General features: G+C 46.9%; 45 protein-coding genes, 6 tRNA genes and 1 pseudogene (2 of these 52 running past the window's edge). 30 read left to right on the forward strand and 22 right to left on the reverse strand.

The window, feature by feature from the left end; all coding sequences use genetic code 11:
* Positions 1–282: the 3' portion of a hypothetical protein gene (locus ACSF8X_RS08060; RefSeq protein ID WP_047879529.1), read on the forward strand. It extends 24 nt beyond the left edge of the window; 282 of the gene's 306 nt are visible here — the last part of the coding sequence; its start codon lies off the left edge, out of view; it ends in the stop codon at positions 280–282.
* Between the two features lie 125 nt (positions 283–407).
* On the opposite strand, the gene ACSF8X_RS08065 is transcribed toward ACSF8X_RS08060, so the two are convergent.
* Positions 408–1,598: an amino acid aminotransferase gene (locus tag ACSF8X_RS08065; protein ID WP_500851109.1), complete on the reverse strand. Its 1,191-nt coding sequence runs from the start codon at positions 1,596–1,598 to the stop codon at positions 408–410.
* 525 nt (positions 1,599–2,123) lie between these two features.
* On the opposite strand from ACSF8X_RS08065, the gene ACSF8X_RS08070 reads away from it, so the two are divergent.
* Positions 2,124–3,488: an MFS transporter gene (locus ACSF8X_RS08070; protein ID WP_500851110.1), complete on the forward strand. Its 1,365-nt coding sequence runs from the start codon at positions 2,124–2,126 to the stop codon at positions 3,486–3,488.
* Positions 3,489–3,615: 127 nt separating this feature from the next.
* On the opposite strand, the gene ACSF8X_RS08075 is transcribed toward ACSF8X_RS08070, so the two are convergent.
* On the reverse strand, positions 3,616–3,834 hold the full coding sequence (locus ACSF8X_RS08075) for a VF530 family protein (RefSeq protein ID WP_047879491.1): 219 nt from the start codon (positions 3,832–3,834) through the stop codon (positions 3,616–3,618).
* A 150-nt stretch (positions 3,835–3,984) separates the two neighbouring features.
* On the opposite strand from ACSF8X_RS08075, the gene ACSF8X_RS08080 reads away from it, so the two are divergent.
* A complete protein-coding gene (locus ACSF8X_RS08080; protein WP_500851158.1) occupies positions 3,985–4,464 on the forward strand; it encodes a YehS family protein in 480 nt (159 codons plus the stop codon).
* Positions 4,465–4,540: 76 nt separating this feature from the next.
* Here the strand turns inward: ACSF8X_RS08080 and asnS are convergent, their stop codons facing one another.
* The 3 genes from asnS to queE form a co-directional block, all read right to left on the reverse strand.
* Complete coding sequence (gene asnS / locus ACSF8X_RS08085) at positions 4,541–5,941, reverse strand: asparagine--tRNA ligase (protein WP_047879493.1); 1,401 nt, start codon at positions 5,939–5,941, stop codon at positions 4,541–4,543.
* Between the two features lie 248 nt (positions 5,942–6,189).
* A complete protein-coding gene (locus tag ACSF8X_RS08090) occupies positions 6,190–9,045 on the reverse strand; it encodes a hydrogenase expression protein HypA (protein ID WP_500851111.1) in 2,856 nt (951 codons plus the stop codon).
* A 201-nt stretch (positions 9,046–9,246) separates the two neighbouring features.
* Entirely contained in the window at positions 9,247–9,915 is a 669-nt protein-coding gene (gene queE / locus ACSF8X_RS08095) for a 7-carboxy-7-deazaguanine synthase QueE (protein ID WP_500851112.1), read from the reverse strand.
* Between the two features lie 270 nt (positions 9,916–10,185).
* Here queE and mlc point away from each other — a divergent pair, with 270 nt between their 5' ends.
* Positions 10,186–11,400: a sugar metabolism global transcriptional regulator Mlc gene (gene mlc, locus ACSF8X_RS08100; protein ID WP_047879496.1), complete on the forward strand. Its 1,215-nt coding sequence runs from the start codon at positions 10,186–10,188 to the stop codon at positions 11,398–11,400.
* A 254-nt stretch (positions 11,401–11,654) separates the two neighbouring features.
* Here the strand turns inward: mlc and ACSF8X_RS08105 are convergent, their stop codons facing one another.
* Entirely contained in the window at positions 11,655–12,221 is a 567-nt protein-coding gene (locus ACSF8X_RS08105) for an LON peptidase substrate-binding domain-containing protein (protein ID WP_047879497.1), read from the reverse strand.
* 108 nt (positions 12,222–12,329) lie between these two features.
* Positions 12,330–13,610, reverse strand: a complete 1,281-nt coding sequence (bioA, locus tag ACSF8X_RS08110; protein ID WP_500851113.1) for an adenosylmethionine--8-amino-7-oxononanoate transaminase — start codon at positions 13,608–13,610, stop codon at positions 12,330–12,332.
* Positions 13,611–13,786: 176 nt separating this feature from the next.
* Between bioA and bioB the strand changes: the two genes are divergently transcribed.
* From bioB to bioD, 4 genes are read left to right on the forward strand one after another with little or no spacing between them, the layout of a single operon-like run.
* Positions 13,787–14,839 (forward strand): biotin synthase BioB, encoded by a 1,053-nt coding sequence (bioB, locus tag ACSF8X_RS08115; protein ID WP_500851114.1) that lies wholly within the window; start codon positions 13,787–13,789, stop codon positions 14,837–14,839.
* Positions 14,823–15,989 (forward strand): 8-amino-7-oxononanoate synthase, encoded by a 1,167-nt coding sequence (gene bioF, locus ACSF8X_RS08120; RefSeq protein WP_500851115.1) that lies wholly within the window; start codon positions 14,823–14,825, stop codon positions 15,987–15,989. The genes bioB and bioF overlap by 17 nt, the downstream gene beginning before the upstream one ends.
* Positions 15,982–16,821: a malonyl-ACP O-methyltransferase BioC gene (bioC, locus tag ACSF8X_RS08125; protein WP_500851159.1), complete on the forward strand. Its 840-nt coding sequence runs from the start codon at positions 15,982–15,984 to the stop codon at positions 16,819–16,821. The genes bioF and bioC overlap by 8 nt, the downstream gene beginning before the upstream one ends.
* Entirely contained in the window at positions 16,814–17,494 is a 681-nt protein-coding gene (gene bioD, locus ACSF8X_RS08130; protein ID WP_047879501.1) for a dethiobiotin synthase, read from the forward strand. Before bioC ends, bioD begins: the two co-directional genes overlap by 8 nt.
* 43 nt (positions 17,495–17,537) lie before the next feature.
* Here the strand turns inward: bioD and ACSF8X_RS08135 are convergent, their stop codons facing one another.
* A complete protein-coding gene (locus ACSF8X_RS08135) occupies positions 17,538–18,209 on the reverse strand; it encodes a hypothetical protein (protein ID WP_500851116.1) in 672 nt (223 codons plus the stop codon).
* A 150-nt stretch (positions 18,210–18,359) separates the two neighbouring features.
* Positions 18,360–18,521 carry a hypothetical protein gene (locus tag ACSF8X_RS08140; protein ID WP_047879502.1) on the reverse strand — a complete coding sequence of 54 codons (162 nt, stop codon included), beginning with the start codon at positions 18,519–18,521 and terminating at the stop codon, positions 18,360–18,362.
* Positions 18,522–18,814: 293 nt separating this feature from the next.
* Between ACSF8X_RS08140 and htpX the strand changes: the two genes are divergently transcribed.
* A complete protein-coding gene (htpX, locus tag ACSF8X_RS08145) occupies positions 18,815–19,693 on the forward strand; it encodes a protease HtpX (protein WP_047879503.1) in 879 nt (292 codons plus the stop codon).
* A 291-nt stretch (positions 19,694–19,984) separates the two neighbouring features.
* Positions 19,985–21,631 (forward strand): methyl-accepting chemotaxis protein, encoded by a 1,647-nt coding sequence (locus ACSF8X_RS08150; protein ID WP_500851117.1) that lies wholly within the window; start codon positions 19,985–19,987, stop codon positions 21,629–21,631.
* Between the two features lie 72 nt (positions 21,632–21,703).
* Here the strand turns inward: ACSF8X_RS08150 and ACSF8X_RS08155 are convergent, their stop codons facing one another.
* From ACSF8X_RS08155 to ACSF8X_RS08185, 7 genes are all read right to left on the reverse strand, one after another.
* Positions 21,704–22,909, reverse strand: coding sequence for an MFS transporter (locus ACSF8X_RS08155; protein WP_047879505.1), 1,206 nt, complete (start codon positions 22,907–22,909; stop codon positions 21,704–21,706).
* A gap of 2 nt (positions 22,910–22,911) precedes the next feature.
* Positions 22,912–23,082, reverse strand: a complete 171-nt coding sequence (locus ACSF8X_RS08160; RefSeq protein WP_169753917.1) for a hypothetical protein — start codon at positions 23,080–23,082, stop codon at positions 22,912–22,914.
* Between the two features lie 105 nt (positions 23,083–23,187).
* A complete protein-coding gene (locus ACSF8X_RS08165) occupies positions 23,188–24,231 on the reverse strand; it encodes a PQQ-dependent sugar dehydrogenase (protein WP_500851118.1) in 1,044 nt (347 codons plus the stop codon).
* Between the two features lie 205 nt (positions 24,232–24,436).
* A complete protein-coding gene (locus ACSF8X_RS08170; protein ID WP_500851160.1) occupies positions 24,437–25,729 on the reverse strand; it encodes an ABC1 kinase family protein in 1,293 nt (430 codons plus the stop codon).
* Positions 25,730–26,034: 305 nt separating this feature from the next.
* Positions 26,035–26,871: an energy-coupling factor transporter transmembrane component T family protein gene (locus ACSF8X_RS08175; protein ID WP_500851119.1), complete on the reverse strand. Its 837-nt coding sequence runs from the start codon at positions 26,869–26,871 to the stop codon at positions 26,035–26,037.
* The gene (locus ACSF8X_RS08180) at positions 26,871–28,565 is read right to left on the reverse strand and encodes an ABC transporter ATP-binding protein (RefSeq protein ID WP_500851120.1); all 1,695 of its coding nucleotides are present in this window, start codon (positions 28,563–28,565) and stop codon (positions 26,871–26,873) included. The genes ACSF8X_RS08175 and ACSF8X_RS08180 overlap by 1 nt, the downstream gene beginning before the upstream one ends.
* 4 nt (positions 28,566–28,569) lie before the next feature.
* Positions 28,570–29,121: an ECF-type riboflavin transporter substrate-binding protein gene (locus ACSF8X_RS08185; RefSeq protein WP_047879508.1), complete on the reverse strand. Its 552-nt coding sequence runs from the start codon at positions 29,119–29,121 to the stop codon at positions 28,570–28,572.
* A 941-nt stretch (positions 29,122–30,062) separates the two neighbouring features.
* Between ACSF8X_RS08185 and uvrY the strand changes: the two genes are divergently transcribed.
* From uvrY to ACSF8X_RS08210, 5 genes are all read left to right on the forward strand, one after another.
* A complete protein-coding gene (gene uvrY / locus ACSF8X_RS08190) occupies positions 30,063–30,707 on the forward strand; it encodes a UvrY/SirA/GacA family response regulator transcription factor (RefSeq protein ID WP_047879510.1) in 645 nt (214 codons plus the stop codon).
* Positions 30,707–32,539, forward strand: coding sequence for an excinuclease ABC subunit UvrC (gene uvrC / locus ACSF8X_RS08195; protein ID WP_084722293.1), 1,833 nt, complete (start codon positions 30,707–30,709; stop codon positions 32,537–32,539). Before uvrY ends, uvrC begins: the two co-directional genes overlap by 1 nt.
* 40 nt (positions 32,540–32,579) lie before the next feature.
* The gene (pgsA, locus tag ACSF8X_RS08200; RefSeq protein WP_500851121.1) at positions 32,580–33,137 is read left to right on the forward strand and encodes a CDP-diacylglycerol--glycerol-3-phosphate 3-phosphatidyltransferase; all 558 of its coding nucleotides are present in this window, start codon (positions 32,580–32,582) and stop codon (positions 33,135–33,137) included.
* Between the two features lie 220 nt (positions 33,138–33,357).
* Positions 33,358–33,431, forward strand: a tRNA-Cys gene (locus tag ACSF8X_RS08205).
* A gap of 45 nt (positions 33,432–33,476) precedes the next feature.
* Positions 33,477–33,563: transfer RNA gene (locus ACSF8X_RS08210), tRNA-Leu, on the forward strand.
* A 378-nt stretch (positions 33,564–33,941) separates the two neighbouring features.
* Here the strand turns inward: ACSF8X_RS08210 and ACSF8X_RS08215 are convergent.
* The 4 genes from ACSF8X_RS08215 to asnA form a co-directional block, all read right to left on the reverse strand.
* A complete protein-coding gene (locus ACSF8X_RS08215) occupies positions 33,942–35,573 on the reverse strand; it encodes a methyl-accepting chemotaxis protein (protein WP_500849624.1) in 1,632 nt (543 codons plus the stop codon).
* Between the two features lie 409 nt (positions 35,574–35,982).
* Positions 35,983–36,477 (reverse strand): GNAT family N-acetyltransferase, encoded by a 495-nt coding sequence (locus ACSF8X_RS08220; RefSeq protein ID WP_500849625.1) that lies wholly within the window; start codon positions 36,475–36,477, stop codon positions 35,983–35,985.
* The gene (locus ACSF8X_RS08225; protein WP_500849626.1) at positions 36,474–37,214 is read right to left on the reverse strand and encodes an alpha/beta hydrolase; all 741 of its coding nucleotides are present in this window, start codon (positions 37,212–37,214) and stop codon (positions 36,474–36,476) included. The genes ACSF8X_RS08220 and ACSF8X_RS08225 overlap by 4 nt, the downstream gene beginning before the upstream one ends.
* Positions 37,215–38,730: 1,516 nt before the next feature.
* The gene (asnA, locus tag ACSF8X_RS08230; protein ID WP_047879517.1) at positions 38,731–39,738 is read right to left on the reverse strand and encodes an aspartate--ammonia ligase; all 1,008 of its coding nucleotides are present in this window, start codon (positions 39,736–39,738) and stop codon (positions 38,731–38,733) included.
* Between the two features lie 330 nt (positions 39,739–40,068).
* Between asnA and ACSF8X_RS08235 the strand changes: the two genes are divergently transcribed.
* From ACSF8X_RS08235 to ACSF8X_RS08270, 8 genes and pseudogenes are all read left to right on the forward strand, one after another.
* A tRNA-Cys gene (locus ACSF8X_RS08235) sits at positions 40,069–40,142 on the forward strand.
* A 62-nt stretch (positions 40,143–40,204) separates the two neighbouring features.
* Positions 40,205–40,278: transfer RNA gene (locus tag ACSF8X_RS08240), tRNA-Cys, on the forward strand.
* Positions 40,279–40,340: 62 nt separating this feature from the next.
* Positions 40,341–40,414: transfer RNA gene (locus tag ACSF8X_RS08245), tRNA-Cys, on the forward strand.
* Between the two features lie 62 nt (positions 40,415–40,476).
* Positions 40,477–40,550, forward strand: a tRNA-Cys gene (locus ACSF8X_RS08250).
* Between the two features lie 717 nt (positions 40,551–41,267).
* Positions 41,268–44,165, forward strand: coding sequence for a pyridoxal phosphate-dependent class III aminotransferase (locus ACSF8X_RS08255; protein ID WP_157037782.1), 2,898 nt, complete (start codon positions 41,268–41,270; stop codon positions 44,163–44,165).
* Between the two features lie 78 nt (positions 44,166–44,243).
* Complete coding sequence (locus tag ACSF8X_RS08260) at positions 44,244–45,488, forward strand: carboxynorspermidine synthase (RefSeq protein WP_500849627.1); 1,245 nt, start codon at positions 44,244–44,246, stop codon at positions 45,486–45,488.
* 123 nt (positions 45,489–45,611) lie between these two features.
* A pseudogene (gene nspC / locus ACSF8X_RS08265) lies at positions 45,612–46,753 on the forward strand (carboxynorspermidine decarboxylase).
* Positions 46,754–46,928: 175 nt separating this feature from the next.
* Positions 46,929–47,174: a nitrite reductase gene (locus ACSF8X_RS08270; protein WP_500849628.1), complete on the forward strand. Its 246-nt coding sequence runs from the start codon at positions 46,929–46,931 to the stop codon at positions 47,172–47,174.
* Between the two features lie 345 nt (positions 47,175–47,519).
* Here ACSF8X_RS08270 and ACSF8X_RS08275 read toward each other — a convergent pair whose 3' ends face one another.
* On the reverse strand, positions 47,520–49,769 hold the full coding sequence (locus ACSF8X_RS08275) for an acetyl-CoA hydrolase/transferase C-terminal domain-containing protein (RefSeq protein WP_047877886.1): 2,250 nt from the start codon (positions 49,767–49,769) through the stop codon (positions 47,520–47,522).
* 312 nt (positions 49,770–50,081) lie between these two features.
* Here ACSF8X_RS08275 and ACSF8X_RS08280 point away from each other — a divergent pair, with 312 nt between their 5' ends.
* Both ACSF8X_RS08280 and ACSF8X_RS08285 read left to right on the forward strand, forming a co-directional pair.
* Positions 50,082–50,441, forward strand: a complete 360-nt coding sequence (locus ACSF8X_RS08280; protein ID WP_047877888.1) for a phasin-related domain-containing protein — start codon at positions 50,082–50,084, stop codon at positions 50,439–50,441.
* A 97-nt stretch (positions 50,442–50,538) separates the two neighbouring features.
* Positions 50,539–52,203: a wax ester/triacylglycerol synthase family O-acyltransferase gene (locus ACSF8X_RS08285; protein ID WP_047877889.1), complete on the forward strand. Its 1,665-nt coding sequence runs from the start codon at positions 50,539–50,541 to the stop codon at positions 52,201–52,203.
* Between the two features lie 178 nt (positions 52,204–52,381).
* Here the strand turns inward: ACSF8X_RS08285 and ACSF8X_RS08290 are convergent, their stop codons facing one another.
* Complete coding sequence (locus ACSF8X_RS08290; protein WP_047877890.1) at positions 52,382–52,648, reverse strand: acyl-CoA-binding protein; 267 nt, start codon at positions 52,646–52,648, stop codon at positions 52,382–52,384.
* A gap of 316 nt (positions 52,649–52,964) precedes the next feature.
* On the opposite strand from ACSF8X_RS08290, the gene ACSF8X_RS08295 reads away from it, so the two are divergent.
* The 5 genes from ACSF8X_RS08295 to ACSF8X_RS08315 form a co-directional block, all read left to right on the forward strand.
* Complete coding sequence (locus tag ACSF8X_RS08295) at positions 52,965–54,599, forward strand: GMC family oxidoreductase (RefSeq protein ID WP_500849629.1); 1,635 nt, start codon at positions 52,965–52,967, stop codon at positions 54,597–54,599.
* 180 nt (positions 54,600–54,779) lie between these two features.
* Positions 54,780–55,862: a PGAP1-like alpha/beta domain-containing protein gene (locus ACSF8X_RS08300; RefSeq protein WP_500849630.1), complete on the forward strand. Its 1,083-nt coding sequence runs from the start codon at positions 54,780–54,782 to the stop codon at positions 55,860–55,862.
* Between the two features lie 137 nt (positions 55,863–55,999).
* Positions 56,000–56,770 carry a metalloregulator ArsR/SmtB family transcription factor gene (locus ACSF8X_RS08305; RefSeq protein WP_047878141.1) on the forward strand — a complete coding sequence of 257 codons (771 nt, stop codon included), beginning with the start codon at positions 56,000–56,002 and terminating at the stop codon, positions 56,768–56,770.
* Between the two features lie 46 nt (positions 56,771–56,816).
* Entirely contained in the window at positions 56,817–57,311 is a 495-nt protein-coding gene (locus ACSF8X_RS08310) for a phosphatase domain-containing putative toxin (protein WP_500849631.1), read from the forward strand.
* A gap of 211 nt (positions 57,312–57,522) precedes the next feature.
* Positions 57,523–57,671, forward strand: the start of a protein-coding gene (locus tag ACSF8X_RS08315) for an ArsJ-associated glyceraldehyde-3-phosphate dehydrogenase (protein ID WP_500849632.1). The gene runs 853 nt beyond the window's last position; 149 of the gene's 1,002 nt are visible here — the first part of the coding sequence; the start codon lies at positions 57,523–57,525; the stop codon falls past the right edge of the window.

The following is a 57,671-nucleotide window of genomic DNA, read 5'->3' on the forward strand; positions in this document are numbered from 1 at the left end:
TTTTCCGACTGGCTACGCAATCGCTTTGCTGAAGAGAACCAAGGGGTGAGCCTAACGCGCGAAGATATCAACCAGCTAACCGGTCGACAGAGTTTTTCGCTGGGTTTTGTTCACGACATTCATTATGAGTTAATGCAGCACGGTATGGCGTTTGTTACCGATACATCCAGAGATGTCTTTTATCTGGTGCCGGTATCAAAGAAGCCATGGCGAGAGCAGCTTGAGCATCAATATGAGAGGGAGCTTTTTTGCAACGTCTTGCCTCTCGATAAGTCTGGCTGAGGAGATCCGCCGTGTTTCCCGGACAAAACCGGGAGGCGATACGGAAAATCCTGAGCCTGATGACGACAGCAATTAAAACGGGTGCGCCCCACGCACCCGTTTTTTATACCCCAAGCCTTGTTGGCTTACAGTACGGCTGCAATGCCTTTGCACAAAGGCTGCATATTAGCTTTTGTCATGCCCGCAACGCTGATGCGCCCTGAACCCACGATGTAAATCGCAAACTCTTCCTTGAGTCGGGCAACTTGTTCTTTGGTTAAGCCTGAGAATGAGAACATACCGTTTTGGCGCTCGATGAAGCTAAAGTCACGTTCGATGCCAAGATCTTTCAGGGTTTGTACAAATAGAACGCGCATTTCTTGGATGCGATCACGCATATCGGCCACTTCCTGCTCCCACTCTGCGCGGAGTGCATCATTGTTCAGGATCTCTGTAACAATTGCAGCACCGTGTGCTGGTGGGTTGGAGTAGATAACCCGTGCAATGCTCTTCACTTGGCTGAATGCCGTTGCACTTTCCTCGGCGGTACGGCCTACCAAGGTAAAGGCACCAACACGCTCATTGTAAAGGCCAAAATTCTTGGAGAATGAGCTAGCGACCAATAGTTCTTCGCATTTATCTGCAAAGATCCGCAAGCCTTGGGCATCTTCTTCCACGCCCTTGGCAAAGCCTTGGTAGGCAAAGTCAAACATTGGAAGTAGCTGCTTTTCTTGGCAAAGCGTGGCGAGTTGCTGCCATTGTGCAGAATCTGGGTCGATACCTGTTGGGTTGTGGCAGCACCCGTGAAGTAGTACTACATCACCAGGCTGGGCGTTGGCGAGATCGGCCAGCGCAGCGTCGAAATCCATGTCTTTGCTTTCAGCATCGTAGTAGCTGTACTGGGTTGTTTTAAGGCCTGCGGCTGCAAATACACCGTTGTGGTTAGCCCAAGTTGGGTTGCTGATCCAAACGGTAACATTGCCGAGCTGGCGCTTGATAAATTCCGCAGCGAGACGCAGTGCACCTGTGCCACCAGGGGCTTGGGCGGTACTTGCGCGCTTGGATGAGATGATTGGGGAATCCTGTCCGAACAGAAGTTGCTGTACCGCAAGGCCGTATTCAGCTGTTCCCGGAATGCTCAGGTAAGATTTGGTGGTTTCTTTTTCGAGCAAAATCGCTTCGGCTTTTTTCACCGTAGCAAGGACCGGTGTGTTACCTGACTCGTCCTTGTAGATACCTACACCAAGGTTAATTTTTTCCGGGCGGCTGTCATTCTTGAATTCTTCGGTAAGGCCAAGAATAGGATCGGCTGGCGCGGCAGAAATTTTTTCAAACATTGTCATCATCCATGCTGGTAAGAATAGAAATATATCAGCTCTTTATACCCTGTGAATGCCAGTCATGACAAGGAGTTGTAACAATTCCAACGAAGAAAAATAGTAAAAGGAGTATGTTGCCGAATTATGTAAGCTGCAGATTAAATTGGTCAAAAAGCCAACAAATTGTTTTGCAAGAAAATTACGACATTTTTATCGCCATACTGACTTTTTTGTGAACTTAATGGAGCATTTTTCATTAAAAAATAAAAATAAAACGTAATTAAGTGAAATATTATGAAATTCCTGTTCATCCCTGTGAAACCGATCACGGATGGTAGGGGTAGGGTTGTCATAGGATTTCACCCCGATGGAATGCGGTTAAATATTAGCGAAAAGGCCATTTTAAGCGGTGAAGAGGCAGACAAATGATGTTTTTGTCTTTTTATCGTCGTCTAGATGGCGAAATACGCTTAATTTATCTTTAACCGTAGAAAAAGCAACGGCTCACGTGTTGTTGCTGAAGTATGTTTCGGGGATACGATAATGGAAAAGCCACGCCTTACATTTTGGCAAATATGGAATATGAGTTTCGGTTTCATGGGCATTCAGTTTGGTTTTGGTTTACAAAACGCGAATGTCAGCCGGATTTTCGAGACGTTAGGGGCAAGTATTGATCAAATCCCCATTCTATGGATTGCTGCACCGTTAACTGGTTTGCTGGTTCAGCCTATCATTGGCTACTTCAGTGACCGTACTTGGACACGCCTTGGCCGCCGTCGCCCTTACTTTCTTTTCGGGGCCGTTGCATCATCGCTCGCGCTTATTGTGATGCCTTATTCGCCTTATCTTTGGGTTGCCGCTGGTATGCTGTGGATTTTGGATGCATCAATTAATATTTCGATGGAGCCATTCCGCGCATTGGTTGCCGATAATTTGCCATCATCGCAACGTACCCGTGGCTTTGCGGTACAAACATTCTTTATCGGCGTTGGCTCTGTGGTTGCTTCGGCAATGCCGTATTTGCTGACGAACATTGCAGGTGTTGCGAATACCGCACCCGCAGGTGAGGTGCCACCGTCAGTCAAAATTTCATTCTTGTGTGGTGCACTGGTGTTTATCGGCACTATCCTATGGACAGTTTACCGTACCAAGGAGTATTCGCCTGAAGAGTTAGCCAGTTATAGCCATGAGGCTGGCGAATCGTCTGAAACGGATGAAAAGGCGAGTTTTGCGGGTATGCTGGCCGATCTGAAGGCGATGCCAAAGACGATGATCCAGCTAGCTGTGGTACAGTTTTTCTCATGGTTCGCCCTTTTTGCAATGTGGATTTACACCACTTCAGCGGTCACCTCTCATATCTTTGGTACTACCGATACCAGCTCTGCTCAATACAACCAAGGTGCAGACTGGGTGGGTCTTTGTTTTGCTGCTTACAATGGTATATCTGCACTGGCGGCATTTGCTCTGCCTTGGCTTGCTGAGCGTACCAGCCGTAAATTTGTCCACGGTTTAAGCTTGGTGATTGGTGGGTTGAGCTTAGGTTCTATAGCCCTGATCCAAGATCCTTCTATGTTGATGCTGAACATGGTGGGGATTGGCTTGGCATGGGCAAGTATCCTATGCATGCCTTATGCAATTCTGGCTGGCTCTTTGCCTTCGAATAAAATGGGGTTTTACATGGGGGTATTTAATTTCTTCATTGTTCTGCCACAGATACTTGCTGCAGGGATCTTGGGTTTCTTTACCCGCTGGGCATTTGACGGTAATACCATGATGGCGATTGTGCTGGGTGGCGGCTCGATGGTATTCGCGGGCCTGATGGTCAGCTTGGTTAAGGATGAAGATGAGCCAAATACTCTTGGCGAAGATGTGGATAAAGGCGTGTCGGGGCAAGCGGTAGCCGCTTAACTTCTGATCATAAAAGCCCGTACTGAGTTGAGCTTAGTACGGGCTTTTTGTTGTTGGGCAAATAACGTTGAGTTAATGCGGTGTCTCTACCGAATAGCGCGGGGTCCGCAGCTTTGGGATCGGTGACCTAGATAAAAAAAGTATCGAGGTACAGCTGTTCTACTTCTTTGCGAGCCCATTCGGTACGGCGAAGAAACTTAAGGCTTGATTTGATGCTAGGGTCGCTTGTAAAGCAGCGAATTTTCACGATACGCCCTAGTTCTTCCCAGCCATAGTGATCAACCAGTTCACCAAGAAGGGTCTGGAGAGTTATACCGTGTAGTGGGTTATTGGGTTGGGTATCCATGGTCTAGTTTCTATATTGAGTTTGTAATCGAGCACTATAGCAGTTTGGTCAGGTCGATTAAATCTGAGTGGATAAAATATATCTATTAGAATGGCATCCAACTTGGCAGTATGTCATATCGACAAGGCTGCAATATCACTAGGAACAACTGTGCTCAATAATGACATTTTGCGACGTATTCGCTATACCTTTGATTTTAATGATTCAGCGATGATGAATATTTTTGCTGAGGCGGATCATGAGGTAACTCGAGAGCAAGTGAGTGATTGGCTTAAGAAAGAAGATGATGCGGCATTTACAAAATGTACCGATCATGAGCTGGCTATTTTTCTGAATGGTTTGATTAATACCAAACGTGGCAAGAAAGAAGGCCCGCAACCTGTCCCTGAGTCACGTCTGACCAACAATATGATTTTTATGAAGTTGCGTATTGCGTTGAACTTTAAGGCTGATGATATCATCGAGGTTTTGAAGTCGGTTGACTGCGAGATTAGCAACCATGAACTAAGTGCTTTTTTCAGAAAGCCTGATAACAAGCATTACCGCGAATGTAAGGATCAGATTTTAAGAAATTTCCTATTGGGTGTTCAGTATCGTTTCCGTCCGCAAGATCAGGAAGCGGCCGAGTAATACTGAGTCGCGATAGAATAAAAAAGGCTACCAGAAGGTAGCCTTTTTTTATTGTCGAACGCTTTATTGCCAATAATTAGAAGCTGGCAGAGCGTGGAGTACGTGGGAATGGGATTACGTCACGTACGTTGCCCATACCGGTAACGTAAGATACTAGACGCTCAAAGCCCAGACCAAAACCAGCGTGCGGTACTGTACCGTAACGGCGCAGATCGCGGTACCAGTTCATGTGCTCAGGGTCGATACCCATTTCGCGCATACGTGCGTCTAGGATATCCAGACGCTCTTCACGCTGAGAACCACCGATGATTTCACCAATGCCGGGTGCTAGTACGTCCATCGCAGCAACAGTCTTGCCGTCGTCGTTCATGCGCATGTAGAAGGCTTTGATATCTTTCGGGTAGTTCTTAACGATTACCGGTGCCTTGAAGTGTTCTTCTGCGAGGTAACGCTCGTGCTCAGAAGACATGTCGATGCCCCACTCAACTGGGAATTCGAATTCGCGGCCAGAATCAAGAAGGATCTGGATTGCGTCAGTGTAGTCAACCTGAGCAAAATCAGATGAAACGAACTGCTCTAGACGAGTGATCGCTTGCTTGTCGATACGCTGTGCGAAGAACTCAAGGTCATCGCGGCGCTCTTCAAGAACAGCTTTGAATACATACTTCAGCATGTCTTCTGCCAGCTTGGCTACGTCATCTAGCTCTGCAAACGCAACTTCAGGCTCTACCATCCAGAACTCTGCTAGGTGGCGGCTTGTGTTTGAGTTTTCAGCACGGAAAGTTGGACCGAAAGTGTATACCTTGCTTAGTGCACAAGCGTAAGCTTCAGCGTTCAGCTGACCAGAAACGGTTAGGAACGTTTCTTTGCCGAAGAAGTCTTCGTTGTAGTCAACGTTGCCTGCGTCAGTACGAGGTAGGTTTTCCATGTCTAGCGTAGAAACGCGGAACATTTCGCCGGCACCTTCACAGTCAGAGGCTGTGATAAGAGGTGCAGATACCCAGAAGTAACCCTGCTCGTGGTAGAAGCGGTGGATTGCCTGAGACAAGCAGTTACGTACACGGGCAACAGCACCGATAACGTTAGTGCGAGGGCGAAGGTGAGCCACTTCACGTAGGTATTCGATAGAGTGGCGAGTTTTCGCCATTGGGTATGTGTCAGCATCTTCAACCCAGCCAACAACTTTAACGTCAGTTGCTGCTAGTTCGAAATCCTGACCCTGTGCAGGCGACTCAACGATTTTACCAGTGACCTCAACAGAGCAACCAGTCGTCAGCTTAAGGACTTCTTCCTGGTAATTATTCAACTCATTAGGGACCACGGCCTGAATCGGGTCGAAACAAGAGCCGTCATAAATGGCAAGGAAAGAGATTCCAGCTTTGGAATCACGACGTGAGCGAATCCAGCCGCGAACAGTTACTTCACTGTCAACCGCTAGCTTACCGCTCAGTACGTCTTTTACAGGCGCGTAAGTCATGTGTAAATTATTCTCCGTTAAGGCACTTCATTACTGTCTTAGGGACTCATTCCCCAAAGACAGAGTCCAAACCACCAATATTACCTGTCTGGCGTTCAGCATCAAGCTTTGTAATAGCTTGAAAACAGAAATAGGTCAACAAATGATGCTTATCCGGTTGTTTGCTGTTCAATAAGTGTTCGCTGTGCTGTTGTGCGAGCCCTGAAAGGAACAACCCGCTATGTGCGGGTTGTTGGATTTTGCTTTGTTTATGGAGCGGGTGTCTCGGGGAGATAAGCGCATGTTTTGCCATCATTGAGAATCGTACCTGCATCGGGACCGGTGTCTTCTTCAACAGGTGGCGTGTTTTCGCTTGTTCCATCGCCGCTCGTCCCATCCCCCTCTGAAGCGGGTGTTTCTTCTGCTGGAGGAGCTTCTATGGGGGTAACATCGGGCACATCGGCCGCATCAATTAAGGTTATGATATCACTCCATATTTCCCCTTCATTGCTGCTATAGGCTAATGCTTCGTCGGTTTGCCAGCGGGTTTGGTGGTTGAAGGCTTTGATGGCTAAGCGCAATCCATCGGTATCGGTGATTTGCAATCGTTCGTTCATTGAGCCGTCCAGCGCTTCGTAGTACAGCGTCCCGTCATCTTCCAGTCGCCATTTGATTTCGAAGTTGAAGCCACAGCCATCTGAGTCGATATAACGGCCAAGGAAGAAGTCACCGGAAAAATCGTCACTTAACTTCAAGTAGCGAGAGCTGTCGTTGGCAAAGGTGAGTGCTTTGTCATCAGAGCGTTCTCCCGTTTGGCCAACTAACAGGGTTTCTGTAAAGCGAGGATCTCGATCGAACCAGATCTGTTTGCAGTTGGCTGCGGCATTGGTGTAATCCGTCAAGGTTTGTGTGGTTACGGGGGTTGTGGTATCCGGATCCCAGCCTGAATCGGCGATCGCACAGCTAGCTAGTTGATCCGCGGCATAATAACGCACCATGACATTGTCAATGGCATCAAGGGGGGCATCGCTACCGGTTTCAAGGTGGCGATATTGCTTAAATGCCAGTAGACGTTGGTCGTAGTCTCGGCTCGTGAGCGCCCAGCGGTTATAGTTGCCATTCTCGTTGGTGTCGGGAGTCAGGGTTAGGTATCCCTCGTCGCCTAATGACCAGCTGCGACTGCCCGTTTCGAGTTCGGTATGGCGGTATTGTTCCCATTGGTTATTGTCGCGTAGGATTTGAGCGCTGATTTCACCATCAGGGCTGATTTGAACCCAGTGGCGGTCAAGTAGGTTATCAAGGGCTGATGTTGTTAGCCTCTCATCACCACCACATTCGGTAACGGCATTGAGATAAAGATCGGAATTGGCATTGCCCGTATTGCCAAATTCACAGTTGCCGAAAGGCGGGAGATTGTCACGGCTGGTTGCCGCGAAGATTTGCTCTTTGGCGTCAATGTCAAAACCTGAGAAGTTGAACTCTTCGCCGTCAAGCAGGACTTCTCCGATATGGACAAAATCTCTATCAGCAACAAGAAACAGTTTTTGGCTGTTAAATTGGTAATTGTCAGAGAGCTGGCGAATGATATCGGGAATATCAAAGCGAATGAGTTGCTGGCCGAATGCGCTTGTCGACGCCCATACCCCATAGCTCTGGATCGTCCATTCATCGGCGGCGATATTGCTCCAGTAACGTACGGTGAAGAACCCGTCATCGATGAGCTCCACGACGATATTGTCACTGAGCTTGAAGCCGTTGACTGAATCAATCTCAGCACCGACATCTTCCAGCGGCGTGATCACTTCATCCAAAGTGACATAGTCGATATCCGGTTGGGCGTAAGGGGAGATCCGGCATTCGTCTTGGCCATTGGTGTTGTCACATAGCAGATATGTTTCATTTTCTGGTCGCCAAGTAAAGTAGAACCCAGAGGATCCGGCACTAAATTGCGCATCGGGTTTGATGTAGCGGGTTATGTAATGATTATCCTTGCTCGATAGAAAATCGTGAATTCGCTTGCCCTCCAGAGGGTAAACGCCGGCGGATAACCGGATGCCTGCCTCATCCTCTTTATCCAAGGCCGCATCGGTCAAAACCGCTGATTGGCGAGTGATTGCCACGACCTTGAGGTAGTTGAACATCCCGGTCCAGCCTTCGTTAGTCAGGACCTGCAATTGGATATCGTCGGTAGAGAAGGATGTGGAGTTACTGAAGTATGTGAAAAACTCGGCAAGGGAAATGGCTTGATTGCCGTCCTTGTTCCAGCGGAATTCGTTTACCGTTGTCTCAGCACCGTCATAAAGGGTTTGGTCGGCATGAATACCGACGGCGGCATTGCTGTTCTCGGTGCTGATTTGCCAATAGCCGTCACTCAATATGGCCTGAATGTCCGCTTCGGTTGCGGCTTGCTCGGTAAAGAAGCGCTCAATTCGGCCATCGATCATGGTGTTAACCAGCGAGAGCTGCATCAGATCTTTGAGTGTTAGGCCTTGTAGCCCTAATTTGGGAAAAAGTGTATCTCGGATGTCCGTTGCGATGGTATTGATATCTTGATATGCGAAGAGCACTTTGCCTTGTGGTGCCTCGATAAAAACGTCTTCGAATACTCCCCAGTTGCCGATTTGCGCCACGCGCTTAGCGAGGGCGAAGTAGGCAAGGGATGACTCAAGAGTAATGCTCAGTCGTTCTGTTGCCAGAGGGGTGATATAGAGACCTTCTGGCAGGGTTTCACCTAGGGTGATTTCAGGTACGCCTTTCACATCAAGTAGCAGGACGGCATTGATTCTGGGACGCGTACCAGCCTCGAGGGTGTAAATGCCATCGCCGGTTGTTGACCACTGGCTAATCTCAATCGTATCGGCAATAAGCCCTTTATCATCGAGCCAAACAGCTGTGAAATTCTGTTCAGTAAGGGTTCTTACAGCATCGGCGTAGGCTGGCTGTAATAGATTGGACTGAAAGGCGATGGTGTCCATATTTGCCGGAAGATCAACCGAGACGGTGAATTGGGTACGGGTGGGAGCGGGTTCAGCCGCGGTTGGGGTTGTGGTGTTTCCGCTATCGCCGCAGGCAGTCAATAGAAGGCTCACCGCTGCCCATAGGCAACACCCTAGATAATTGCGCATAATTTTCCCCTCAGTGCCTGAGAAAAAGTGTATCGAATCCGAGCTGTCCCCATTGACTCCTTCGAGGCAGTAGCATCGGTAATAGGTTTTTGATTGAGTATAGTGATGGGGAGGAGGGCGATTGCCGGAATTGAAAATGGTCTTGAGGATAATGCAGCCGTCTTGTTGTTAAGACGGCTGCCGGAGAATCAGGGCAGGAAGTTAGGCAATAGCCAGGTATTTGTGTGTTTGGATAGACAGGCGCCAGTTGCGTTTGATGCAGGTTTCGATGCACAACTCGGTCGCGCGTGGTTTTTGGCTGATAGGCTGAAGGGCGATGTTGACCTTGGGTTTGAGGTTTTTTCCGGCAAGCAGGGCATCCAGTTGCTCGATGTCTTTTTCAGTACCGACTGGATGTTTGATTTCATCTGCTCGCGCCAAAGCGCTGGCCAATACTGGCAATTTGCCCTTCATATTGATTTTGGGTGAGACGGTGACCCAGGTATCTGCGGTTGCGAGGATCTCGGATGTCCCGCTGGTTTCGATCTGACAATGGAATCCAGCGTTCTCGAGAGCCGTGGTAAGCGGTATCAAATCATAGATACAAGGCTCGCCACCAGTAATAACAACATGTTTTGCGGTATATTTTTGATCTTGAAGTAGTTTAACGACGCCATCTGCATCTAGCTCACACCATAGTGGTGAATCGCCTCGTTTGGCCATCACCGTTTCAATAGTGGTCTGATCTTGCGGTTCGGCACTCCACGTTTGTTTCGTATCGCACCATGAACACCCGACAGGGCAAATTTGCAAACGTACGAAAATGGCGGGCATGCCAGTGAATACGCCTTCACCTTGAATGGTTTCAAATACTTCGTTAATTTTGTACACCGCTAACCTCGTGGTGGTAAAAGATTGACTGCGGATTATACCAGCTAGAGCTAACGATGGTATCGGGATCCGTGTTGAGGCTCCCATAAATTTTATTGCTGAAATAAGCAGCCGCATAATTATGGATTTATGTTACAGAGAGCAAATTTTCCTAAATATTTCATATTTCCCTGTGACAGCTATCACGTAGCAAAAAACTTTGGCTTCACAATTAGTTCGCAAAGTAAAAAAATTCGTTAGCAATTACTTTTATTTTTTCAGGAGTTTGGCATGTACGTCGCCCAGCCCGGTCATATTGATCATATTAAAAGAAATAATGCTGGCAGCGTGTACAAGCTAATTGACCAGTATGCTCCAATTTCACGCATCGAACTGTCGAAGCGCAGCCAATTGGCTCCTGCCAGTATCACCAAGATCACTCGGGAATTGATAGAAGCGCATTTGATCAAAGAGACAGCGATTCAAGAATCGTCGAACCGAGGCCGTCCCGCGATAGGTCTGGTTCCTGCCAATGAAGGATGGCAGTTTTTGTCGATGCGTTTGGGTCGTGGTTATATGACCATTGCCTTGCATGAACAGGGAGGGGATATATTGGTCGAGGAGCGACAGAATCTTGATGTTCTTCATCAAGACGAAGTGCTGAAGAAACTGATAGAAGAAATCCACTCTTTCTTTGCCCGCCATGTTAGCGAGCTTGATCGAATCACCGCTATAGCCGTATCACTTCCGGGTCTTGTGAATGCCGAGACGGGAGTGGTATTGCAGATGCCTTATTACGAAGTGCATAACCTAGAGCTTGGCCCTGCTATTCATGATGCGACGGGGTTGCCGGTATTTATCGGGAACGATACCCGCTCATGGGCCTTGGCCGAAAAACTATTTGGTAATTCACGGGATGTGGCCAACTCGCTGCTTGTTTCGATTCACCACGGTGTAGGTGCTGGTATCGTGCTGGATAATATGGTCTTGTCGGGCAGAATGGGCAATGTCGGTGAATTAGGCCATATTCAGATTAAGCCGTATGGCAAACGTTGTTTTTGTGGCAATCATGGTTGCTTGGAAACGGTGGCGAGCTTGAAGGCGGTTATCGAGCAAGTGGAGTTGAGACTTCGTGAGGGGCATCCCTCAAGCCTGCATGGCAAGGTGCTGACCATCGAGGGTATTTGTGATGCTGCCGTATCTGGAGACACTCTGGCAAGGCAGATCATCGTTGAGCTTGGCCACCACCTTGGTCAGGCCATTGCGATTATGGTTAATTTGTTCAATCCTGACAAGGTACTGATTGGAGGCGAATTTAATCGCGCTAAATCAGTGCTGTATCCTGCGATTATGGAATGTATCCGTACTCAGTCATTACCGCTGTACAATAAGGGGTTAGTAATTGAGCAAAGTTGCTTCTACACCCAAGCCACTATGCCGGGGGCTGCTTTGGTTAAGCAGGCGATGTACGACGGCCATTTGTTGATGAAATTGATTGAAGGCTAATTAGATGTTGGTGGTTTACTCAAATATTCCAAGAGAGACAGTTGATTAAAATAAGGCGATAAATTTGTCTTGTTCATGAGCGCTTAGGTATGCTATATGCGATTTTATTTGTGCTTTCTGATTGTCTATTCGAAAAATATGAATTTATTTTAGAGTAAATATATATTGTTTTGGACACGGAACTCTCGAATTAAACAATAAAATATCAATAAGTCTTTGTTAAAAAACACATCCACAGACATTAAATGCTTTTGCTACAGATCTTTTTTTAGTTGCTCATCTATCACATTATGAAGAAATGAGAGTGCAGCACGATGATCACTGCGGCTCATGAACCATTGCTTTTGGTTGGTCTCTAGAGGGAGTAATTCCAACCAGCGCTGGCATACCCATGTCATGTCATTGTAATCGGGGATTGGGTATTGCGCGGCATGCTCAGGATATTCATCGAACAGGGCTTTCAGGCTGTTTGATATATCTCTGTCGACAAACTTAATGTCAGCCGGTGTCCAGTTGGTTAACATAGTGATATCACCAAACCGCAATCCGTCGTCTTCCTTCCAATGTCTGTTGATTACAAATTTTTCGATACCCTTGACCGTGATACCTAAGAGTCCATCAGGCAATTTTTCAAAATCGGTGATGATTGCCCGGGTACCAAAGTGACATAGATTAGTGTCATCTTTCATGCAGAGCCCAAAGCCATCGCTGGATGCCATGGCTAATTTCACAAGGCGAGTGTAGCGGGGTTCAAAAATTCGTAGTTTGCTGACGCCGCCGGGCAGCAGGTAAATCTGTAATGGAAAAAGTGGTAATTGCATAATTTTAGCCTTTACTGACGTTACATATTATTGGGTACGTTCTAACGTGCTATAACGTTCAGAAAAAGTATAAGCAGACAGATCTCGGGTGTTGTCTGCTTTTCGATACTATTGCAATGCTTGTTCAATGGCAGAAGTTAATTTGCTAAGTTCTTGTTGAGTAATAATAAAAGGAGGCATTATGTAGACAAGTGTGCCAAATGGGCGAATCCATACACCGTTGTCGACAAATACTTCTTGAATAACCGCCAAATCTACAGGGCTGTGTAGCTCTACCACGCCAATTGCACCTAACCATCGAACGGCTTTTACATTGCCGAGTCTTGTTAGTGCCGGGAGGGTATCAGCAAGTTGTTTTTCAATGCTTTTTACCTGTTCTTTCCAGTGATTCTTAGCCAATATATCGAGGCTTGCATTGGCGACCGCACAGGCCAATGGATTGCCCATGAAGGTAGGGCCATGCATGAAGCATCCTGCCTCGCCATTGCATACCGTGTCTGCGACATGAGATGTGGTCAAGGTCGCTGACAGTGTCATATATCCACCAGTCAGCGCTTTACCCAGACACATGATATCCGGTGTGATCCCCGCGTGCTCACATGCAAATAATTTTCCGGTTCGGCCAAATCCCGTCGCAATTTCATCAACGATGAGCAGTATTCCATGTTGGTCACACAGCTGACGTACCTTGCTGAGGAATGTCGGGTGGTAGATCCGCATCCCTCCCGCACCCTGTACGATAGGTTCGATGATCACCGCTGCAATTTCTTGGCTGTGAATCGTTATTTTTTCCTTGAAGTCCTCAATATCCTGTTCTTGCCACGGCTCGAAGAATCCCCCTTGTGGTGACTCGGCAAAGATATGCTCGGGTAAGAAACCTTTGTACAGGGAGTGCATTGAATTATCGGGATCAGTTACCGACATGGCGGCAAATGTATCGCCATGGTATCCGTGACGAACGGTAAGAAATTTCGGCCGGCGTTGACCTTTGCTGTGCCAATACTGAAGAGCCATTTTCAGGGCGACTTCTACGGCGACAGAGCCAGAATCGGCGAGGAATACGTGCTGGAGTGTAGAGGGCGTGATATCGATCAGTTTCTTGCACAGCTCGACAGCGGGCTGGTGGGTAATTCCGCCAAACATAACATGTGACATCTGGTCTATTTGTGTTTTGGCGGCGTTGTTGAGATCTGGATGGTTATAGCCATGTATGGTTGACCACCATGACGACATTCCATCAATGATCTTTCTACCGTCTTCTAAGGTTAGGTAAACCCCGTCAGCCCGACTGACTGGGTAGCAGGGGAGCGGTGAGACTGTCGATGTGTAGGGGTGCCAGATATGCTGTTGGTCAAATTGGAGATCAATAGAGTTGGTTGCTTTTAGCACAGATGTAAACCTTGTTCCTTGTTGGTGGTTGACAGTCTACCGTCTCCCAGTAGACTAGCCAAGTATCAATAAGCAGATAAGTTAGTTTGATAAAGATCGTCTCGAGTGGCTCGCCACTGTGCTGATTTGGGACTTGTCTTATATAAATAACTAATAAAAATAAGAGGTTATTACACGTGGAAGTACGTCATGACTGGACAGTCGAGGAAGTTCAAGCCTTGTTTGAGAAACCGTTCATGGATTTGTTGTTCGAGGCACAGTTGGTGCATCGCCAATATCATGAGGCCAATAAGGTTCAGGTGAGCACCTTGCTTTCTATTAAAACGGGCGCTTGTCCTGAAGATTGCAAATACTGCCCGCAGAGTGCCCACTACCGTACTGATATTGAGCGTGAACGTCTGCTTGAAGTGGAGCGAGTTCTGGATGCGGCGCAAAAGGCCAAGTCCTCGGGAGCCACGCGTTTTTGTATGGGGGCTGCTTGGAAAAATCCCAAAGAGCGTGATATGCCCTATCTGTTGGATATGGTCAAGGGCGTAAAATCGATGGGCTTGGAAACCTGTATGACTCTTGGGATGATCACGGGGGCGCAGGCCAATGAGCTGGCACAGGCCGGTCTTGATTACTACAACCATAATCTCGATACCTCGCCGGAATTCTACGGCAATATCATCACGACTCGGACTTATCAGGATCGTCTGGATACCTTGAGCCATGTTCGTGATGCGGGGATGAAAATTTGCTCTGGCGGGATCATTGGTATGGGGGAAAGCCACCGCGATCGTGCGGGCTTGCTGGTAGAACTGGCGAATCTTCCAACGCATCCGGAGAGTGTGCCGATTAACATGCTGGTTAAAGTCAAGGGGACGCCGCTCGAATCTGCAGAAGATGTCGATCCCTTTGATTTTATCCGCATTATCGCCGTGGCCAGAATCATTATGCCGCAATCAGCAGTGCGTTTGTCGGCCGGGCGAGAAGATATGAATGAGCAAATGCAAGCCTTGTGCTTTATGGCGGGGGCAAATTCGGTCTTTTATGGCTGCAAGCTGCTGACGACACCGAATCCCGGCGAAGACAAAGATATGCAACTTTTCGCCAAGCTTGGCATTAACCGTCAGGAACAGGTCGCGAAACCCGATGAGGTTCAGGCTGAAGAAATTCTAGGGCAAGTTGCGGTACGTGTTGCTTCACGGCCGGGAAAAGACGATATGTTCTATGACGCATCACTATAGTGCACGGATACAGCAAGCGTTAGGCCAGCGTAAGGCACTGGGCCTTTACCGCAATCCGAATACAGTATGCCGGTTGGCAAATCAGCCTAATATTTATTGTGATGAACAGCCATATTTAAATTTTTCCAGTAATGATTACCTAGGGCTGGCGCAATCGGCAGAATTGATTTCCGCATGGCAGGACGGGTTGGCCCGCTTCGGGGCTGGAAGTGGTGCATCACCACTTGTTACCGGCCAGCATGTTCCCCATCGTAATTTAGAATCTCGGCTGTGCGAATGGCTAGGGTTTGAGCGAGCCTTGTTGTTCAGCAGTGGCTTCGCTGCCAATCAGGCATTGTTATTCACCTTGCTTGATGATTCAGATGTGCTGTTTCAAGACAAGCTTAATCATGCTTCTTTGATGGAGGCTGGCATTTTATCGCCAGCGGTGATGCGCCGTTTTGCCCACAATGATACAGCGTCATTAGCAAAGTTGCTTGCGCGTTTAGCGCCAGAGCAGGCATCGATAGTCGTCACCGAAGGTGTTTTCAGTATGGATGGCGACATGTCCCCACTGGCAGATATCAGGGCTCTGAGCCTCAATGCCCAAAGTATGATGCTGGTGGATGATGCTCATGGGTGCGGTGTATTGGGTAATGACGGTCGCGGCAGTTGTGAGCTGGCAGGAATTAAGCCAGATATTCTTGTGGTTACCTTCGGTAAGGCCTTTGGGTTACAGGGGGCCGCAGTAATGTGTTCGCAGGAGATTGCCGAGTATTTAATTCAGTTTGCTCGGCACTATATTTACTCAACGGCCATGCCGCCGGCACAGGCTCATGCGTTGGGAGTCTCATGTGAAATGATACAGCGCGATCAGTGGCGGCGCGAAAAGCTCGCTGAATTGTCGGAATGCTTATCCGGTCAGTTAAAGCACGGTGTCGGGCTGATTGGTACCCAGACACCGATAAAACCGCTTGTCGTCGGCCGTAGTGAGCGGGCACTGTCGTTATCGTCGTCGTTGAGGCGCAAAGGGTTTTGGGTTGCGGCGATTCGACCCCCCACTGTACCGGTCAATGGGGCTCGGCTGCGTATAACCCTGACCGCGGCGCATAGCGTGGGTCATGTTGAGCAGTTGGCAACGGCATTGAACGAGGTAATGGATGATGAATAAAAAACTATCCGTAGCAACAGTGCAAAATAGCCAATCGGGGGGGACTGAATGCCCCTCGGTAGACAAACAAGCGATTGCCTTGGCATTTGGGCGTGCTGCGAAAGATTATGACAAAGCGGCGTCTTTTCAACGGCTGGTTGGGGGGCGTTTATTGGCAAAGCTGCCCTCAGCGATTGCAACGGGTACGCGTGTACTGGATTTGGGGTGTGGCACAGGCTTTTTTAGTCAGCAAATATCATCGCGGGGGCTACAGGTTGATGCGGTTGATTTGTCGCCGGAAATGCTTGAGCAGGCGAGGCTGCGGTGTGGTAATCAGGTGAATTATATCCTGGCAGATGCCGAAGCGTTGCCAATGGCCGACAGTACATACGATATTGCATTTAGTAGCCTTGCCTTGCAGTGGTGTGATGATCTAGCTACGCCCCTTAAGGAATTGAAACGCGTAGTGAGGCACGGTGGGCTGATTGTGTTTACGACTTTAGTCGAGGGGTCACTGGATGAGCTAACTCAGGCATGGCAGCAGGTTGATCAATATCAACATGTGAATAGCTTTCTTTCTCAAAAGGCAGTAAAAGTTGCGCTGGCGCAAGCGGGATGTATGCGCTATGACCTAGAATTTTCTCCAATTACATTGTATTTCAACTCGGCAGTTGAACTTATGAGGGATCTGAAGGGGATTGGCGCAACGCATTTGCAGGAGGGGCGGAAGGCTGGCTTGGCGGGTCGTAAGACGATTCTGGATCTTGAAAGTGCCTATAATGTGTTTCGTCATGAGAATGGACAACTGCCAGCAACATACCAAGTCTGTTTTGGAGTGATTATTAATGACTAACGCTTTCTTTGTAACAGGTACCGATACTGAAGTGGGTAAGACTGTTGCCTCGCGCGCTATTCTTCATGCGGCAGCCAGCGCGAATATCAAGATGGCGGGTTACAAACCTGTTGCCTCAGGCAGTGTACTGACAGCAGAGGGCATGCGTAATTCTGATGCCTTATATATTCAAGATGCCTCAGTCGTCGAACTGGCTTACGATGAAGTGAATCCGTATGCTTTTGAAGCCCCTGTCTCTCCGCATTTGGCGGCGATTCAAGAAGAGAGAGTGATTGATTTTGATGTCATCTCTAAAGGCCTTGAGCACCTGAAGCAAAAATCTGACGTGGTTCTGATTGAGGGGGCTGGTGGTTGGCGTGTACCTGTGACTCGCGATGACTTTTTGTCTAGCTGGGTGAAACGTGAAAAATTGCCGGTTGTTTTGGTGGTGGGGGTGAAGCTCGGTTGTTTGAGCCACGCATTACTGACCGCCGAAGCAATTAAGCACGATGGTTTGGAGTTAGTTGGATGGATTGCCAACCGAATTAACCCAGGCACAGACAACTATGCAGAAATCATTCGTATGCTTGAGGAGAATTTGCCGGGTAAGAAACTGGGTGAAATCCCGTATATGCCAGGTATTAAAAAGCGCGATCTGTCTAAGTATATTGATCTTGCACCACTCGGATTGTGATAGAAATGGATATAAAAAAACCTGCCTCGGCAGGTTTTTTTTATTAATGAATGTCTGTAGGAGCTTTGCGAAATAATTGCGGAAGGGTATACCAGCCTGCTGCAAATACGATTAGCGTATAGGAGAGTAACTCAACACCTTCTTCGGCAAGATTTTTGACACTATGGATATAATTATCTCCCATCAGTGCTTGCCATAGTTCAGACATACCAAAAATACGGGAAAAGATCAGCAGAGAAGCCATGCCGCCCAACATTAAACTGAATGTCGGATGCTGTAAGTAGCGGGCTAAGCCGTTGAGAGTATCTTGCTTGTGCTTGTATGCAAACCAAATAGCATAGCCCGAGACGATAAGCGCCGGGACTTTCCAAAAGCCGTGGTATACGTAATCAAGCACACCATCGAGCTCTCTAATTAGCAGAACGGCAAAGAAACCACCAACTAGGACTGCAAATCCTCGTTGCCTTGGTTGGCGAACAGCCACAGCAATGAATAGAAGACAGCTAGTAAGCAAATAAACGTCTTGTAGGCTCTCGATAACGGAGTTGTCTTGTACCGTGCCGTGTAGCAGGATGACATCAGCATGGATGGCTAATCCGGTACAGCCTAATAGCAGTGCGAAGTAGGCGAAGAGCGATAGGCTTTTAATTAACGGGTTGCGTTTAGTATTTGACGGCGCTATTTCCTGCATGGATTCGGTTGCGATGGACAGCATAGTGATTCCAAAAATGTAAAAGAAAAAGACAGTTGCAATTATAAGAACTGCGCCTGAATGGGATCTGTACGGTGATGTATATCACATTTTATGTGCAACACAATGAAAAAAGCCTCTCGAAAGAGAGGCTTAAATAGAAATGAGTCAAAACTAACTTTTATTCAGCAAGTCGAGTAATGCACCTTGTGATTCGGCTTCGTGTTGATTTGTTTCTTGATCTAGACCGAGTTCCTTGCGGGCTTCTTCAGCAGACATGCCAAGATGACAGCGTAAAATGTCAATGGCTACCCGGTAGTTTTCATGATCTGCCATCATTCCTCCTTGATGAGATGTTATAGCGTGTCAGTATAATTGCGACGATAGAGCAGAATTAGTCAGTAAGCAATAAGACCAAAGTCTAAGGTATAAGCTTTTAGTGATAATACTGCTGACTTTCATTGTTTAAACTCTAACGAAACGTAACAATTTTACACTTCCACTTGTTTTTCATTTCAACGACCATACTATTAATATCAATTACATCATGGGTCACAGAATTAACAATATCGTATTGGTTATTGGTATATTGTGAGCCTCGTCCCTCTTTTGGAGTAAAGAGTTATATTATGAAACGTATTGCATTGTTTTTGGCAACGAACCTTGCTGTGTTGCTGGTATTCAGTGTTGTCCTGAACATTATCTATGCCGTTACAGGAATGCAGCCGGGTAGTCTGTCAGGTTTGCTGGTCATGGCGGTATTGTTCGGCTTTGGTGGTTCATTGATTTCGCTATTTATGTCGAAGTCGATGGCCTTGCGTTCTGTCGGTGGCATGGTTATTGAGCATCCACGCAATGAAACAGAGCATTGGTTGATGGAAACCGTATCTCGTCAGGCACAGCAGTCGGGTATTGGTATGCCAACGGTAGCGGTATACGACTCAGCGGATATTAACGCTTTTGCGACAGGAGCAAAGCGTGATGATTCCTTGGTTGCAGTTTCTACGGGTTTGCTACACAGCATGACACGTGATGAGGCTGAAGCGGTATTGGCTCACGAGATCAGTCATATTGCCAATGGTGATATGGTGACCATGACCTTGATGCAAGGTGTGGTGAATACTTTCGTTATTTTTGTATCACGTTTGGTGGCCGGTGCGATCAGCGGTGTGAATAACAATGATGAAGAGGGTGAAGGTGGCAGCTACATGACCTACTTTATCGTGTCATCGATCATGGAATTACTATTTGGTTTCTTGGCCAGCATTCTGACCATGTGGTATAGCCGCCACCGTGAGTTTAAGGCCGATGCAGGTTCAGCCCACCTTGTGGGTAAAGAGAAAATGATTGCTGCACTTGAGCGCCTGAAAATGAGTCACGAGTCTCAGTTGGAAGGTTCGATGATGGCATTCGGTATTAATGGTAAAAAATCATTATCAGAATTATTTATGACGCACCCACCATTGGATAAGCGAATTGATGCGCTGCGTCGTGGTGAGCATTTGTAATATTACGGAATTTGTTACTTATTTCACTCAAGCCCCCTCAATGCAGGGGGCTTTTTTCATATCTAGTCACGGAAATGTGGGGTGGGCTTCACATAAAATGCTCGTGGTTTCATATTAATAAGTGGACGATTAATTAAAAACACAATTTAACGATGTTTCATGCTCATTATGACGATTCGTAAATTTGTTTTTTCAGCCATTGCAAAAGTGGTAAAAGGTATTAATAACAATAGCTTTTAAGTATTTTTGCAAAATATTCTAATTTATTATTCTTAGGGACAACGGAGCAGTATGAATTGGCTAAATAATATAAGTTTTAAATATAAACTGGCGATCCCTGTCGCAATTGTCGCAATTGTATTTTCGGGATTAATTGCCCAGGTGTTTGTTGTCCATAATGATCAGCAACAAGCCAATGAATTATTAAGCCAAAAAGTGCAACCTGTGTTAGATAAGCTGGAAGATGCATACCGGGATATGTACCAGATTATGGCAGCAGGGATGGGGATGGCATTAACTAAACCTCATGATACGGCCAGTATCGAGCTCCATCGTTTTAATTTTTATGATAATGCCCCGAAAGCCTTCCCACGAATTTCCTCTGTACATCAATTGGTCGATATCGGCTTTTTGCCTGAAGCCAGCCGAGGCAACATCAAGAAACTCGAGCAAGAATTTGATAAGTGGCAAAAACATTATGATTATATGATTAATAATCCTGATTTGGCTCGGGATTATTATTATGACAATGAAGCGATAGCGGAAAAAGATTTTGAGGCAATTCGCAAGCTACTTAAAGTAGTACGTAAAGACATTGAAACTCATCGTGAAGCCTTGGTGAATGAGGTTCAGGCGCATAGTGAAACGACAAACAATACACTGTTGGTTGGTGCCATTATTACTCTTTTGATGTCTGTATTTGTTACCTTGGTAATTACTCGTGTGATTGTTAATCCGTTGCAGCAACTTACCAAAGCTCTGGAGGATATCTCTGCGGGTGATGGTGATTTGTCTACGCGGGTACCGGTAACGGGACGCGATGAGATCGGTCAATTGGCCACGGCGTTTAATACGTTCGTCGATAAAATTCATAACACCCTTGCTAAAGTAGTGACCGCTTCTCACCATGTCCGTACGGATGCGGCCCATGTGAGTACCTTGGCAGCACAGGTGCTTGATTCATGCCACTCCCAACAATCACAGTGCAATGAGGTAGAGTCAGCGGCACATGAATTAACGGCAACTAGCCAGAGTGTTAGCGGTCACGCTGCAGAAGCGGCTAGAGTAACCGGTTCTATTAGTGATCAGTCGCAAACGGTGCAGGTAACACTCGCAGAGTCGGTTGCAGCTATTGGTCAGCTTGCCAATGATATTGATGAATCAAGTGTTGTTATTCAGGAGCTAGAGAAAGATGTTGCGGCTATTTCTTCTATTCTTGAAGTGATTCGCGGCATTGCCGATCAAACTAATTTATTGGCGCTGAATGCGGCTATCGAGGCAGCCCGTGCCGGCGAGCAAGGTCGTGGATTTGCTGTTGTTGCTGATGAAGTTCGCTCACTAGCGAACAAAACTCAATCATGTACCAGCGAAATTCATACCATGATAGAGAAACTGCAAGATACTGTTGGTCAGTCGGTCGATGCGATGCGCAATAATTCCGAAGCGGGAACGACGACAGTTGAACGGGCGCAGCAGACCAATACGGCGTTGGATGCGATGAGCGATTCTATTACCATGATCAGCGATGTGAATCATCAGGTAGCGACAGCCGCTGAGCAACAGACAGTGGTAACCGGGAATTTGAGTGAAAATATCCGTGGTATTGTGACTGCTTGTGAGGAAACACTCCACAATATTCAAAGTGCGCAGAAAGCCTGTGAGGGCTTGGCAAGCCAAAGTGCCACCTTGGATGGCTTGGTCTCTCAATTCAAAGTGTAAATGCTGAGAGACGGTTTGTAAGTGTTGAACAGGAAAACGGGCAGGAGACTGCCCGTTTTTTATTAATGCCGTTTATGCGTTTGCCGGTTGGTAGATTGGTTTATCGTTGACTGGCAAATGGATCAGTGCCGCAAGGAAAGCCAGTACCACGGTTGTCCACCAAATTGGTTCATAGCTACCGTAATAGTCATAGATTCGTCCGCCAAACCATGCGCCGAGGAAGCTGCCGACTTGGTGGGTGAAAAACACCAGACCATACAGTGTCGACATGTAGCGAGGGCCAAAAATTTGTCGAACCAGACCGGAGGTCAGTGGGACGGTACCCAGCCAGCAGAAACCAATGGCACCGCCGAACAAGGCGGCAGTTTCAGTGGTGACAGGTAAAACAACAAATCCCGCGATAACTAGGGTACGGATAAGATACAAAGCACACATCACATAGCGTTTGCTGAATTTATCTCCCATCACCCCCCAGAAATAGCTACCGAAGATATTAAAAATACCGACATAAGCCAGTGCCATCGCAGCTGTTGTGGCTGGTAGCCCTTTGTCAGCGAGGTAGCTAGGCAGGTGAGTGGCAATAAACATGACATGGAAACCACAGACAAAGAACCCCATGTGGATCAGCCAGTAACCTCGGTGATGGAAAGCATCGCGCAGAGCCTGTCGCAAGGTGAGTTCGTTGTCGGCAGATGCAGTATTAGCCGCAGCTGTATTTTTGGCGTTCATAAAGCAAGAGAAAGCCATCATCAAGCCGCATAGCATGGCAAATACTTGCAACGCGGTCTGCCAGTTGAATTCGCTCAGCAGGTATTGTGCACCTGGGATCACGGCAAACATGCCGAATGACCCTGCTGCTGTAGTTAGGCCGAAGGCTTTTGCGGTATGCTCGGCTGGTACGACTTTTGCCACCGCTCCCAGTACGATTACATAGCTCGTTGCACTTAGTCCCAAGCCGACTAATGTACCAAGGGAGAGATACAGCCAGCCTGGCTCAAGAGCGATGGAAGTGAGATATAAGCCCAACGCGTAGGCAATAGCCCCTGTCCACATCACCTTTTGGGCGCCCCAGCGATCGGCCGCCATGCCGACAAACGGCTGAAAGGCACCGAACATCAGGTTCTGTACGGCAATCGCTAAGCTGAAAAATTCCCGACCGGTATCAAAGTGCATGGAAATCGGCATCATGAAGATACCAAAAGACTGCCTGATCCCTAGGCTAATGATCAATGTCCCTATTCCCATCCATACCAGTAGAGGGAAACGAAAAATACTCATGTTTATAGTCCGGAAAAATTGGGTTCGCTTGAGTTTTGCTGATGGCAGCCACTGCTCATTGCATGCTCAGCCAAAGCATCGAGCAGTGGCTGGCAGTGATGGACGCTAAATAGCGTCAAAGCCAGCAATAGCCCCATACGGATGAGTTGGGCGGTGAGAGATTGGGAAAACATCAAAGCCTCAATGCAAAAAAAAGAGGCCGGATGATAGAAGATTCAATAGCATGACTCAAATGACAAATATTCAATAAGTTTATGCATAATATGCATGGTGCGATGTTAGTTTGCTGGCCGGATTCTGAATATGCCACCTGAGTCGGTACTGAAGTAGATCCAGCCTGCTGGATCGCTAATCAGCGCCCGAATTCGCTCATCGAGAGTGCTTAGCAAGCGCTCTTCCTCACGAAGTATCAGCTGGGATGAAACACTCACGCGGTTGAGGTGGCGTAGTTTGAGTGCGCTATTGAAGAGCTGACCTTGCCATGCCGGAAAAGCCGGACCGTTATAGACAAGTAGGCTGCCTGGCGCGATGGAGGGGGTATAGACAAGTTGCGGGGAATGGATCCCCTCTTTTATTTTGGCTTCACCGACTGCGAGGGGGCCCCAGTATTCTTTGCCGTGGGAAGTAATCGGCCAGCCATAGTTGTTGCCTCGTTGGATGAGGTTTATCTCGTCACCACCACGGGGGCCGTGTTCATTGGACCACAGCCGATTATACTGAGGGTCAAAAGCGAGCCCCTGAGGGTTTCTATGGCCGTAGCTCCAGATTTCCGGTTGTGGGGCTGGCGAGGTTTCGGAAGCTGGTGGCTGCCGGAAAGGGTTATCGTCGGGTATCGACCCATCAAGGTTGAGCCGCAAAATGCTCCCTGCATGAGTGGTGAGATCTTGGCCGTTTGGGCGATGGCCACGATCGCCGATGGAGAAAAACAGGTGTCCTTTGCCATCAAAAGCTATTCGACTGCCAAAATGCCGAGAGGAGTCGCTGGCTGAGCGAGTAATGATCAGATCCTGCCAGTCTAGGAGTTGTGTTGCTGCTAGTCTTGCTCGGCTCAGTGTTGTTGCGTAGCGTCTATCGCCTAGATGCTTACTGTATGTGAAGTAAATCCATCTTATTGAGCCGTCATGTGATGGGGGAATGGCGACATCAAGTAACCCGCCTTGACCGAATTCATCAATTGCAGGCAATCCCGTAATAGGTTGCTGTTGGCTGGTATTAATATTGAGCTTGGTGAGGGTACCTGAGCGGGTCGTAATTAGGAGGTGCTCCTTGTCAAACCACACAAGTCCCCATGGGACGGCGTCGACATCAGCTATTTTCTCCACGAGGTAATTCATGCCAACGCTGGTCGAGCGGAGTACTTCCGTGGGTGATGCCCTAGTATAAAGAGGCAATAGTGTGGTTAGCATTAATGTCATGCTAGCGAGCAAGCGCCAATGTGCAATTATGCTGCGCGTTATGCCTCGATGTACCTTCATGTACGTTCTAGCTCCTTTTCTGAGAGGGCACTGTCATCTTGCCGGATAGATTTTAGGGATGGCAGATCTCAGAGTAGGCTTGGATTCGGTATGGTTCAAATAACTCGCGGATATTAACCCGGGCATTGAGCCGCGCTGCCAGAAGATAAAGCCCCCCGAGCTTGCGGTGAAAAAAAATGGCATCGGCAGGAGGTGTGTGCCAGTAGTTTTCCTTCATGCTCAGGGCTGTTCCTGCATCGCGGATCCTGCTAGCGAGATCAGATTGTCCGAAATCAAAAATACCGTTTTGGGTGATCGGCTCACAGGCTTCGAGGCAGAGCTCAATGACGGCATTTTGCTGAGACTGAGTTATCGGCTGGCTAAAGAAGCCGATTTTTCGCAGGGCAAGGTTCATCGTATCACGGTCATTATCGATCACTGCGCTGAGCAGCATTCGATAGCCTGATGCAACATGCTTCGGATAATGACGCGTTGCGCCGAAATCGAGCAAAACTAATTTCTTTTGCTCAGGCTGATAGAGGAAGTTGGCAAAGTTAGGATCGGTTTGAACTAAATGGAAGTCGAACAGTTCTCTGAATAACAGTTCGAAAGCAAGGTTGATAATATGGTTGCGGGTCTCTTGAGGGGCATTGGTAAGGCTTTCGACGGGCAGGCCATCGACATAGCTCATGGCCAAAATTCTGTCTGTCGTCAGCTCGTTGTATACCTCAGGTATGACATAGCGCGGGTCATGGGCCAACAAGCTGCGGTATTGGTTGAGTAAGTCGGCTTCTAGGCGATAGTCAGCCTCGTCATGGAGCTGTTTTTTTGCTTCATTGAGGAGATCAGTGTAGTCGATGTCTTTGGGGAGTAGGCCTGATAGGCTCAGTAAGCTGGCGACATTGTCTACGTCACTGTCTATGCTCTCTTTTATTCCTGGGTATTGGATTTTCAATGCAAGCGGGTGGCCTGTAAGGCTCGTTGCCTTGTGTACCTGACCGATAGACGCTGCGGCAATCGGCTGGAAGGAAAAGCGCTGGAATCTGTCTTGCCAGTCAATATCCCATTCGTGCTGGAGGAGTTGGTTGAGTTGAGAGATGGGCATAGCCTTGGCTTCTGAACGCAATCTGGCAAGTAGGATCGTCAGTTCCGGTGGTAGGAGATCACCGGCATCCATTGATAGAAGCTGGCCTACTTTCATTGCGGCACCGCGTAATTGTGCAAGCTGATCGGCAACCCGCTTGGCATTGGCCGGGGTAAGCAACAAGTCGTTGATACGAGGACGGTTGCCGCTTGCCAGTTGCTTTACGCCTTCTGCCATCATACCTCCTGCCACTTTGGAGGCCAGCAAACCTAGTCGGCTCATTCGTGATAGTCGGCTTTTGGGGACTTTGGCATAGCTCTGGTCATTGCGGGTACTGCTGTAATCGCGTGACAGGGTGCCCGTGGGTGATTTGTTTTTCATCGTATTTCCCTTGCAAGTTAATGCTTTGAATACGTTTAAATCACACGCTTGGTTCAGCGTAGTGATAAAAAGAGCAAGTCAAACGTAGCATTGACAAGTAATGGTTTGCAAACGAGCAAGATGGGGGCAGGTGTCGTTAGGGAAGGGGGGAATGGCATGGTGGGAGAAGGGGTGAGCAGGCAAAAGCGTGCCTGCTCACAAAAAGATTAGAACGGGTACCAGAATAGCTGTGCAGACTGGTAGCGGTAGAAAATCCCCAACCCAAGTACGATGGCAATAATTGCAAGGGTGGCATAATCCACGGCTGTCAGAGGCTTCAAGCTGTACCATGTTCTGCGAGGGTTACGGCCAAAGCCACGAAGTGTCATTGCATTCGAAATTACGTCTGCGCGATCCAAGCTTGAGAAAATCAGAGGGCCCAAGATCTTGGCAACGTTTTTGATTCGAGTCAGCACTGATGCCTTCTTCGAAATATCAACGCCACGTGCTTGTTGTGCATGCATGATATTGATGAAGTCTTTGGTTACTTCTGGCAAGTAGCGCAATGTTAGGCTTACGGCATAGGCTATACGGTAAGGTACGCCGAGTTTATTCAGACTCGCTGAAAACTCTGTTGGGTGCGTCGTAAACACAAACACGAGAGCAATAGGGAACATGCTGAAGTATTTCATGGTCACTGCCAGCAGGTAGAACAAGGTTTCGCTGGTTAGAGAATAGTGCCCTGCCGCCAGCAAAACCGTTTCACTACCGATATATTCCGTACCTTGTTGCGGGGCAATAAGGAACATGAAGACGGCGTTCATCATCAGTACAGTCGCTGTCCCTGTCATGAGCGTTTTGTAAGAGGCAAAAGGGACGCGGGAGAGCTTCAGTAGACCTAGGCCGATAAGGATCATCACGCTGATGATACGGATATCGAAGGTGATCAGTACCATGGTCACCCATGCCATAAACAGGATGAACTTGGTAATACCATTGAGGGCATGAAGCGGTGAGCCAGTATTGATATAGCTGATACCGAATTTAATTTTGTTGGTTTTCATTATTGTGCGTTTGCCTCATGGTTGATGAAGCAATGAATAAAGTTGTCGATACGCTCAATACCTAGCACTTTGCCAAGGGTATAGAGGCTAGTTTCTGTCAGGTTCGCCTGAGCCAGCAGGTCTGGTTGGCTGAAAATACGGTTCACCGGCTCATCAACAAGCAGCTTGCTGTCAGCAATTACGATGGCGCGTTCGGTGTATTCCAGTACCAGATGCATGTCGTGCGAAATGATCAGGATGGTGATTCCGAGTTTTTGGTTAAGCTCGCGGATGAAGCTCATCATTGCCGTGTAGTGACGGTAATCTTGCCCCGCAGTCGGCTCATCCAGAATAAGCAGCTTAGGTTCCAAAACCAGAATACTGGCAATGGTTACGCGTTTTTTCTGACCATAGCTCAGTGCATCGACGGGCCAATGGTGATAGCGACCAAGGCCACAGAGTTCCAGCGTTGCCATTACTTTTTCTTTGATCTCGGTTTCAGATACACCGCGGTTGCGTAGCCCTGAAGCGACTTCGTCGAAAATCATATGGTGCGAAATCATATGGTTCGGGTTCTGCAGAACAATACCGATGTCTTGGCTTCGTTCAAAAATAGAGCGTTCAGCCAGATCAACACCGTTGAAGTGGATACTACCGGTATCGGGTTCCAGTACGCCCATAATCAAACGAGTAATTGTCGATTTGCCCGATCCGTTTTTGCCAAGGATTGAAACAAATTCACCTTCTTGCACGGTGAAGGTTACGTCATCCAAGGTGGCACGGTGACCATCGTATGAATAGCCCAACTGGGAGACGTCAAGCAATGATTTCAGATTAACGGTTGGGTTGTTCGGTACTTGCTGCTCGAACCAGCTCAATAGCTGTGGCTTGAAGCGTTCGATATCCATTGATGCCAAATGAGCAGGTTTGTCGTCGGCTGTAATGGTGCAGCCAGCAGCCTTCATAGCAGACAGATATAGAGGTTCGCGGATACCGTGTTTAGCCAGCAGCGGGCTTGCCAGAATTTCATCCGGTGTCATGTTGGCGATGATCTCACCGCGATCCATCAGGATAACGCGGTCAACATGGCAGTGTAGAACGTCTTCTAGGCGGTGTTCGATGATTACAACGGTTTTTTCTGTTTCACGGTGCAAGCGATCGATGATTTCGATAGTGGCACGGCCTGTATGCGGGTCGAGGCTAGCGAGAGGTTCGTCGAAAAGCAAAATCTCGACATCATCAACCATTACACCCGCAAGCGATACCCGTTGCTTCTGGCCGCCACTCAAATCGAAAGGAGAGAGCTCTAGCATGTCATCAAGCTCAAGCATTGCTGCTGTTTCGCGTACAACTTCATGCATTGGGCCTGGTGCAATCATCTGATTTTCAAGGGCAAAGGCAATATCTTCACCAATGCTCAGGCCAACGAATTGACCATCGGTATCCTGCAAAACAGTACCAACCATATTGGTACATTTGTGCAGATCCATGTGTTGGGTTTCGCTACCATTAATAGTGAGCGAGCCGCTAATATCGCCTTTTACCGCAAATGGGATCAGGCCGTTAAGGCATTGGCCCAAGGTTGATTTACCACTACCGCTTGGACCGATAATTACAACCTTCTCACCTTTCTCGATCGTTAGGTTGATGTTTTTTAGGGTCGGCTGCTCGAGCGCCCAATATTTGAACGAGAAATTTGAAAACTGAATAGACATACGGTTAGTAAGCCTCTTTGAGGTTGTAGCCTTGCTGCTTGCGCTTGGCAACAGCGGATAAGATGAAATGACCAACAATTGCGATCAACACAGTATTGCCAGCCGCGATAATGGTGAGCTGAGCCAATACTTTGGTAAAGGGTTCGGCGTAGAGAACGGCGTCGAGGAAGGCGGACGTTCCATATCCCAAGACGTTGCCGAGGAATGCTAGGACAACGAACAAGGTGAAATCGAGTTTGCCGAATAGCCCTTTTTCAAGGCGATTACGGGTGATTTTAGGGTAGAGGCCAATAAGAAGACCTACGATACCTGAACCCAGAACCCAAGTGATCCATACCCCCCAGCCTGCGAACAGGTCTGTGACCCAATGGCCGATAAAGCCGACGAGGAAACCCACTAATGGGCCGAATAGCACGCCGAACAATGCAAGCACTGCCATTGCGGGTTTGAGGGTAGTGTTGGCAAAGACAGGGATGCCGAACATAGGCAGGCCGCCAATGCCATACAGGGCAGCCCCGATAGCAATAAGCACAACTGTCTTAGCGGATAGATTCATGACATAACCTTCATTTGGATATTTGCAATCTTGTTATTTTGCCTACCATTTTTTCTGACACTACAATGCCAGTTTCCTGACAGGGCAGATACGCGAAAACAAGGCCGGCCGTGGCTGGTATCGCCAGAATGCAATTATCCATTTTTGCAAGAGCTGTCACTCCTTCGAAGCCGCTCAGGGAAGCGGGCAGTCTGCGAAGGTATAAGGCGGTAGACTTTAGCGCGCGCAATAATACATGAAGCGAATACAGAAAGGAAACCTTTACATCTAGACGTCTAACCCTTAACCAGAGGTTGTCGTCGTTGACGTTATTTTCTTCATCGTCTATCTGTTGAGTTGACCGTTGCGATATGTATGTCACGTTTGTTTGTATTTATTGTTGGGCGGTTATGAACAATACTGTAGGGTAAATTGGTCAAAATAAAATCGTCAGCAGTGCCTATCCATGGTCGGTGTATAGATTTCTTGATACGTTGAACAGCCGTGGCTATGAGTTTCTACTGTTATGTAAATGCACGCTAACTGCATGATTAGTTGATGAAATATATAATCTATAAGTCTGAATTCGGAGGCTGGATAGTTTATTTCAACGGGCTTCGCAATTTTAAGTTATTGTAATTTAAAGAAGAGTATGCAGAAAATTTAACTCTGTCACAGAATTCTACTTGTATTGGGTAAGTGGCTGGATAACTTGAATTTTGTGCTTTATTTTTTGGGTTCTTTAGTAAATACTGCTGTTAACGTTCGATTTATTTTGAAGCGCGTAAAATTTAGACATTTTGATTTTACCCTAACGTTTGTAAGACGTATTACCTGTACCAGAAAAGGTGTAAAGAGCCTGTGTTCAGGTGTTAAGTTAGGGTAGAATTGGGTAGTATCAGCAACAGCTATCCCGCCTTTTTGAGGCAGGGTGCAGAGCCAAATCATATTGGAGATACAGCTTGATTAATGTATTCCTTGTAGATGATCACGAACTGGTTCGCACAGGGATCCGACGTCTGCTTGAAGACGTCCGTGGTATTAAAGTGGTAGGGGAAGCCGACAGTGGTGAGGAAGCCGTAAAGTGGTGTCGTAGTAATCATGCTGACATCATTCTTATGGATATGAACATGCCTGGCATTGGGGGACTAGAAGCTACACGCAAGATTTTGCGTTTTAGTCCTGATGTCAGAATTATTGTGTTAACGATTCATACTGAAAACCCATTCCCGACTAAGGTCATGCAAGCTGGGGCATCTGGCTATCTGACTAAAGGGGCCGGTCCGGATGAGATGGTCAATGCGATTCGTATGGTCAACAGCGGACAGCGTTACATTTCGCCAGAAATTGCCCAGCAGATGGCGTTAAGCCAATTTGCTCCTGCCTCAGAAAATCCATTCAAGGATTTGTCCGAGAGGGAGTTGCAGATCATGATGATGATCACTAAAGGGCAGAAGGTCACAGATATCTCTGAGCAACTCAGCCTAAGCCCGAAAACAGTCAATAGTTACCGCTACCGTTTGTTCAATAAACTTGATATTAATGGTGATGTTGAGCTGACCCATCTTGCTATTCGTCATGGAATGCTCGATGCAGAGACGTTGTAGTGTCAGAGTCGTTTGACGCAAAGAGCTTCCTGAAAACTGTAACCCACCAGCCTGGCGTATATCGAATGTATGATGCAGCTGGTGAGGTTATTTATGTTGGGAAGGCCAAAGATCTCAAAAAACGATTATCCAGCTATTTTCGTACTAATGTGAGTGGTGAAAAGACCCGAGCCTTAGTCAAAAATATTGCCAAGGTTGATGTGACGGTGACGCACACCGAAACGGAAGCCTTAATCCTCGAGCATAACTACATTAAGTTGTATTTACCTAAATACAACGTGCTGCTTCGCGACGACAAATCCTACCCTTATATTTTCCTCAGTGCATCGGCCCACCCTCGTTTGAGTCTTCATCGCGGCTTGAAAAAGCGTAAAGGGGAGTATTTCGGCCCTTATCCCGATGGTGGGGCTGTGCGCGAAAGCTTGCATCTCTTGCAGAAAATATTCCCTATCCGCCAGTGTGAAGATTCGGTTTATGGTAACCGAAGCCGTCCTTGCCTGATGTATCAGATTGGTCGTTGTCTTGGACCATGTGTGAAGGGGCTGATCAGTGATGCCGACTATGAGGAGCAGGTGAACTTTGTCCGTTTGTTTCTTAAAGGTAAAGACCGTCAGGTTATCAATACCCTAGTTGAAAAAATGGAGCAGGCAAGCCAGCAATTGGCCTTTGAGAAGGCGGCGCAGTACCGTGATCAGATTCAGGCATTACGGCGAGTGCAGGAGCAGCAGTTTGTCAGCCAGGACAGCGAAGATGATCTTGATGTGATAGGGATCGCTCACGACAACGGTATGGCATGTATTCATGCCTTGTATATTCGCCAGGGCAAGATTCTCGGTAGTCGCGGCTATTTCCCCAAAATGCCTGTAGATGCCTCTTTGACAGAAGTGCTTTCTAGTTTTGTTACTCAGTTTTATTTGAATCAAGCAGAGGGGCGGGTGATCCCGTCAGAGATACTGCTTGGTGAAGATCTCGGTGATGAGCAGGATGTGATATCAGAGGCGCTGACAGAATTGGCCGGCCGCAAAGTCAAAGTGAAATCGCATACGCGAGGTCATAAAGCCAAATTCCAGCGATTAGCCCAGACGAATGCATCCACGGCCTTGAGTAGCAAATTGAATCACAAGATGACCGTTCAGCAACGTTTTTCTGCGTTGTCTGAGGTACTTGGGCTAAAAGTTCTTGAGCGTATGGAGTGTTTTGATATTAGTCACACCATGGGTGAGAAAACAGTGGCATCATGTGTGGTTTTCAATCGAGATGGGCCGGTTAAGCAAGAGTATCGTCGATATAATATTTCTGGTATCACTGGGGGGGATGATTATGCGGCGATGGCGCAGGCATTGCAAAAGCGTTATGGCGGCCAGGTCGATCCGGACAAGATCCCCGATATTATTTTTATCGATGGGGGTAGAGGTCAGCTCTCAAGAGCGTATGATGTAGTAAACCCTCTAATGGCAGACTGGCCTAAACGTGCTCGTTTGGTTGGGGTGGCAAAAGGGACAACCCGTAAACCGGGTTTGGAAACACTGTTGTTAACCACGGGTGAGGAATTTAACTTACCGTCGGACTCACCGGCATTGCATTTGATCCAGCATATTCGTGATGAAAGTCATAATCATGCGATTAGTGGTCACCGCGCCCAACGTGCTAAGGTGAGAAAACGGAGCACACTGGAAGATGTGGAGGGCATAGGTCCGAAACGACGCCAAGCGTTGCTCAAATATATGGGTGGATTACAAGAACTTAAAAAAGCCAGCAGAGATGAAATTGCCAAGGTACCGGGGATCAGCCGGACGTTGGCAGATAAAATTTATGACGCGCTGCAAGGTTAGCAGTCCGACAACAGATGATAGAAAATAAGAATTATTGATTATGCGTTTAACTATCCCCAATATTCTCAGTTTCATACGGTTAGTGCTTATTCCGTTTTTTGTTATTGCATTTTACTTACCGTATGAGTGGGCGCCGTTTGCAACGGCATTGATCTTCTTCATCGCAGGTGTCACGGACTGGTTTGATGGCTATTTGGCTCGCAAGTTAAACCAGACGACGCGCTTTGGTGCGTTTATTGATCCGGTTGCGGATAAAGTGATGGTAGCCACCGCATTGGTATTGGTTGTTGAACACTATCATTCCCTATGGGTGACTATTCCAGCCGTTACCATGATTGGCCGTGAGATTATTATTTCTGCGCTACGTGAGTGGATGGCTGAATTGGGTAAGCGTTCGAGTGTAGCTGTGTCTTGGGTTGGTAAGGTTAAAACTGCTTCGCAGATGCTGGCGTTGCTATTGTTGTTGTGGCATCCACATGAGTGGATAGTCTGGTTTGGCTTTGCTGCGCTCTACGTAGCAACGGTGCTGACTTACTGGTCAATGTATATTTATATCCGGGCAGCAAAGGATGATTTGTTGAACTCTGAGCATTTATAACCCGTTGCTTGGTATTTAGCCCATTGAAAAAGCGCCAGTTAGGCGCTTTTTTTGTTTTAATTTATGGGTATCAGAGTACATTGGCTGGTATTTCAGTTCAGTCTTTGGTTGGTTTGACGGAAAAATCAGCGAACGATTGATATTACTGATTTATTTCGTAGACAGCCATATTGGGTTGTGTAAAATGGCGACCATACCAGCGAAGAGAGTTGGTAGTGATGGCGCGTTGGCAGAGTGGCTATGCAGCGGATTGCAAATCCGTGTACCTCGGTTCGACTCCGGGACGCGCCTCCATATTTTGGATGTTAGCTTATAGCTGGCATGCACACAGAATTGTGTGCCCTGGTGGTGAAATTGGTAGACACAAGGGATTTAAAATCCCTCGACGTTCGCGTTGTGCCGGTTCAAGTCCGGCCCGGGGCACCATATCTCTTTAGAGAAAAAGCGACACTGTTTCAGTTGTTTGAATTCAACCTGCAAAGGTTGAGATCACGACGAGTTTCCTGAAGATCAGGAACCGAGTGTATGGCTAAAACTCTTGCCATGTTATGGCAGCATTAACCAGCGTAAGCTGGTTTTTTTGTGCCTGTCATTTTCTTATCAGCACAAGCGAATGTTATTATTCGCTTACTTCGCTTACTTCGCTTACTGATTGATGTAAATATCAAGGCTGCAGGTACCCCAAAAGGTGTCAATTTCTGCGGCTATAGTGGCTTTGCAGCGCTTTGAAATTTCGTATTCGAGTCTTAAGGGAATAAGAAGAGAGAAGGCACCTGAAGTCAATGCTTCAGATGCCTTCATTAATTAGCTGAGTTTGAAACGGTTCATCATCTGTTGTAGTGAGATTGATAGTTGGCTTAACTCACGACAGGCCTGAGATGTTTGTTGTGATCCTTCGGCGACTTCTTGTGATGCCAGATGGATATGCTCAATACTGCGGTTAAGATCCTCAGCAACGGAGTCTTGCTGGTGACATGCCGTGGCAATTTGGCTGCCCATGTTGGAGATATCCGCAATAGAGTGCTCAATATCACTCATTAAATCTTGCGATGCATGTCCTTGCTGGGTGCAGGTGGCAATGCCACTGCGTGATAATTCCGTAGCGTGTTTCGCGTCTTTTGATAGTGATTGTAACTGCTCAATAATCGTTGTAATTTCGCTGGTCGAATCTTGTGTACGGCCAGCCAGTGTACGTACTTCATCGGCAACAACAGCGAAGCCTCGGCCTGATTCGCCGGCACGGGCCGCTTCAATAGCAGCATTGAGTGCCAGTAGGTTGGTTTGATCGGCGATATCGCGGATCACATCCACTACCAGGTTAATTTTGTTGGATTGAGCTTCTAGCTCTGCAACGGTATCGCCTGCTGTGCCGATCACCATCGCAACATCCTGAATGCCTTTGATCATGCTTTGGGTTTCACGTACGCCATGCTGAGTGCGTTGATTTGCTTGTTCAGCTTGATGAGCGGATTCTTCGGTATTGCGTGCTACATCGGCAACCGTCGTTTTCATTTGTGTCATGGCCGTAGCGATATGAGTGATTTGTTGTTGCTGCTCTTCCATCCCTGAAGCTGATAAGTTAGATATCTGGGTCATCTCTTCAACGGCGCTACTCAATTGAGTGACTGCGGCGATCACGCTCTCAATAATTTGGCGAAGGTTGTTTTGCATTTTAGTGGTGGCATCGGCCAGTTTGCCTAGCTCATCATGGCCGATTGCACCACGATTAATATCGTGTGATAAATCGCCCGTAGCAATGGTATTGGCTTGTTCAACAACAAGTTGTAATGGGCCACAAATTAGGCGAGTGAGTCCCCAGGTCATTGTCACCATGACGATAATACCCATGATATTAACAAAGATGGAGGTATGGCCTAAGGTATCAACTGACGTTAAAATCAGCGTTTTGTTAGACTCCATAGCTTTTTTAAGTAATTGAATTAAATTGTTTAATTCGTTATCAACCGCGTTAAATTCTCCAAGCGAGTTGGCCAAAATTGGGTGTGCTTTGCTTTTATTGTTATCTAGCATTGCATCATTAAATGTCGCCATGATACGGGTATAGTTTTCCCATTTTTGCATTAGACGTTGATAAACGGCTTGCTCTTCCCCCGCCCACACGGTGCTTCCGTATGCCGTTAATTTTTGAGTAATTTGATCGCGCATTTGAACATTACTGGCGATTTGTGAGGTGATTTTCTGCTTGTCGGTAAAGGTATAAAGCGCAAACTGAGATCGACGCCAGTGTGATAAATCGTCTCGAATTGAATCGACATTTTCCATCGCAGGGAGTGTATCGTCGGTATAGTTTAATAACTCTGTTTCAATGTTATTTAGCTCAGACGCTAGAAAGAATCCAAAAGTGCTATTGAGAAGGGCAATAATTAAAAAAGTAAAAGAAATCTTTTTTGAAATAGAAAGGTTTTTAATAAACATTATTTGAAATGCCTTAGTTTGATGTTGTGTGTTGCACAGTGAATGTTATAAAAAGTGTGATATCGCTCCACAAAACGCGCGCAACATTTGTAAATTAACATTAATGAGAGTGATTTTCGATACCGAGAGCTTAATTTCTTGAAAAAATTCATTATTTATCAAGAGGTAAGACCAGGTTTGCCTTTCAGATTCGTTTTCATTGGCTAACTCAGAGGCCAATTCATTACTCAGTAACGTTTTTTTTCGGGTGTTAACATCGTAAAAAAGGGCGGGTAGATAATTGAGATGATTGGACAGAAGGGCATTACCCTACGCGAGGTGTCTATGTATAGAAGCACACTAGTCTATAACGCCAAGCGTATGGTGGAAGTATACTCATTAAAAAAGCGTCCCTTGGGACGCCTCTTGTTTACAGAAGTTTTTCGATTAACGTTTCATCTACGTATCTATCGCCCATTTTGGCATGTTGCTTGGCAATACCGACGATTTCAAACCCCTGTTTTGTGTAAGCATCTAGTGCTCTGTCGTTATCGCCTAGCACATAAGCAAATAGTTTACGGTAGCCTTTTTCCTTTGCGATTCGGAATGTGTGTGCGAAAAGCATTTTAGAGACACCTTTCCTACGTGCTGCGCTGTCTACATAAGTTGCGATTACACCGACATGATCAAATGCTTTAGTGTAGTCTGCGAAAGGTTCAACGTTCTGGAATCCAAGGACATTACCATCTTCTATGGCAACAGAGAACACTCCACGATCAGGGAAGTTAGCAATAAACTCTTTTTCTTCTTCTGGAGTGTAGGTTGTATCAAGGATTGTGTATTTACCTTCAGTAATGATCGGGTTCAACACGCTGGTAATACCTTTTGCGTCTTCTAGCGCTACTTGGCGTACTGTGATGGTCATGGATTTTGTACTCGGAGGAACTGTTCAATAATTTGGTTAGTTTTTTCGTGTACTTCCTGTGTACCAAAGTCGCTAAAGTCCATGTGCTTTGATAGCTCAATCATGTGAACCTGACTACCAAAGTGCTCTTGTTCTTCTGGGGAGTATAACACACCAAGTTTTGTGGGATACTCTGGTGAGTTGATGGATAAGACGTGAATACCCGTTGTCCGTGGTAGGGGAACTCGCTTGTGATCTAAGGTGATCAGAGTTGAGATATAGTCTTTGTTCATGTTAGTCAGCCATGTTGAAATATCACCACCATTAGAGTGACCAACTAATACAATATTACTGAAGTCGTAATTGTTCGGGAAATAATCGGGTAATTTTTTTACGACATGATTTATAGTATCTGCACCGCGTTGCCAGTTTTCAATGCGTGTAAGGTATAAATCGCCGACCTTTGATAGTGGTGGATCATTTGGTAGTTCATGGTTTATTGAGATTGTTATGTAACCCATTTCGTTAAATTTATCTGTCAGAAAAGAATAGCGGTCATGAGGTACTTTGTTTCCTGCACTAAATATAGCGACAGGGCAACGTTTTGTTGGTGTGCAAGTCGTGGAAACTGGCTCTGTGATTAAAACAGGAATATCCCTATTACGTTTGTCATCATGTATTTCTAGTGATGCAGAGTTTGCACAAGTTGAGATCAATAGAACGCAACTGCCTGTCAGGAATTTTATATTTTTATTCATTTCTTACCATTTATAATGTTTCACTGATTTTTCAGTGTGATAAAGCTGATGTGTTTGAATCCGCCCAGTGGCAGCTTTCATGAATAGTTAAGGATCTGTATTTTATTCTAGTCGGACAATATTTGAGCCGGAATATACATTAATCTGTTCAAAGGTACAAAAATTGTGAATAGGTTAGGTCTATTTGATGTGGATATTTTCATATTTCAAGCTGTATATGCCTAGATTTTGATTGTGAAATTAAAAATAAACAAATCTCTTATATATAAATATCATTTCGATATCAGTAGAGTAATAAACTAACGTATGTAATCTAATTGTCGTTGTAATAAAACTTATGAACTCATCTAAATGATTAAAAATAATAAATATGCACATAATGTCGATAAGTTTGTATATGCTGAAATTATCCTTATCCATTTTGACCCTTTTTGAAAATTGAGGAAGTGATGCTCTAGCGAGCAAAGGTCATGCGTAAGCATGGGCTTAACGCAGAAGATGGTAAGTGATAAACCTGCATCTTAATCCCGAACTACAGATGTCATTGGTGGATGAAATTGGTGATACATCAGTATCTACTAAGGTATTGATATACTTATATACAGAGTTGACAGTCAGTCTAGTTTCAGCCGCAATTACTCATAGATAGTTCAGTCTGCATCATGCATGGCTTGTTATGTTGCAGGGTCGTATAGAATTTACTTGGATGATGACATTAAGTAGCCAGCTATGGCATTGATTATTCGTGAAATTGTATATTGCAGAATCCTTCCTAAGAATGCTTATATTGTCAGGTGGTCAATAATACACTGCATTAAGCCCAGTGTACGATATATGGTAGCGTATCAAGAATACGATTTGTCCTACATTATGTATGATATGTATACTTGGCAGGTTGTATAGCCTACGGTCTACTACGATTCATAAACCAATAAACAAAGCGGGGCATTAAATGTGGGGTTTATCCTGAGGTGAGCCGCATAGCAATGCCAACCATTGAGAAAAGATTAATATTTAAAACTACCAGACCATTCCAATTTCTACTTTCTATCCTTTGCCTAGCTGCTGTGACAGCGATTGGGGTACTAACCCACAACTACACAGTGACGGCAGGGTATGGGTTCGGAGTGGCAAGCTGGCTAACCATCATCATGATTTGGGTAACATTGACCGGGGTGGTGATGATGAATAAGCCGTTACACAGTTACCTTGATCGCACATTGTCTCCGGCATACGCGATTTTCTTGCCTGGTCTCGTTATATACACTTTAACTCACGCAGCGAGTTATATGCTCACAGCGTAAAGTTTAAATCCTATGTTGGCTCACTTCGGTGAGCCTTTTTTATCTAAGAGAGTCAATTAGTCTGCACTCTTTTAATGATAAGTTTTGGATATTGCAACCCCGAGGGATCTCGGTTTGACGTCTAGGGTGTGCCTTTATCATGATGATTGATGCGCTGAATCTGAAAAGCCTCGGTAGAAGTACCGAGGCTTTTGCGTTTCTTTGGTTTGAGATTAGAGAAGAATGATTTGGTTAGCTTCACATTCCTCAATCATCTTATCGGGCCAGATCGAGGATTGTACTTCACCAATATGTGCTTTGTGCAGGAAGAACATACAGATGCGTGATTGGCCGATACCGCCACCAATGGTGTAAGGCAGTTTTTTATCTAGTACCATGCTATGGAATGGGAGCGTGGCGCGATCTTCGCAGCCGGAAATGGCCAACTGCTCAGTCAGGCTATCCTCACATACACGGATCCCCATAGAGGACAACTCCAACGCACTGTTGAGGACCGGGTTCCAGAATAGCAAGTCGCCGTTTAGGTTCCAGTCATCGTAGTCGGGTGCTCGGCCATCATGCCGCTCGCCATGAGATAGGGCATGACCGATATTCTGGATAAAGACGGCACCATGCTCTTTGCATATGGCGTTCTCACGTTCTTTGGCAGTGAGTTCCGGGTATTTATCAAGTAGCTCTTGAGAGGTGATAAACGTTACCGTGGCAGGCAGGCGTTTTTGTAGTACCGGGTATTCTTGATAGATGTAGTTTTCGGTTTTTAGGAAAGCATTGTAGATTTTCTCGACAGTGGTACGCAGGTATTGTTCATTACGTAGGGATTTGTCGAGGACTTTTTCCCAGTCCCACTGGTCAACATAAATAGAGTGAATATTGTCTAACTCTTCATCGCGACGAATGGCGTTCATATCTGTATATAGCCCTTCGTCATTCTGGAAGCCATAGCGGCCTAGTGCCATGCGTTTCCATTTAGCCAGTGAGTGTACGACTTCTACATTGGCGCCGTTGTCGTCAAGCAAGTCAAAGCTAACAGGGCGTTCGGTACCGTTAAGGTTATCATTGAGGCCAGTTTCAGGTTTGACGAATAGCGGTGCTGATACGCGGGTAAGGTACAATTCATAAGCCAATGCGTTTTCGAAATAATCTTTCAGCTTTTTGATGGCAACTTCTGTATCGCGGAGTCCCAGTAGAGGTTGGTAGTTATCTGGTACTTGCAGTTTCATGAAACATCCTTTTATTCTGATTTATCAAAAGCTTTAGTAGACACCTTACGCCAGCAAAACAGGAGCGTCTACGATTTTTGACACTTTGGTTACCTTTCCTTGCATTGGTTTTAGCAAAAAGTACAGTAGGTCGTTGTGGATCATAGTGCGTGTATATTCATATAAAATGCTGGGTGTCGAGTAAGCGAATAGTGCTCAGGGTGGGCTTTCTGCTTTTGATTTAATCATCTGATTCGCGAAAGTAAAATTTCTTATTGACTCGTTTGCTCAATCAAGTAGAGTACGCCTCGTTCTCGGCACTAACCTTGTTGTGTGACGAGACGCAGTGATGGCGCGTTGGCAGAGTGGCTATGCAGCGGATTGCAAATCCGTGTACCTCGGTTCGACTCCGGGACGCGCCTCCATATTCGATGGGGTTGGGAAACCAGCCATGCAGAGTGATTCTGCATAATCCATCAGACAATTTGGCGCGTTGGCAGAGTGGCTATGCAGCGGATTGCAAATCCGTGTACCTCGGTTCGACTCCGGGACGCGCCTCCATATTCGATGGGGTTGGGAAGCCAGCCGTGCAGAGTGATTCTGCATTGTCCATCAAACAATTTGGCGCGTTGGCAGAGTGGCTATGCAGCGGATTGCAAATCCGTGTACCTCGGTTCGACTCCGGGACGCGCCTCCATATTAGATGGGGTTGGGAAGCCAGCCATGCAGAGTGATTCTGCATCATCCATCAAACAATTTGGCGCGTTGGCAGAGTGGCTATGCAGCGGATTGCAAATCCGTGTACCTCGGTTCGACTCCGGGACGCGCCTCCATATTACATTGAGCCCCAGCAGAAATGCTGGGGCTTTTTCGTATGTTTTTTATCGCTTCTGGCTATATCGACTTTCATTCAGAGAGTGTCTGTTTTTTTGTTGACGATTTGTGTCATGTCATGCCGTTTTTATATTCATTTGTATGATTAAAATTTTATTCATAACGGCTGGAGGATTGAAATAATCCATTCATGCTATTTAATAGAAATAATACTTGGCTACACATCTACGATGTGTTACTTTTCGCGCAATCTCAGGGGGAAGTTGTACTGAGACATACGGTATGTGGAGTATTCGGGCTGATTGCATCCATGTACTAGGTAGGTATTAGCCATGCTAGTGGTTAGTAGACGGGCACTAATAGCGTCAGTTGCTAGGAAGTAAAGCGACGGCATATTGAGGAATCCCAACTGTGAATGTTATATCCTTATCAAACCCAATCAGCTTTGTCTTACCCAACTGCAGTATTATTACTGAGCCATGATCTTCTGATCACAAGACTTTGTTTCCTTCGTATTTGGTTGTTGCGTCCCAGTTTATAAGAGCCTTTCTCGCGCACCTGTACGTGGGTTTGTCACGTCGATTGCTTTTAGAAGCCTTCGATAAGTTATTGTTAATACATCATAATTGATGTGGCTTAGCACTTTATGATATCTCACTATTGGTTGTTGTCAGTCTCGGTGAAGATATCAAAGTGCATGTGATGAGATGAAAATCATGAGTAATGTGTTTGACCTTGACGAGCTAAAACTCGCCTCAAATGTACCTGTGGTACAAGGTGTATATGATCTGACACCGGACGAGCTACTGCTGAGTCAAGAGCATTATGAATCAGAAGTGCGTTCATACCCGCGTCGTTTGCCACTTGCTATTGCCAAAGCCTCTGGTGTTTTGGTTGAAGATAGCCGTGGTCAGCTATTCCTAGACTGTCTTGCTGGTGCCGGTACGTTGGCTCTGGGTTACAACCACCCAGAAATCAACCAGGCTATCGTAGAGCAGCTAAATGCTGGTGTTCCTTACCAGACATTGGATATTACTACGCCGACCAAAGATAAGTTCATCAAAGAAGTGATGAGCTTCCTACCTGAGTCATTTGCCAAAAATGCCCGTATCCAGTTCTGTGGCCCTTCTGGTGCCGATGCTGTTGAAGCTGCGATTAAGCTGGCTAAGCAGACAACTGGCCGTAATACCATGGCAGCCTTCCACGGTGCTTACCACGGTATGACTAACGGTACGATGGCGATGATGGGTAACTTGAACACCAAAGCGCGCCGTATCGGCCTGATGGCGGATGTTCACTTCCTTCCATTCCCATACAGCCTACGCTGCCCGTTTGGCATGCACGGTGATGAAGGTGCCAAGCAGACTCTTCGTTACATCGAGCGCATGCTGAACGATGACGAGAGTGGCGTGCAGAAGCCAGCTGCGATCATTGTTGAGCCTGTACAAGGCGAAGGCGGTGTGATCCCAGCTCCTGCTTTCTGGTTGCGTGAACTACGCCGTATCACCAAAGAGCATGGCATCCTGCTGATCTTTGATGAAATCCAGTGTGGTATTGGTAAGACTGGCTTCAACTTTGCGTTTGAAGAATCAGGCATCAACCCAGATATTCTGTGTCTATCTAAAGCAGTAGGCGGTGGTTTGCCGATGTCTATTCTGATCTTCGATAAGGAGATCGATACATGGCGTCCGGGCGAGCACACAGGTACGTTCCGTGGTAACCAGCTAGCGATGGCAACGGGTGCCAAGGCACTTGAAATTATCCGTCGTGACAACCTGGTTGAACACGCGCGCAATGCGGGTCAGTACCTGCGTGAAGGCCTAGAGCGTATCGCTCAGCAGACTGACTGTATCGCAGAAGTTCGCGGTAAAGGCCTAATGCTAGGTCTTGAGATCTGTAACCCAGATGGTTCTCGCAACAAGTTTGGTGAGCCTGAGGCTGATCCGAAACTGGCTCTTGCTATTCAGCGTGCAGCGCTTGAGCGTGGTCTGATCATCGAGAAGGGCGGCCGTCAGGGCTCTGTTCTGCGTTTCTTGCCACCATTGATCATCTCTTACGAGCAGCTTGATTTTGCTATTGATGCGCTAACTAAGGCGATCATGGCAACGGCTGGTCCAGCGAAAGCAAAAGAGACAGCGAGCGATGCGGCAGAATGGCGCAATCACTTTATCCACACGGGTAAAGGCGGTGCGGATAAGTTCGAAGCGGCTCTGAACCAGACAACTCAGGTTCTGAAGAAAGTTTTCGAAAACACTGAAACACCATACTCTGGTATGGATCCACAGCTGCTTAAGTCTTTGATCAACGCGATTGATCTGGACAACCAGCAACTGCCTCTGGACTTGGTTATCGAGCAAACTGGTGAGCTAATCGCCAAGAACTCAATCATGGTTCAGCACCCACACTGTATTGCTCACCTGCATACGCCGCCGCTATTGCCGGCAGTTGCTGCAGAAGCATTCATTGCTGCCCTGAACCAGTCTATGGATTCATGGGACCAATCAAGTGCGGGTACGTTTGTTGAGCAGAAAGTGATCGACTGGTTGTGTGGTGTGTACCAGTACGGCGATAACGCTGACGGTATTTTCACTAGCGGTGGTACTCAATCTAACCTGATGGGTCTACTACTTGCTCGTGATCGTGCAGCAGACAAGATCTCTGGTCATAACATCCAGAAACAAGGTCTGCCAGAATACGCGGCTAAGCTACGTATCCTATGTTCGAAGAAATCACACTTCACCGTACAGAAGTCAGCATCACTGATGGGCTTGGGTGAAAGTGCAGTTGTGACTGTTGATACTAACCCGAACGGTACCATCAAGTTGGCAGCGTTGGCTGAGACTATCGAATCGCTGAAGCAAGAAGGCTTGTTGCCATTTGCAATGGTCGGTACCGCAGGTACGACTGACCACGGTGCCATTGATGATCTGAATGGCATGGCCGAGCTTGCCCAGCAGCACGACATCTGGCTACACGTTGACGGTGCTTACGGCGGTGCGTTGATTCTGAGCCGTCACAAGACGCGTCTGGAAGGTGTTGAGAAAGCGGATTCAATCAGTGTTGACTTCCACAAGCTATTCTTCCAGCCAATCAGCTGTGGTGCTGTTCTGATCAAGGACAAGGCAAACTTTAAGTACCTGCTGCACCATGCTGATTACCTGAACCGTGAAGATGATTTGCTACCAAACTTGGTAGACAAGTCAATCGCAACCACTAAGCGTTTTGATGCGTTGAAAGTGTGGATGACTATGCAGAGCGTAGGTCCGCAGGCGCTGGGTGCGATGTACGATCATCTTCTGAACCAGACTCAGCAAGTTGCTGATATGGTGAATCAGTCGGCTGATTTCGAGCTGTTGGCTGATCCTGCGCTGTCTACCGTGTTGTTGCGTTACGTTGGCAACAATGATGCGGCAATGCACGATCGCATTAACAAGCAGCTACGTATCGACGCGCTGGTTGAAGGTAAGGCAGTACTGGGTGAAACCGTGGTGGATGGCAAGGTTGCTCTGAAGTTCACGATTTTGAACCCATGTCTGACTCAGGCAGATTTCGAATCGCTACTTAATGCAATTCGCCAAGTTGCAGCTCAGGCTGAGCAAAAAGTTGGCAACTAAGTAAACCGAAATGATACAGCCTGCACGGGGCAGGCTGTATCTCTTACTCACTTTTAAAATGGATGGTGAAAAGAAGAAATGGCAATTCTACAGATTGGTGCAGGTGGTGTTGGTTGGGTTGTAGCGCATAAAGCAGCTCAAAATAATGATGTACTTGGCGATATCACTATTGCATCGCGTACTGTTGGTAAATGTGACAAGATTATCGACTCTATCAAAGGAAAGAATAACCTGAAGGATCCGTCTAAGAAACTGCAGTCCCGTGCAGTGAATGCAGACGATGTCGATGCACTGGTTGCCCTGATCAAGGACGTGCAGCCTGATCTTGTTATCAATGCTGGCCCACCTTGGGTGAATATGCCAATCATGGAAGCCTGTTATCAGGCCAAAGTTTCCTACCTTGATACATCCGTAGCCGTGGACCTTTGTTCAGAAGGCCAGCAAGTACCTGAAGCGTACGACTGGCAGTGGGGTTACCGCGAAAAATTTAAAGAAGCTGGCATCACAGGTATTCTGGGTGCGGGTTTCGATCCTGGCGTTGTGAGTGTGTTCGCAGCTTATGCCGTGAAGCACCTGTTTGATGAAATCGACACCATCGATGTTATGGATGTTAATGCCGGCGATCACGGCAAAAAGTTTGCTACAAACTTCGATCCTGAAACCAATATGCTGGAAATTCAGGGCGACTCTTTCTACTGGGAAAACGGTGAGTGGAAACAAGTACCGTGTCACTCGCGTATGCTTGAGTTCGATTTCCCACTTGTCGGCAAGCAGAAAGTTTACTCAATGGCACACGATGAAGTGCGCTCGATGAAAGAGTACATTCCTGCCAAACGCATCGAATTCTGGATGGGCTTCGGTGACCGTTACCTCAATTACTTCAATTGTATGCGTGATATCGGCTTGTTAAGTCCAGAACCATTGACACTGCATGATGGTACGGTAGTACAGCCGTTGCATGTGCTTAAGGCACTGTTGCCAGACCCGACATCTCTGGCTCCGGGCTATACAGGTAATACTTGTATCGGTACGTGGGTACAAGGTACCAAAGACGGCAAAGCACGCAGTGTATTTATTTATAACATCGCTGATCACGAAGTGGCTTACGAAGACGTGGAGCACCAAGCGATCTCTTACACAACCGGTGTTCCGGCGATTACCGCTGCGCTTCAGTTCTTCCGTGGCAAGTGGGCAGATGCCGGCGTGTTCAATATGGAGCAGCTGGATCCGGATCCATTCCTAGAAACCATGCCGTCAATTGGCCTTGGCTGGGAAGTACAAGAGCTGGAAGTCGGTCAGCCTGACATTAAAATTTTGAAATAACCTAGGCTGCCTGATGATTGTCGTTATATAGAGATACGGCAATTGAAGCCAAGTTGATAGGCAAGAAGGGAGCAACAGCTCCCTTCTTATCTATAGGATCAGATTTGTTTGCGGTAAAAGACAATGACATTCAAAAAAGAAGAATTGAAAACGCCATATTTCATGATCAACGAAGACAAGTTGATTGCTAATCTGGAAAAAGCCAAGCAGCTAAAAGAGCTTTCTGGCGTGAAGTTGGTATTGGCCCTGAAATGTTTCTCGACATGGGGTGTGTTTGACATCATCAAGCCATACCTAGACGGTACCACCAGTAGTGGCCCGTTCGAGGTGAAACTGGGCTACGAGACATTCGGTGGCGAGACACATGCATACAGCGTAGGTTACAGTGAAGACGACGTACGCGAAGTAGCTGATATTTGTGACAAGATGATTTTCAACTCGCAGACTCAGCTGGCGGCATACCGTCACATTGTTGAAGGCAAAGATGTGTCTTTGGGTTTGCGCCTGAACCCAGGTATTAGCTACGCGGGGCAAGATTTGGCTAACCCTGCTCGCCAGTATTCGCGTCTTGGTGTGCAGGCTGACCATATCAACCCAGAGGTTTTCGATACTCTTGACGGCGTGATGTTCCACATGAACTGTGAGAACAAAGATGTTGATGCATTTATCGGTCTTCTAGATGGTATCTCGGCTCAGTTTGGCGAATACCTCGACAAACTGGATTGGGTGAGCATGGGGGCGGGGTATTCTTTACCTGGCCAAACTACGATATTGAAAAGCTGGCCAAAGCACTGAAAGCGTTTTCTGAAAAGCATGGGGTACAAATGTACCTTGAGCCTGGTGAAGCGATTATCACCAAAACAACTGATTTGGTTGTGACAGTTGTCGATATCGTAGAGAACGTGAAGAAAACAGCAATCGTAGATTCGGCGACAGAAGCACACCGTCTTGATACCCTGATCTATAACGAGCCAGCTTCTATTCTCGAAGCATCAGAGAATGGCACCAATGAATATATTATCGGCTCTTGCTCTTGCCTAGCAGGTGATCAGTTCTGTGTTGCTAATTTTGATCAGCCACTGGAAATTGGTCAGCGCCTCCATATCTTGGACAGTGCCGGCTATACCATGGTGAAGCTGAACTGGTTCAACGGTTTGAAGATGCCATCCGTGTATTGTGAACGTAGCAATGGTGAAATCCAAAAACTCAATGAGTTTGGCTATGAAGATTTCAAGCGTTCACTGTCTCAGTGGTCGGTAAAGTAATGCCGAGCTAATGCCATTGGCGAGCCAGTACAAGTGAATGAAAGAGGACCTATTGGTCCTCTTTTTTGTTATCTGTCACATCTTGAGCTTTTGTTCATGGGCAGAGGTCTGTAGGCTTGAGATTATGCTATTTGATGCGCACTCGTGTATTACCTAAGCCAACAAGGAGAACGATATGGATATCGCTATCATAATAATTGCGATTATTTTTGGTTATGAAGTGATCAGGCGGTTATTGTCACATCGAGAAGCCATGCACGCACTTGAGATGAAGAAGGTTGCCTCGGAAAAAGCCAGTAATAAACACCAAGAGCTGCAGCAGGAGATTTCGTCGCTTCAAGAGCGCGTTGCGGTGCTGGAGAAAATTGTTGTCGATAAGTCCTATCAGGTTAAGAAGGAAATTGAATCGCTCTATGATTGAGTAAGGTAGTCGTGTTTCGGGGATTGTAATTGCCGGGTTTGAAATTCATATTGCGTAGCCAAAACAGGACACCTTGAACGATGGTAGGATGCCGTCCAAGGTGCCGTGAACCTAGTTCTGTTTGCTTTTCTGTCGCTTAATCGGTTGATCACCAATCGTCGTTTTGCCTGGGCAAATACGTTTTACCGGGCAATTCGGGCAACCCCATATTGCAGCATAGGGGCATAGGGCACTTTCATTATTCTTTTTCTTCATAGGCATCTCGCTTCCAGTTAGACCTAATCACCATTGGTGTTGCCACTTTCTGGTGATTAGGGGTTAGGCTCGTGAAGATAGAGCTCCTACTTATATACTGAGTTCAGCAACAAGTAGTTTACGTGTTATTTTTTCCTCTAAGTTCTGTGGCTCGTTCAGCCCGACTCGTTTTAGTAGGGTATTGATGCGATCATCCGGCTTAGGTGCGGAGAGTGCCTTCGCGATGGTCTTGCACTTACCAAGCGGTGTTGCGGTTTTGGCTTTTAGAGCTTTTAGTGCCTTGCCGAGTTGGAGTTCCTGATCGGTAAAACTACAGCCGAACGGGAATGGCCCGAAGAATCCCTCATTCGTGTATTTTTTATAGAATGCCTGAATTGCTTCAGGCGTATTGTTGGTGAACTCTTTCGGGATCTGGTAATCCTTGGCGACTTTACCTGCGGCTTTTGCTTGTTCCAGTAACTGTTTCTGGAAGCGTGAGTCGGCAATTTTGATCAATTCGGTATAGACAACGTGATCCGGTTTGCCGCGAAGGTTGGCGATACCGTATTCAGTGACCACGATATCCCGCAATTGACGTGGGATAGTATTGTGACCGTAGTTAAACAAAATATTAGAGATCAGCTTGCCCTTTCTGAAAGTACAGCTGCGAACTTTCATAATAGAGCGGGAATCCCACATTTGGTGAGATTGGGCAACGAAGTTGTATTGCCCGCCAACTCCGCTGACAACTTGACCGTTTTCCAGGGCATCGGAGATGACAGATCCATCAAGGGTTACCATCATCCCTGAGTTAACAAAGCGGGCGTGTTTGCGCTGGGCTTGCTTGATCTGCTGATTGCCGAGCATATGATCGTAGAGATCGTTCACGTAGTTCACGCTGGTCATACAGAACTTGCTGTGGTCATCCTCGTTGAAGTCACGCAGCGCCTGATAAAAATCTTGAGGGCCGATGAAGAATGCACCATGCATCACGACGCCACCGCTCAGGCGATTGCCAAGGGCATGCTTGCTAATCCATTCCAGTGCTTCGGTGTTTTGCAGATCTGCCGCGCAGCTCTCTTCTTGGACATGAAGTGAGCCCTCAATCAGTTCTACCTCCTTGTTGAAGATACCGAAACGCTTGAGGTAACGGACATCAGCAGAGGTGAGCTGAGCGTGAATGGCTCCTGCTTCAAATAGCATGAGGACTGTGCTGATATCGACATCCACCCCAATTTTTTCTTGGTTGATCAGGTTTTGAATCGTGAGATCCTCGAAAACCTCACGTTTTAAGATTCCAGCCTTGTAGAGGTGGACAAATCCATCAACCATGAGCTCGCTGCAGCCATAGAGCCCCGTTTCGAATGTGCCGCTTCCGCCGACTTCACGGCAAATCGGGAATTTTTCATAGACATTCAACTCAGAGAGCATTTTGTTGTATATGCGGTTGTTTTGCTGTCTGACAAGTGTGCTGTAAGTCAGGGCGCTGCTCAACGAGCCAATCCCAACCTGCAATGTCCCGCCGTCTTTGAGCAGGCAGCTTGAGTAGAGACCAATCATATGGTCTTCGGCAGAGATACTGGCATGGGGGGCTGCGAACAGATTGTAGTCTTTGTGGTCAGGCTCGCTGTTGCCGTCGAGAATAAAGTCGAACTGGTTATCTGCCACTTCAGCGTGGTTGTACATAAACGGCATGTTGGTATTAACCTCGCCGACAACCGCAATGCCTTTGCCCATCGCCTTGAGCTTGTCCATCTCTGGGATCATATCAAGGGCCAGATCAGAGTTGCTGCTTAGGCTGTAGGTTGTGATCCCATCTTCAGTGCGCTTGGCGACCAATTGAGCAATGACGTTGACGCCCTTGTCCAGCAAGTCGCGCATCGCATGGGTGTAGTTGGTGCTGGTGTAGTTTAGCTGTTGCGGCGAGTTGATATGGCTGCCCGCCTTGAAGAAGAACTCGCTGATTGTCACATTGTCCGGCACAGTGTTGCTACGCAGACCCAGAGCATATTCTGCGTCAGGGACACCGGCAAATTCACGCTCCACGAAGGGTTCAAGGAAGTTCTTCTCGATCCGACTTTTGCCAACCGGCTTTTCAAGGGTTATACCGGTTTCGATACGTAGCGTAATGCTCGGATCTTTCTTGGCACGCAAGTACAACGCATTAACCAAATTGATTGGTTTGCCTATTGCGAGAGGTAGCCCGAGAATGATTTCCTTACCCACGGTTGCAATGATGTGATCGACGAGCGCATCGGCTTTGCTGATCACCTTTGCGGGTGGCTTGGTCGGTGTATCGGTGGTAACAGCAGTAAACGTAGGGTTAGAGGATTCAGAATCCAGACGTTCTATGACTGACATGGCGCATTCCTTGTTCGGGTTATTATTCAATAGTGTTCTTATAGTTGTTATCTTTCCATTGTTGTCCCCGAACTTAGAGCCTTCACTCTATTTTGAGCAGTTTTATAACCTGAAAGCATTTTTATATCAGTTTGGTGAACTTAGTCACAGCCCAGAGGCGAGGGGTCAATTTGTGGTGAAACGGTTGAGAAAAAGGGGTCTTTGGTTGTGTGAACTTGTTAGCAATTCCCTTCCGGAATTAGAAAGAGCTCTCTAATTCTAATTGGTACGTTAATAGTAGTAATAGCAAGACTCTCGTGAAGGGGAATAAAAATGATCAATCCAATGAAGATGCTAGGTAGTGTGAAGTCCGTCACTAGGATTGGGCAAGAGTCAGTCAAAACCACCATCTATGCGGGTCTGGGAGCATATAAGATGGGCTTGGAGCAGGTTGGTATGGCTCAACATCTGGCCCAAAGTCGGTTTAACGGCTTGGTGAAAAAAGGGGAAGAGGCCGAATCGGAGCTCTTGGAACGGGTTAATGATACCCGCGAGATGCTTGCCGATCAGGTTGAAACAGGGATTAACCGTGCGTTGAAGACGTCTTGCGGGCTGGATCGCGAGCGTCTTACTCATCTTGAAGCGAAACTGGATCGTATGCAGGCCGTCATTAATGGCATGACGGATAAATAATTATCGGAAGTACACAGGTGGGTCAAAGGCTAGAAATCCGATGGCCGTGGTGATTTTCTGCCAGCCCACCTGACATGGATAGACATAAGGACTGGATATGCCAAGTTTGTCTCTGCTGGACTTTAGCTTTATAGCTTTTGAGACGGCCAAAACCCCAATGCATGTGACCGGGTTGGTGACCCTTGAGCCGCCTGAATCACATGCAGCCAATTATGCGCAGGATTTATACTCTGCTTTCTTGCAACAACCTGATGTTGTGCCGCCGTTTAACTGGAAATTGCAGTGGTCTTTGACCGGCAAGCCGAGTTGGCAGACGGTGAGAAATGTCAATCTTGAGGATCATCTTCGAATCACCATGCTACCGGCACCGGGTGATCAGCGGCAGCTCCAGCAGTTGGTGGGACGCCTGCACAGTCAGGTTCTTGACCGCAGCCGACCGATGTGGGAAGTGTGGGTTGTCGGAGGGTTGGAAGGCAACCGTGTTGCCCTGATACTCAAAATTCACCATTCAATGGCTGATGGCGTGAGGGCAAGTAACCTGTTTACTCAGAGCTGTGCCGCTGAGGTAGAGAATTCCTTTGCCAAGCCAATTTGGCAGTGTGATCTGCGCAAGAGCTCCAGACAGCAGCGTGAGGAGAAGCACCTTACGGATATGGTGTTGAAAACGGCAATGACGGCCAGCAAGCAGCTCTCTTTGTTGCCATCGATGTTTCGCTTAGGCAGCAAGCTGGCTTTGAAAGCACTGAATATTGCCGATTGTGATTTGAAAGTCCCTTTTACTGCGCCGAAAACCCCGTTCAATCTTAGTCCACAGCGTTCGCGGGGAGTGAGCCTAGGGCAATTCTCCATGTCTCAGTTGAAGCATGTCAGTCGGATCACCGGCTCTTCAATGAATGATGTGCTGTATACCATTTGTGATGTCGCGTTGAACCGCTACCTTAACGACAGGGCGATTCCATTGCGCAAACCGTTGGTTGCAATGATGCCGATAAATTTGCGTGACAAGAGCGATTTGGACGCGAAGGGCAACAAAATGTCGATAGGCCATGTTGAGCTTGGTCGGGCCAATATGCTGCCACTCGAACGTTTGGCATCCATTAAGCGAGCGACGGTTGACCTCAAACGAGAGGCTCTCAACATATCTCCTGATGCCTATGTGAACTATTCCTTGCTGGTAAACGGGGTGTCGCTGATCAGTGGTAAATTTGGCTTGAACAGTTTTATTCCGCCTGCCAGTAACCTGCTTATCTCCAATGTGCCGGGCACGCGTGAAGAGCTCTATTTCATGGGGGCCAAGGTGCATGAGCAGTATCCTGTCTCTTTGTTGATGCCGGGGCAGACGCTGAACATTACTTTCTTTAGTAATGCGGGTGTTATGTACTTCTCGTTGGTTGGGTGTCGTCAGTCTCTGCCGGGATTTGAGGTGATTGCTGATTATATGTGTGAGGCATTTGCCGATATTGAGCAGCAGGTCATGGACGAGGCAGCGATGGCGGTCGCCGAGCAATTGGAGCAATCTAATGAGGAAGGACGATCCGTGCAGTTGGCGGTAGAGGCTGCGCAGAAGTCACTGACGCCTGAGGATGAGGAGTTTGAGGCTCTGTATTTGGAAAAGCAGCGCAAAGTCGAAGAGCTGGAAAAACAGCTAGAGAAGCTGATGGATATGATGTCGGCAACCGTGGAGGTTGATCCGCAGCAGCCAGCAAAGAATCAAGACCATTTGGCTGACGACGAGGAATTGCCAAAACAGATTTCTCGCTAAACTCGAGCAGTAGATTATCAGCTTGCGATTAAAGAGGGCCCGAATTTGTGATTAGAATTCGGGCTTTTTGCTATTTGAGGCCAACAAAGCCGATTCCGCTGGATTTGTGGGTGAGGAGCAAAATGAGAAAGGCCACCGGTTTGGGTGGCCTTTTGTGATCTGTAAATGGCGTTTGGAATTACGCGTAGACAGCCTGCAGTTCACTGACTTTGTCGATGTATTGCTGCATGGCTGATGCGCTGTCCAGGCCTTTTAGTTTTTCCCACGCATCGTACTTTGCCGCGCCTTTAAAATCGAACATTCCTGGGCGCTTGCCGTGTACGTCACCTTCTGTGGCTTGTTTGAACAAAGAATAGAGGGCCAGCAGTTCGTCGTTTGATGGACGTTTGGTGAGTTGTTTAACATCTGCTTGTGCCTGTTCAAAACATGCTTGTAAATCTGCCATGATATGTTCCTTTATTTCCGTTATGTACTACTAATGCAAATACTCAATTGAGAAAGCAATAAATAATGGGATAAAAGCGAAAGATAAGTAAAAATGCTTTATTCCTTTTTCCTATAGCTAATTTACACTGGTCGGCTTAGTTGTCTTTACTCTTATGCAAGAAATTTAATATAGATCACTATTTATTTTTCAATTGCAGTGGAAGCCAAAATAAATAAAGTTCGATGGGGTTAAAATACACTAATATTATTTAGTGTTATTTAATTAAAGACTGGAAATCTTGGCTGGCATTAAATATATGGATTAAGGGGATAGCATGTATGATTTCATTATTGTAGGAGCAGGATCGGCCGGTTGTGTTCTTGCTAATCGGTTGTCTGATGATCCAGCAGTAAAAGTCTGCTTACTTGAAGCGGGTCCGCGAGATTCCAGTCCCATTGTACATGTCCCTCTGGGGCTGATTGGTATGATGCATTCAAAGACTATGAATTGGCGCTATTATACCGAGCCAGAACCAGGACTGGATGACCGACGACTTTTCTGGCCAAGAGGCAAGACGTTGGGTGGGAGCTCTTCATCCAATGCTATGTGTTATATCCGAGGTCACGCGAGCGATTATGACGAGTGGGAGTCGTTGGGCAATCTAGGTTGGGGCTATCAAGATGTCTTGCCGTATTTTCGTAAGTCAGAGGCGCAGGAGCGTGGGGCGGATACCTACCATGGTACGGAAGGCTTTTTGAGTGTCTCTGACTTGCGTATTCGTAACCCGTTATCTGAGGCTTTTATAAAAGCGGGCAAGCAAGCGGGTCATCATTACAGCATTGATTTTAATGGGGAAAGTCAAGATGGTGTTGGCTTCTATCAAGTTACTCAGCGCAACGGGCAGCGTTGTAGCAGTGCGGTAGCGTATTTGCGACCTGCAGAATCTCGCCCGAACCTGACAGTGATAACAGGGGCTTTGACAACTCGTATTCTGATGGATGGCGATAGAGCTGTTGGCGTTGAATACCGTGAACAAGGCGAAGTTAAGAGCGTTAAGGCGAGTAGAGAAGTTTTGTTAGCTGGTGGGGCAATAAATAGCCCGCAGCTTTTGATGTTGTCGGGAATCGGTGATCAGGAAGAGCTGATAAAATTGGGTATAGAGGTTAAACATCATCTGCCAGGGGTGGGGAAAAACCTTCAGGATCATCTCGATGTCTTGGCCGTGACCCGTGAGCGTACTTTCCATTCGGTGGGATTCTCCCCCGTGGCTATGTTGCGAGCCCTTAAGGGGGTAGTCGATTACCTTTTGTTTAAAAAGGGAAATTTCACCACAAATGTAGCCGAGGCGGGGGGCTTTGCCAGAACCGATCCTGAGCTTGATAAGCCTGATGTGCAATTTCATTTCTCTCCTTGTTTTTTGGATAACCACGGGCTGAATTTGTGGCAGACGGTTCGCCACGGTTACTCTTTGCACGCCTGTAATTTGCGGCCGAAGAGCCGAGGTCATCTGACGTTGAGAAGTACAGACCCTAACGATCCTCCCGTTATTGCCGCCAATTATTTGCAGCATCCGGACGATATTGAGGTGATGCTCAAAGCCATAAAGTTATCGCGTAACATACTTAAACAGCCTGCATTTGACCGATACCGAGGTGACGAGGTCTACCCGGGAAAAGAGGTGCAAAGTGATGAGGAACTGCGGGCATTTATCCGCCGTAAGGCTGAGTCTATTTATCATCCCGTTGGTACTTGTAAAATGGGAACTGACGGTATGGCTGTGGTGGATGCGTCGTTAAAGGTATATGGGGTTAAAGGATTGCGTGTTGTTGATGCATCAATTATGCCGACGCTTGTTGGGGGTAATACTAATGCGCCGACAATTATGATCGGAGAAAAAGCGGCAGATATGATTCTAGAAGATATGCAAGGAATAAAGCATCAGGCGAGTGATGAGCATTATGCGGCCTAGCTGTATTAAAGCGGGAAAGTTCCCGCTTTAAATTTAAATAAATTGGAATGCTTATTCTAATTATTTTATATATAATCGAATCGAGGTTATTTAAATTGAAATTGACAAGGTGATAAATCGTTATATTTTATTTGTTCTGCATTTTGTTTTTTTATTTTAGATCCATATTGAGGTTGCATTATGATCACCAAGAATTCTATTAGTCATACATTTCGACACCTCAAAGATGAAATTTCTATTTTTTTGCAAGAGAACTCAATTCATGCAAAAGAACATGTTTTGACCATGCTTGATCAAAACTTGCCGCCTTCTCAAAAAGAGTCGCTGATCGCGATGTTGAACGGTATGGTTGGTGATGTGCTGCTTAAGCGCAATAGCCGATTGGCTTCCCCCATGGTATTTACCGATTTGCATCAAGTATTGAGTTATGACACTGCTGAGCTTGAGCGGCAGTTGCCTGTGCATACTTCTAGAATTGTGCTTTGTATTCATGGATGGTGCATGGCAGACAAAGGCTGGATCAAAAAGGGGCCGGATCATGGTCAGCAGTTTGTGAATGCGGGTTACACACCCATTTACTTGCGCTACAACACGGGCAATCATATTTCTCTTAATGGTGAGGAATTGGCGTTTAGGTTAGAGAAACTATTGAAGGCTTGGCCGGTTGAGGTCAAAGAGCTGGTGATTATAGGCCATAGTATGGGTGGTTTGGTGACTCGCAGTGCCTGCTTTTATGCGGCAGAACATCAGCTTGACTGGCTTGGAATGTTACGTACTTTTGTTACCTTAGGTACGCCACACAATGGAGCTCCACTGGCAAGGCTGGCATGTTGGATTGACGAACAAATTACGGTGACGCCTCAATTGCGTTTTTTACAGAAATTGGGAGAAATCCGCAGTAATGGCAGCAAAGATCTGAGCCACGGCTTTATTCGTCACCAAAGCTGGATGGAAGAAGATACCCGGCGGCTGCTAACCGATGGCCCGAATATTTATGTACGCCCAGCCTTACCCAAGCATACCCAGTGTTACGCAGTGGCTTCTTGTTTGGGCAAAAATACCAGTGATGAAAACAATAGGCGGCTAGGTGATGGTTTAGTACCAGTAGGCAGTGCATTGGGCTTGGCTGAGAAGTCAACGATGGCTTTGGGATATAAGCCTGAAAATCAGTGGCTTGTCGGCGGTATTAGCCATCTTAATCTTTTGTATCACCCTGTGGTGCAAGCAAAAGTAAAAGGTTGGGTGTTACAAAATACGGATTAGTTTTGCCCATACAATATAGTCAGTGATCCCGCATGCCTGTCTCGACAGGATGCGGGATTTTTATATCTGCTCTATCATATATTCGATAAATCATATATATTGATTCTATGATCTTAATGTCACTAATGCCGGATGTAATGATGAAGCGAATTCTTTTTCTCTGTACTGGCAACTCAGCCCGATCACAGTTGGCAGAAGCGATGATGCGTCATATGGCGGGGGAGAGCTACGAGGTATTCAGTGCCGGCACTAAGCCAGAATCCGTTGATCCTCGGGTTTATGAGGTGTTGGCAGAACGCGGCATTGCTGCGGATAATTTGCAAAGTTTGTCAGCGCTTGATCTTCAGGATCAGCATTTCGACACAGTGATCACATTGTGCGACAAGGCCAGCAATGAATGTGCCTTGTTTGCTGATTCTGACGCATTGTTGCATTGGGATTTTAAAGATCCTAAGCCTCAGGTTGGTGTTGCGCCGTTTCGTGAGGTTTGCGATGGGTTGCAACAACGTATTGCCCTTTTTTTGATGCTTAACGGGGAAGAGCAGACCTGCGTAATGGGGCCGGTAGAGTTATTCAAGATCATGAGCGATCCTCTTCGCTTGCGGATCTTGATGTTGATCGAAGACGAAAAAGCGCTCACCGTCGGGGACTTGGTCTCTGTACTTGAGATGAGCCAGCCTAAAGTCTCACGCCATTTGGCACTCTTGCGTGATGGGGGGGTACTGGATACTCAGCGTGAGGGGCAGTGGATTTTTTACCATTTCAGCGATGCTTTGCCGTTATGGGTTAAGCATACCTTGGCCACGGTCAGAAATGGCAACCCCGGTATGATCAATCAGGAAAAACTAAAATTAAGCCGATTGAGTGAGCGTAAGAAGCCGGGTTTTTTACAGGTACATACTGAATAAGCAGATGGGGGTTAGTCTCTCATCTACAATCACAAAAGGTAAAATTATGTCAAACACACATCCATTTTGGACTCTGCCGATGACTGATAGCGGAAAGCTGTTGCTTACCCCTTGTCCGGGAAGCAAGGAGGTTTCGTTGGTTGACTCACTGGCTCAGTTAAAGGCGGAAGGAGCCACAGCCGTTTTTACGGCTCTTGAAGCTGATGATTTGCCGGAAGGCGGGTTGGATGCTCTTGCTGATCAGTGCCGAGAATTAGGGCTGCGTTGGTACCATTTGCCGATAGAGGATGATTGTGCACCAGGATTGCCATTTGATGCCAACTGGGCGGAAGCGAACAAAGCGGCTCAGGCGATGCTTGATAACGGTGATGGATTGGTGATCCACTGCATGGGGGGCTCTGGCCGCACCGGTCTGATTGCCGCGCGCATTATGTTGGCTCGAGGTTATGAGTTGGCACCTACGATTGAGCAAATTCAAGCTTTGCGGCCTGGGGCATTTACACGTCAGGCGCATATTGATTATATCCAAGCCTACAAATAACCAAACCATTTCTCGTTGATTAAAACCCTGCATCGGCAGGGTTTTTTTATATCTTCAGTTTTGTTTTTGCTGCCTATAACCCGTTGTTAGAGAGGGTATAGGATCAATTATTGAACTACTTTCCTAAAAAAGATCTGGCATCTTCTCGGTTAGCTGCTAGTATATTTGAAAAATCATATATACGTTTATCCATATATAAAAGTGAGTGATTATGACACTGAAAATCGGTATTAACGGGTTTGGTCGAATTGGTCGTTTGGCGCTGCGGGCTGCTTTTGACTGGCAGGATGTTGAATTTGTCCAGATTAACGATGTTGCGGGAGATGCCCATACGCTGGCGCACTTGCTTGAGTTTGATTC

The sequence above is a fragment of the Photobacterium panuliri genome, assembly GCF_059920555.1.

Bases quoted from the DNA above. Each gene is read 5' to 3' on its own strand.
- ACSF8X_RS08065 (WP_500851109.1), bottom strand. From the start codon at position 1,598: ATGTTTGAAAAAATTTCTGCCGCGCCAGCCGATCCTATTCTTGGCCTT.
- ACSF8X_RS08070 (WP_500851110.1), top strand. From the start codon at position 2,124: ATGGAAAAGCCACGCCTTACATTTTGGCAAATATGGAATATGAGTTTC.
- ACSF8X_RS08075 (WP_047879491.1), bottom strand. From the start codon at position 3,834: ATGGATACCCAACCCAATAACCCACTACACGGTATAACTCTCCAGACC.
- asnS (WP_047879493.1), bottom strand. From the start codon at position 5,941: ATGACTTACGCGCCTGTAAAAGACGTACTGAGCGGTAAGCTAGCGGTT.
- ACSF8X_RS08090 (WP_500851111.1), bottom strand. From the start codon at position 9,045: ATGCGCAATTATCTAGGGTGTTGCCTATGGGCAGCGGTGAGCCTTCTA.
- mlc (WP_047879496.1), top strand. From the start codon at position 10,186: ATGTACGTCGCCCAGCCCGGTCATATTGATCATATTAAAAGAAATAAT.
- ACSF8X_RS08105 (WP_047879497.1), bottom strand. From the start codon at position 12,221: ATGCAATTACCACTTTTTCCATTACAGATTTACCTGCTGCCCGGCGGC.
- bioF (WP_500851115.1), top strand. From the start codon at position 14,823: ATGACGCATCACTATAGTGCACGGATACAGCAAGCGTTAGGCCAGCGT.
- bioC (WP_500851159.1), top strand. From the start codon at position 15,982: ATGAATAAAAAACTATCCGTAGCAACAGTGCAAAATAGCCAATCGGGG.
- bioD (WP_047879501.1), top strand. From the start codon at position 16,814: ATGACTAACGCTTTCTTTGTAACAGGTACCGATACTGAAGTGGGTAAG.
- ACSF8X_RS08135 (WP_500851116.1), bottom strand. From the start codon at position 18,209: ATGCTGTCCATCGCAACCGAATCCATGCAGGAAATAGCGCCGTCAAAT.
- ACSF8X_RS08140 (WP_047879502.1), bottom strand. From the start codon at position 18,521: ATGGCAGATCATGAAAACTACCGGGTAGCCATTGACATTTTACGCTGT.
- htpX (WP_047879503.1), top strand. From the start codon at position 18,815: ATGAAACGTATTGCATTGTTTTTGGCAACGAACCTTGCTGTGTTGCTG.
- ACSF8X_RS08150 (WP_500851117.1), top strand. From the start codon at position 19,985: ATGAATTGGCTAAATAATATAAGTTTTAAATATAAACTGGCGATCCCT.
- ACSF8X_RS08155 (WP_047879505.1), bottom strand. From the start codon at position 22,909: ATGAGTATTTTTCGTTTCCCTCTACTGGTATGGATGGGAATAGGGACA.
- ACSF8X_RS08160 (WP_169753917.1), bottom strand. From the start codon at position 23,082: ATGTTTTCCCAATCTCTCACCGCCCAACTCATCCGTATGGGGCTATTG.
- ACSF8X_RS08170 (WP_500851160.1), bottom strand. From the start codon at position 25,729: ATGAGCCGACTAGGTTTGCTGGCCTCCAAAGTGGCAGGAGGTATGATG.
- ACSF8X_RS08175 (WP_500851119.1), bottom strand. From the start codon at position 26,871: ATGAAAACCAACAAAATTAAATTCGGTATCAGCTATATCAATACTGGC.
- ACSF8X_RS08180 (WP_500851120.1), bottom strand. From the start codon at position 28,565: ATGTCTATTCAGTTTTCAAATTTCTCGTTCAAATATTGGGCGCTCGAG.
- ACSF8X_RS08185 (WP_047879508.1), bottom strand. From the start codon at position 29,121: ATGAATCTATCCGCTAAGACAGTTGTGCTTATTGCTATCGGGGCTGCC.
- pgsA (WP_500851121.1), top strand. From the start codon at position 32,580: ATGCGTTTAACTATCCCCAATATTCTCAGTTTCATACGGTTAGTGCTT.
- ACSF8X_RS08215 (WP_500849624.1), bottom strand. From the start codon at position 35,573: ATGTTTATTAAAAACCTTTCTATTTCAAAAAAGATTTCTTTTACTTTT.
- ACSF8X_RS08220 (WP_500849625.1), bottom strand. From the start codon at position 36,477: ATGACCATCACAGTACGCCAAGTAGCGCTAGAAGACGCAAAAGGTATT.
- ACSF8X_RS08225 (WP_500849626.1), bottom strand. From the start codon at position 37,214: ATGAATAAAAATATAAAATTCCTGACAGGCAGTTGCGTTCTATTGATC.
- asnA (WP_047879517.1), bottom strand. From the start codon at position 39,738: ATGAAACTGCAAGTACCAGATAACTACCAACCTCTACTGGGACTCCGC.
- ACSF8X_RS08255 (WP_157037782.1), top strand. From the start codon at position 41,268: ATGAGTAATGTGTTTGACCTTGACGAGCTAAAACTCGCCTCAAATGTA.
- ACSF8X_RS08260 (WP_500849627.1), top strand. From the start codon at position 44,244: ATGGCAATTCTACAGATTGGTGCAGGTGGTGTTGGTTGGGTTGTAGCG.
- ACSF8X_RS08270 (WP_500849628.1), top strand. From the start codon at position 46,929: ATGGATATCGCTATCATAATAATTGCGATTATTTTTGGTTATGAAGTG.
- ACSF8X_RS08275 (WP_047877886.1), bottom strand. From the start codon at position 49,769: ATGTCAGTCATAGAACGTCTGGATTCTGAATCCTCTAACCCTACGTTT.
- ACSF8X_RS08280 (WP_047877888.1), top strand. From the start codon at position 50,082: ATGATCAATCCAATGAAGATGCTAGGTAGTGTGAAGTCCGTCACTAGG.
- ACSF8X_RS08285 (WP_047877889.1), top strand. From the start codon at position 50,539: ATGCCAAGTTTGTCTCTGCTGGACTTTAGCTTTATAGCTTTTGAGACG.
- ACSF8X_RS08290 (WP_047877890.1), bottom strand. From the start codon at position 52,648: ATGGCAGATTTACAAGCATGTTTTGAACAGGCACAAGCAGATGTTAAA.
- ACSF8X_RS08295 (WP_500849629.1), top strand. From the start codon at position 52,965: ATGTATGATTTCATTATTGTAGGAGCAGGATCGGCCGGTTGTGTTCTT.
- ACSF8X_RS08300 (WP_500849630.1), top strand. From the start codon at position 54,780: ATGATCACCAAGAATTCTATTAGTCATACATTTCGACACCTCAAAGAT.
- ACSF8X_RS08305 (WP_047878141.1), top strand. From the start codon at position 56,000: ATGATGAAGCGAATTCTTTTTCTCTGTACTGGCAACTCAGCCCGATCA.
- ACSF8X_RS08310 (WP_500849631.1), top strand. From the start codon at position 56,817: ATGTCAAACACACATCCATTTTGGACTCTGCCGATGACTGATAGCGGA.